Source organism: Corynebacterium sp. UMB10321, from assembly GCF_030228725.1.
GTDB lineage: Bacteria > Actinomycetota > Actinomycetes > Mycobacteriales > Mycobacteriaceae > Corynebacterium > Corynebacterium pseudogenitalium.
On sequence record NZ_JASOZC010000001.1, the window covers coordinates 511,990 to 568,829 of the forward strand.

Below are 56,840 nucleotides of genomic sequence, written 5' to 3' on the forward strand. Positions count from 1 at the left end.
AGGTGAAACGTGAACCATGGGGACCACTGAGCTGTCATCATCGTGCTTGCACCTACCCCGGCCCGGCGGCGAGCGACTTCCCACTGCATGAGGAGTACAGCGTCAGTCCATGCCGGCGCATGCAACAGCTTTCGAAGAATGGCAGTGGTGAGGTGAAAGGGAATGTTTCCCACAATGACGCAGGGAGTGGCGGGTAACGGGAAGTTGAGGAAATCATCATGGACCACTTCGACCGACGCCGAGGCGGTCTTTTTTGTGAGTTTGGCAGCTAGTTTTGCGTCTACCTCAACTGCCGTTATTGCCCTCCCCAAGTGGGATATCGGGTGAGTGAGGGCACCGCTTCCTGGCCCGATCTCAATGATGGGGCCGGAGGTTTGTTTTACAAGATCGACGATGGAGTTGATGATCTTGTGGTCTGTGAGAAAATTTTGGCCATGTTCGTGACGGCCGTATCCGTATGTAGACATCAGGTGTGCTCCGTGGAGTTGAAACGGAGCCGGGCATGGCAAATGGCCGCCCGGCTAAAGGACCGGAGCGGTTTCTAACCTGCGGGAGGGAGAAAACCGCCTTAGCGGCTGGTGAGCGGCCGCATGAAAACGGAACCTGAAATCAACATGGGCCTATCGTATCCAATTAATTTCGCAGGGTCCAATACGGTGAGAAAGAAGACAACCGCACCGCAACAGTGCAAGACCTCTCTGGATTGGAATTTGTCCTACCTTCGGCTCGTCGTACAGACGCCACTGGCGTATTTTGTCTCTGGGCAACGAGGGGGAGTTACCCCCACCTCCGGATGTTTTTAAGGTGCACCCCTTATTACGCTGTGGTGCGGGAGTAGTTTTGTCCGACTGATCGGACTACCCACCGACGTGGGGCGGGTAGTTCGAGGTCCCAGCAGATGATCGCGTCGATTTCGCCGCGTTCAAAGGATGCCACCATGGCGTCGTAGTCGGGGCGAGCCACATTCTTCTTTGACGCGGAAATGGACTGATCGACGTAGTTATGTCCTATGTCCAACGTCCAAGCCACGCTGCTTTGCAATGGCTTCACAGTCCTGACGCTGCCGGTCGATGGTGAGGCCATCCACGTCAGCGTCTCGCGAGATACGAAGGTAAATAGGAGCGCGTGTTGCCAAACGCTTTTAATAAGGCCCTTAGCTAACATTGAACTTAAAACTCGACGCTCTATCCACTCAACGTCCTCGTATGGTCCTGTCTTGCTTTGTAAGCGATTGGTACATCTCAGAAACCCCGGTGTTCACGATCTCTGTCTTCACATAGATAAAGCGCGTTGGCAATTATTACCCTTAAAGAGTGATTACCAACGAACTTCGAAATTTACTGGCCAAAGCAACCACCCATGCACAGCGTTTTCAGGACGGAGAAGACCACACTGTAGCCGCAGCGCTCCTTACCAAATCAGGAAAACACGTACTCGGTTTGAACGCGCACCATTTCCTCGGTGGTCCTTGCGGGGAGATCTCGGCTTTAGCCAACCATGCTGCTAGTTATCCAGAGGACCCAATCCAAGCAGTAGTCGCCGTATACGGACCTACTGGTCAAATTATTCCTCCCTGCGGTAAATGCCGCCAGGTGCTTTTTGATGTTGATCCGTCCATCCGGTGCATCGTGCGCGGAAGCAATGGACTTGAAGCACCTACCGTAGAAGAACTCTTGCCATTCGCATTCAACTGGCGAGATATGGAACAAGAGCAGCGCATCTACATGTGGGAAGGCTACGAGGAATCAATTCGTAGCGGAGAAAAGCAACAAACCATCCGGGTAGATGATCCTTTCCATGAAGGAAGTGCCCAAATTGTCTTCGAGAAAGAATCCGGAGAGGTCGTCACTATCCAGGCACAGGTTACGTCCGTTGCCTCTGCCCAGCGAAGTGAATTGTCGGAAAAGCAAGCTAGAAATGACGGTTTTGGCTCCCTTTCCGAGCTTCAGGAAGCGCTAGATACTCACTATCCCGGATTAGCTGCCGATGACAAAGTCGACATCGTAGAGTTCAAGCTCCAGTAACTCGAACGAGCTCAAAGCGTGCTTGCTTTCTGTAGAAGCAGTAAAAACTACAGCAAAAAGCTGGGGCAATCCATGGCGAACGGTGCAGATTGTGGCGCTTGGGTGTGACTTGTGAGACATGCTCCTCCTGGGGATATGTATTTTCAATCCATTGCCATTGATGGTGTCCCACTTCCTTGAAAGTGAGGCGCTCGGGAAAGGCCGGAAGGGGCCTCTTTCTCGACGTTCAAACCATTGCTTGAAATACAAGTAGTCGCTTGTTAATATCGGGGTGTGCTTACAGAGATTTCCTTATCCATCCCCGCGTCGGATCTCAGTCCCGCCGAGCGGGCCCAGTTACTCGTACCCACCCTGTCCGCGCTGTCGGATGAAAACCGGTTGACGATCCTGCTCACCTTGGCGGAGAAGTCGATGACCAACCGCCAGCTCCATGAGGCCACCGGGATGAGTCAGGCGTTGGTCAGCCATCATCTGGCTGCCCTACGCAAGGCCGGACTGGTGGACTCGGAGCCGACGGGTCGTGCCACGCTGAATTCGGTGTGTTGTACTCAGCTGGCTGATCCGGTGCGCTGGCTGGCGCACCTGGCGACGTTGACCCCGGAGGGACAACGCGCCTGCTGCACGGACACCTCCCTGAAAAGCGAGGTCGTCGATGCTGATTAACGCGCTCGGCACGTTCACTACCCTCCTGGTCGAACTGCTCCTGCTGTTTCTGGTGATCTCCTATGCGGTCGCGTTGATCAACCGGCGCTTCGGCCCGGAGCGGTTGCAGAGCTGAATGGCTGGTGGAGCGGTTCCCGGTCAGGTCAAGGGACTGGCGTTGGGGGCGATCACTCCGTTTTGTTCCTGTTCGACGATCCCGATGTTTGTCAGCATGCTCAAAGCCGGGGTGGCCTTTCGTACCACCGTGACCTACCTGATCGCTTCGCCGCTGCTCAACCCGGTTATCGTCGGCGGGATCTGGCTGACCCTTTCCTGGCAGGTCGCGATCAGCTACGCGGTGATCATGGTGCTGCTGTCGCTGGGAGCACCCTGGGTCTGGACCGCGCTGGGCATGGAAGACCAGCTGCGCAAGGTCAAGGTCAAGGGCGGGCGCCAGCTGGACGGGACCCCGTGGCGTGGAATCAAACAAGAAACCCCGGCAGCGATCCGTCAGGCATGGGACGATCTTCGCCCCATGCTCCTTCCGATGATCATCGGCGTGGCCATCGGTGCATTCATCTACGGGGTCGTGCCCGAAGACGGCCTGAGATTTATGGCCGGTGAAAACGTCTGGTGGCTGATTCCACTGGCTGCGGCGATCGGTATCCCGCTGTATGTCCGACTGGAGACGATGCTGCCGGTCGCCCTGGCTTTATCGGGTGCCGGGGTGGCCATCGGCCCGATCTTCGCGATGATGATCGGCGGGTCCGGGGCCTCGCCACCGGAAATCTCGATGTTGGCGGCAGTGTTCAAGCCGAAACTGTTGGCCACCTTCGTGATCACCATTCTGCTGGCGGCCATGCTGGCCGGCTACGCGATGACGATCATCCTCTAAACCACGTACCTCTAACGAAAGGAGACCCTCATGGGCTTCAAAGACCTGTTTCACAAGAAGAATACGAACTCCGATTGCTGCAGTGTCGAGATCGTCGCCGACGACGACACCGACACCACCAGTAACCAGGAGGAGGAGCATCCGCAGGCTCAGTCCTAACCTGCCACGCTCCTGGTATCTACCAGCATGTCCGGTTTCAGGCCGACGACGCTGATGATCAGTTCAGGCATCAACGACCCCGCGCGAGTTCGCGCGGGGTCGTTGATGGTGTGAGGTGGGGTGGTCAGTTCTCGAGCAACTCGGCAACGAGCCGGCGTACACGCGTGTCGATGTCGTCACGGACCAGACGCATGCGCTCGATCGCCTCTATCCCCCTCCTGGACGGCTCGTCAGTCACCCACCGTTCGCACGTTCCGTGGGCGTCGTCGGGAAGTTCCAGCTGGGCATCACCTCCCAGGATGATCACGCGGTCAACCTCGCGCAACAGCTGTGGATCCACACCCTTAGGCACGAGTACTGACCGGATGGTGTTCCGAAGCCGTCGTCACAACCCTGGTCACCGGGGCCATCTGTGCCAACGCCTTCTGACTCTGACAGTAATTCTAAAACTGTTCTTTTGAGGTGTACCCCAAAAGCCGCATGTCTCGATTATGCCTCACAAACCCCTACCGAGCACCACCCTGCGACAACTTAGGGCGAGACGCTTTAGTGAGACGGGGAGGAGGCCAATTGCCCCATGAAACGGTCTCACATTCCAGTTCCTGCCGGGTGTCTCATAAAACTTTAGGTTTTCAGGACGCTCCGCGACCGCTAGTGGGCCATATAAGCGAGTCGGGTGTGGTCATCGACAGCGGCATGGACGTGGTCGAACCCGATCGGGTCTTCCGGTCGCGGATCGGTCGTGGACTCGCCAACCGCCGCTGTCGGGGATGCGGCTGAGTTTCTTCACATCGATATGGATGAGCTTGCCTGGCCACCAGCAACGCTCTCGCATGCGTGGTCAAGCGGGCGTTACCGTTGGGCATAGAGGCCTCCTGGCAGTGAAGAACTAGACAGCTCCACTAAGCCAGGAGGCCTAGCTATTTCACAAGACCGAAAGTGCCACCAACGTCACGGTCGAGTACAACTAGTGGGTGTCACTGTGGCTTTCCGAAGTCCACCACACTGACGTTCCCGTCATTGCGGGGGCGGTACAGAGGGCTCCTGACGGATTGCCCGAAGTCCTCTGCACGAATTGACTTCCGGCCTGATGCCGCTGTACCAACCTGTCCTGATAGGCGGGCGCCTCGTTTGCCAGAAGATGGGCAAGGTTCCCTCTCCCCCTTGCTTTTTGGGAGTCCTCGGCCAGCTACGGGATCGTGCCTGGCCGGTCCTCGGTCGAGTTGTTGTCCGGAGTTGGTGTGCAGCAGTCGGGTTCCCCGCTTTGCCCGGGGCCCTCGCCTGTGGGCGGCGTTCCCTGTCTAATGCGCAGTCTCCTGCGCCGGTTGAGGGCGGCCAATGCCGATGCGAGCACCACGGCTGCGGCGAGGGCTGCGATCAGGGTGCTGTTGTCGCTGATCCAGGCGCTGGCGGCGGCTGACCATACGGCGAGGCTGTTGGCCTGTGCGGTTCCGCCGGTGGCGGCGGGATACCAATACCAGCTGAGGTAGGCGCCGGTTATGGTGAGGATGAAGGCGGCGATGCGGTTGCTGTGCTTGGCCAGGCCGGTGATTCTTCGCCCGAGGGCGGCCCCGGCGATGGCCGTGCCTGCCGAAACGAGCATCAGGACAGTGGCCGAGCCTGCGGCGTAGGCGGCGAAGACCGCGAGCAGCCCGGCGTAGCTGGCGACGGCCTGGGCTTGGGCGATCACGGCCAGGAGCACCCCGAGGGTGCAGCCGAGGGATGCTGCGGCGTATCCGACCCCGAAGGCCACCATGCGCCCGGTTTTGCGACCTGCCCCTGCGGCTTCTTGTGTGCGGGGTTTCGTGGCCCAGGCCGGCAGACGGAGCCGTGGTGTGAGTCCGGTGAGCATGGCCAGGCCCAGCAGGAGAAGGATCACCCCGGTGGCCATTCCCAGCCAGGGCGCTGCGCTGATCAGGGTCCTGGCGCCCGCGCTGACGATCAGCCCGAAGGCTGCCAGGGTCCCGGCGAAGCCGAAGCTGAGCGCGAGCCCGGCCCGGAGCCCGTGGGCCAGACGCAGCGCGAGCGGGCGCGTCCGGGCGTCCCCGATGGTCTGGGCTATCCAGGCGGGCAGGAGGGCGAAACCGCAGGGATTGACCGGGGCAATCATTCCAGCGGCGAAGGCCAGGGCAAGCAGGGCTGTCATTGGGCACTGGCCTTGGTGAGTTCTTCTTGGATCTTTTCCGCAGACGGGTCGGTGGCCCGGAAGGTAACGTCACCCTTCGCGTCGACCACCACCAGGGTGCTTATGGAGGTGACGTTGTACCGGGTGGTCAGTGTGGCCCCGGTGTCGATGACGGCAGGGAGCTCAGGGGCCTTGATGTAATCGCGGAATCCGTTGATGGTCTCCTTCGGTTCTCGGGGGTCCACGTCCACCAGGAGGTAGTCGGCCGAGCTTCCCAGGGCCGTGGAGGCCTTGTTCAGGGAATCGGCCCCTTTCACACACTCACCGCATCCGACAGAGAAGAAGAACAGTGCTGCGGGCTTACCGTCCGGGATGGTCCGGGTAGTGCCGTCAATGTCGGAGACCGTAACAGCAACGGCACCGGCCGCGTCGGGCGACGAACCGCCTGGCGCGGCCGACGGGCCGCTCGGTGAGCTGGCGCAGGCGGTTGTCAGTGCCATGACCGCTGCCAGAAACAGGGCGGAGGCGAGGTGCCTGGGCCGGGGAACGGACAGAGAACGGCGGGATCTCGGGTATGTCATGGTGTCTAGTGGTTCCTTCCAGAAATGGGTATGGGGACTCAGGCGGTGCCGTGGTCGGTGCGGTGGTGCTCGGGGGGTGCGGGAGGGCAGCAGTCGTCGGTCCTGCGGCGTTTTCGCTGCCTGGTGACGGCGATGATCCCGGCCAGGAGCACCGTGGCGGCCGCGAGTAACACGAGGGGATTTGAGAAGAATCCGGCGATCGCGCCGAGGGCTCCGGCGGCGATGAGGATGGGTCCTGCGCAGCACAGGATCATGGCCGCTGCTATGCCGATTCCTGCGGCCAGTGTGTGGTATCGCCCGGGGCGACCGGTCTGCCGGACGGGTTGATGGCCGGTGTCTGGCTGTTCTGGGTGCTGGGTCATGTCATGTCCTTTTAAAGCTCAGCAGCAGGAGTCCTGCGCCGCGGGGGCCCGCGTGGCGGCCGCGGCGAGGAGGGCGGCGGCCATGGCGGCACCGGCCCGGTGTGCCGCCTCGATGTCCAGGACTTCGCCGTCGGGATGGGAATCCAACCACGGCTGGGCGTCCTCGCGGGAGGCGAAATAGTGGACCTGGTTGCAGAACGATGACCGCACCGGCCCCGTGCCCGGGTGGCTGATGATGGACACGACGGCGGTGGCCGGCTGTACGGAGGTCACCGTGCCGTCCGCGCCCGTCATCACCCGGATGAGGGTCCCGCTACCCGGGGAGGTCGACTCAATGGTTGCGGCCTTCCCGATCAGGGCCGGGAAGAAGAGAGTGTCCAGGGCGCACCAGGTGTAGAGCTGTTCCCCGGCCAGGGTGAAGCGATGCGGGGTGGGCCGCATCGTCAGGGCCAGGCCGATGATGCGGCCCTCGTCGTCGTACTCGGTGTCCGGGACGGCGGCCAGTCCTTGCCGGACCGTGTCTTCGCTCCGGCCACTGGCGGTGGCCAGTTCGGCGACCGTGACGGGCTCGCCCTCGGCCAGGAGCCGCAGCAGCGGCACGAACAATTCCGGGTCTATTCCGGAGCGCGCGGGGGACAACAGATAGGTGAGGGCCTGGTCGGTGGCGGTCATGGCATTCCTTTGCTTCGGTAGTGGGGGCTGCAGCTCAGGCGCAGCAGGAGAGCTTGGAGACGTCGGTGTTGAAGGCCTTGGCGGCGATCCTGATGCCCTCGGCCATCGTCAGGTAGGGGCTCCAGGCGGCGGCGACCTGCGCGGTGGTCATGCCCGCTTCGAGGATGTAGACGCCGGCGGCGGCGATTTCCCCGGCGTCCTTGGCCACCGCGGAGAGGCCCAGGATCCGTCCGGTGTCGCGGTCCGCGACAACCTTGATGAAGCCGCGGATGTCGCGGTTGACCACGGCTCGCGGCACGTACTCCAGGGGGAGGACCCGGCACTCGCAGCTGATCCCGGCGGCGACAGCTTCCTTTTCCGTCATCCCGACCGCCCCGATGGCGGGACTGGTGAAGGTGACCCGGGGCAGGTGCCGGTAGTCGACCTCGGCCAGGGCATCGGTGAACGCATTGTCCACGGCCAGGGCGCCGTGGGCCGCTGCGACGTAAACGAACTCCCGATGGCCGGTCGCGTCCCCGGCGGCCCAAACCCGCGGGTTGGACGTGGCCAGGCGGGAATCGACCACGATCTCGCCGGATGCGCCGGTCTTCACCCCGACGGCGTCAAGGTCCAGTCCCTCGGTCACCGGGCGGCGGCCCAGTGCCACGAGGATGTGGGAAGCGCGGAACACCTCCTCGCCCCCGGCCATGTTTGCCGTCACCGAGACCCCGTCCGGGCCGGAGGCCACGGAGTCGGCCATGGCCCGCCGGACCACCCGGATCCCCTCGTCGGCGAACACCCCCGCTAACGCCTTGGACGCCTCCGGTTCCTCCTGCGAGGCCAACCGGGAACGGACCAGCATGGTCACCCGGGAGCCCAGCCGGGAGAAAAGCTGTGCCATCTCCAGGGCAACATAGCCTCCGCCCAGGATCAGCATTGATTCGGGCACCTCGTCCAGTTCCATCGCCGTCGTCGAGGTCAGGTACCCGGCCTCGGCCAGTCCGGGAACGGGGGGCACGTAGGGTGCGGAGCCAGTGGCCACGAGGTAGTGCCCGGCCTCGATCGTTCTCACTGCACCATCCGGGGAGATCACCCGGAGCAGCGGTGCGTCCTGGGTTCCGGTGAACGACGCGTCCCCCGAGATCATCGTCCACCCGTAGTCCGCGGCCAGATCGACGTACTTCTCCGTGCGCATGCTTTCAACCAGCGCGGCCTTGCCCTGAATCAGGGCCGGCATGTCCACCGGGCCCGCCGAGGCCGCCACCCCAGGGAAGCGGGCCGAATCCAACGCCACGTGGCGGGCCTCCGCGGCAGCCAGGAGCGCCTTCGACGGGACGCAGCCCGTGTTCACGCATGTCCCGCCCACGGTGCCGCGCTCCACCATCACGACGCGCTTGCCCAGCTCGGTGGCCCGGATCGCGGCCGCAAACGCTCCGCCGCCGGAACCAATAATCGCCAGATCGAACTTTTCGTTTGTCATTCCAGATGTCTCTTCCCTGTGGTTCAAAAGTTCCTATGGAACCATTGTGAACCTTCCAGTACAATGGAAGGTCAAGTCAAGTGTGGTGGCCATTGGAAGGGAATCGGCGAACATGAGGATCGGACAGCTTGCGGAAGCAACCGGAACCACGACCAAGACCCTGCGGTTCTACGAGGAGTCGGGGCTGCTCCCTCCGGCCGAGCGATTGGCCTCCGGCTATCGGGACTACGCCGAGGATGCCGTGGGTCGGGTCGGGTTCATCCACCGGGGCCAGGCCGCCGGGCTGACCCTCGCCCAGATCCGCCAGATCCTCGACATCCGCGACGGCGGCCAGGCGCCCTGCGAGCACGTGCGCGACCTGCTTGACATGCGCCTCGCTGAGATCGAGCAGCAGATCGCGCAGCTCTCCGTGCTGCGCGACACTATCGCGGACCTCAGACAGGACGCCGCACACCCGGACCCTGAAACGTGCAGCACCGATCAAGTGTGTAGGTACTTGTAATCCAATTGGGCACACCTCCTGGACCGCCAAAAGGCTCTCGCAAAAAGATACCGCCAGATCTACAAAATTGAGGAAGAGCTCATCAGCAAAATCGACAAATTGACTGACGTAGTAGTCATCCCTAACGCGTAAGACCTGCACGCTGCTTGTACAAATGATAGTTTCGTGATGACGCTGGGGTGGGTTCCTGCTCCGCAGGCGTCCGAAGGCCCTGGGTCGAGCAATCCCCCCTGCTCCCCGGGGTCTTCCGCTATCTGAGAACCTTGCTTCACCCGGGTTCTCTCATTCTTCACTGCCGGATGAAGACTGAATCAATCTACAAGGTGATGTAGGCAATGGGCGGCAATACTAACTTAGGCACAGCCAAGACTGCCAAGAAGGACGAGTTCTACACGCAGTGGAATGACATTGAAAACGAGATGCAAGCCTATCTCGAATACGATCCCGACGTATTCAGAGGTAAGACAGTTCTGCTGCCGTGTGACGACCCGGGGCAAGTAACTTCACCAAGTACTTTGCACTGAACTTTGAGAAGTTCGGCTTGAAGAAGCTGGTCTCTACGTCTTATGTGCCAGCATCAAACCCAGCCGTGACTGAGAAGGGGCAGATGCTGCTGGACTTCGCACTTGGTGAGGACCAGGACGAGAAGTTCAACGAAGACGACACTTGGCTCCGGGGACGCATTTACGTCATGGAACAGGGCAAGGACCTTAACGATGACGGGCGCCTTAACAAAGAAGACCTCCAGTGGGATTATCTTGAAGGCGACGGCGATTTCCGTTCTGAAGAGGTCACGAAACTCCGCGATGAAGCCGACATCGTTATCACCAACCCACCGTTCTCCCTATTCCGCGAGTTCCTTGCGTGGCTGATTGATGGCGACGTCCAGTTCTCCGTTATCGGGAACATGAACGCAGTTACCTATAAAGAGGTATTCCCGCTTTTCAAAGACAACAAGGTTTGGTACGGCCCCTCAATCTCAAGTGGTGATCGCGAATTTCGTGTACCCGAAAGTTACCCGCTTACCGCTGCAGGTCAGCGTGTGGATGAACAGGGGAATAAATTCGTCCATGTAAAGGGTGTTAGATGGTTTACCAACATTGAGCATGGACGCCGACATGAACAGCTCGTGCTCATGTCGATGGAGGACAACCTGATCTACGGTTCAAAGACGGTCCGAAACGTGAGGTATCCAAAGTACGACAATTACGACGCGATAGAAGTACCGGAGACCAAAGCAATCCCCAACGATTACAACGACATGATGGGTGTTCCCATCTCGTTCCTCGATAAGTACAGCCCAGACCAGTTTGAAATCCTTGGGATCACGCAGGCATGGGACGATCATTCGGGGTTGAAGCTCAAGAACTATCCAACCCAGATTCAGGTCAGCAAGAACGGCGTTAGATCTCGGGTGGGCAAGCTTAATGACGGTGCCGCCATACCGCATGACACAGAGCCTCAAGACGTGACGTACTACGAGGTCGACGGACAATTCTTTACTAAACCGTATTGCAGAGTTCTTATCCGCCACCGCAACCCCAATGTCAAGGAGTCTTAAGCCATGGAAGCAAAACTCAACCCCCGCAAGATCCGTGACATCGTTGACGGATTCCACTACAACGAACTCGAAGGCAAAGGTCTGTACGGTTTGGCTGGCAACCTCACCATCCAGCCTGAGTACCAGCGCAACTACATCTACAACGACGGTAAGAAAGATGTTGCCGTCATTGACTCGCTGCTCAAGGGCTATCCGCTGGGGCTGATTTACTTCAACCAGCCCAAGCAGGACGAAGACAAGTTCGAGATCCTTGACGGCCAGCAGCGTATTACCTCTATCGGCCGTTTCTTCAAGGACTTGTTCGTCGTCAAAGATACCGACGGCAACGAACAGTACTTCTCGTCGCTGAGTGAGCACCAGCAAGAGCAGATCCTTGAGACTGAGCTGCTTATCTACGACTGCAATGGCACTGAGTCTGAGATCAAGGAGTGGTTCAAGACCATCAACATCGTTGGTGTGCCGCTGACAGCCCAAGAGCTGCGTAACGCCGTGTACTCTGGCCCATTCGTTGATGCTGCTAAGAAGGTCTTTTCCAACTCCGGCTCTGCGGTCATGTCGAAATGGTCGAACTTCGTAAAAGGCGACCCTGCTCGCCAGGAGGTGCTTGAGGTAGCCCTTGACTGGATCGCTCAGCGTGAAGGCACCACCATCGACAGCTACATGGCAAAGCACCGTGAAGACGATAACTGCAACGAACTACAGACTTACTTCACTGCAGTTATCGACTGGGCAGCAAGTGTGTTCAAAATGACAGACACGTCCATGCGAGGCATCGAATGGAACACTCTGTATGAGCAGTACGGCGGCCAGGGCTACAACGCGACTGAGATGACGGCTGCTGCAAAGGAGCTGCTGTCTGACCCGCAAATTCAGTCCAAGAAGGGTATCTACGAGTACCTGCTTGGCGGCAAGACAGACACCAAACTACTTAACGTACGTGTCTTCACTGAAGCGGTGAAGAAGCGCGTCTACAAGCGCCAGACTGATGCTGCAAAACAGAAGGGTGTCTCCAACTGCTCGTATTGCGCTATCGGTCACGATGAGAAGAAAGCAAAGATCTGGGCGCTTAAAGAAATGGACGCTGATCACGTCACTGCGTGGTCCAAGGGTGGATCGACCGAGGAGAGCAACTGTGAGCTGCTCTGCAAGTCGCACAACCGTGCCAAGGGCAACGCTTAAAGTCGGTGATTAACCATGCTCATCGGCTACGCCCGTGTCTCAACGTCCAAGCAGGGGCAGTCACTTGATACCCAGCGCGAGGCGCTCATCGACGCTGGCTGCGACCCGGACCACATCTACTCAGACACCATCTCCGGCACCAACTGGCAGCGACCTGGCCTCGACGATGCTCTCGCATACATGCGCCCCGACGACACGCTCGTTGTTACGCGCCTCGACAGGCTCGGCCGCAGCCTCGCAGATACCGTGAACACCATCGCCGACCTGGCTGCACGCAAAATCAACGTCAAGGTGTTGGAGCCAGCGCTGGACACGTCGAAGCCCACCGACAAAGTGGTTATCAACGTCATGGCCAGCTTGGCTGAGTGGGAGCGTGACCTGCTTGTTCAGCGCACCCGTGAAGGCGTGGCTCACGCCCGTGCGCAGGGCAGGGTAGCCGGGCCGAAGCCCAAGCTCAGCGACGAACAGGCACAAGTCGCAAAAGAACTCATCGATGGTGGTAAGTCCGTGAGTGCAGTGGCGAGGACGTTCAACGTGTCCAGGCCAACGATTTACCGCGCTATTGAGCGTATCGAAGCAGACGCTTAAGCACAGGCTGCGCCGCTAGTGCTTGTGTCCTGCAAGCAAGCACCAGGTGAGCACTAGCGACGCACTGAGCACGCTGGGGTGCTGCCGGGCGGTGGTAACACCGCCCGGCAGAGCCGGGACCAAATACGGGACTGACCTTACACATCCCGTATTTGGCAAGGAGTGTTTCATGTCCAACTATTCGCAGACACTTACCTCTCACGGCGAGATTCTCGCAAACATCCCCGGCATCCTGGGCTTCTACCCGCAGGACTCGCTGGTGTTCGCGTTTTTCAAACAAGACAGCGACACGCACAGCCTGAGCCTCGGGCCACTTGCCCGGCTTGATCTCGACGGAGCGATCCAACAGCTCACCGAGGATCGTGAGAAGCTCGCAGCATGGACTGAGACGCTGGATCTCGACGCTGTTGCGGCGTACGTCATCACCGACGACATGGTTGAAGCAGATGCAGCGGCGCACTTCCTCTGTAGCGAGGATTCCCCGCTGCGCAGTGAGGTACTGGCGGTCATTCAAACGTCAGAAATCACCGCTGGTACTGCCTGGTGTGCGATGTACTTGCACCCAAACTCATGTGAGCCACAGGCGGGCAGAATCAGCAACATCCACGCCTCAGCAGCGCTACAGCAGTTGCTTGAGCAGACCGGCGATCTCCCAGCGCTCTCGCGTGAAGAGATTGAGAACAGGCTGAACAGCACCGAGCACGACATCGACGCCGCAGAGCATGAAGACATCATCGAAGACGCGCTGGCGTATGTTCCACCCATCTTCCGAGACGTACTGCAGCGTGAGTACGAGCAGGCAGCGGCGGGGATGACGCAGCCGAGTGCGCGTGCTATCCGATCTGCGCTGAAGTGCTTCACGACACCGCGCTTGCGTGATCCATTGCTTGCTGCGCTGCTTGAGGAGCCACAAGCAGGTCTCAAGTTCGCTGAGCAGGTGATGCGCGCTGTACCGGCTCACTGGCCTGGGATGAGGGCACAGCTTACGGCCACTGTCGCCGTGCTGGCCCAGGCAACCGGCCAGACGGGTCTGGCTGGCGTTGCCGCACACAGGGCCACCGAGATCAGCAGCAAAGAGACGTTCCCGTCGCTGGTGGCGAAGTTAATCGACATTGGCGAGGGCAGTCGTCTCGCAGAAGTGGTTCACGAGGGCGGTGCTCAGGCTCGCGTGCAGTTGTTCGAAAACTAGTACTTCACACCCCGTTGCAGCAGTTGCTGTAGCGGGGTTTTTCTTTTCTACCCACGCCGTGACCAGGGAAGAAGGAAATCTCCACCGAGCAGGGGAGAGGTCTCTAGACAGCAGAGCTGTCTCAAAGAACGGATTGAGAATCAATCCACGACACGGAGGCACGCCATGTACCACTACACCCACGAAGACCTAGAGCTGCTCTACCTCATGTCTGACGGCATGGATGGCGAAGACGCCGATCCGGGTGCCGCACAAGAGCTACGCGACCTGGAAGCAGCAGGGGCACATCTGCCCTGGGCAGTGCTGTAACAGCACTTACAGCAGCAGCAAAGCCGCTGCTCAAACACACAATTGAAAGACAATCACACACTCACTCATATAAGGAGAAATCACAATGTCCAACCCGTTTAACAATGGCACCATCGTTGGCAACGCAGCACGCGAGCCGAAGATCTTTGAGCACGCAAACGGCGGTGCGACGGTGAAGCTCAACGTCTACGCACGTAATACGTTCAAGAACAAGTCCACAGGCAAGGTGGAATCAGAGATTGTCGAACTCACTGGCTACGTGGCTGACGCCAAGAACCTCGGCGTCTTCGGATGCATCGGCGCTGGTGATCGCGTTGCAGTGAGCTACTCGCTGAAGACTGACAACTACACCGATAAGGACGGCAACAAGCACTATCCGCTGGTAGCGCGCATCGACACTGTGCAGCTGATCGACTCCAAGAAGGAGTCTGAGGCACGAGCAGCACGCCGCGAGAACAGCGCAGATAACGCTGCTGCTAATGACTCTGAAGAAGTGCCGTTCTAGTTGCAACAACACCCCGCAGGGAAACCTGCGGGGTTATTTTTTCAGCACAGACCACGCATAACGCCGTCGCCGTCCAGTACGGGAGCGCTGATACTCCTGCTCCAGACGCTCTGTCTCTACACAGTGCATTACATGAGCCATTACATGCGCTGTTTTACTGCACTGTGTACTAGCCATTCCATTACGCACTACGCTGGCGCACTTCAAGTTCATTGAAATCTTCTCAGACATTAGTGGTTCTCCTTCAAGTGAAGAATGCTTTAACTGGCCCCACCTTACCGGCATTCCTCTCAAACTTGGCCTCTGTTCGCTATGAGCGTTGGGGCACAGCGCCTAAGGCGCATACGGAAGCTGGGTTAACATTTACTCATGTCTGTTTCTGAGCTGTCCACCAGTACCCAGAACTATTTGAAAGCTATCTGGGGGCTAAAGGAATGGTCATCCGAGCCCGTTACCGCCACACTTATAGCGAAACAGCTGGGACTCAAGCTCTCCTCGGTCTCCGATGCAGTGCGCAAAATGTCGAAGCAAGGGCTCGTGTCACACACGCCCTATGGCTCTGTGGAGTTAACCGAACTTGGCAGGCAGTACGCATTGGTCATGGTGCGCCGCCACCGATTGCTTGAGTCTTTTTTGGTTCAAGCATTGGATTATACGTGGGACGAGGTCCATGATGAAGCCGAAAATCTTGAACACGCGGTGTCTGACATGCTCATAGAGCGCGTGGATAAGTTCCTCAATTACCCCACTAGGGATCCACACGGCGACCCTATCCCTACGGTTGATGGACAGGTCACTATCCCCAGTGCGCACCGTCTCACCGACAGCGGCGCACAACCGCAGGTGACCGTGGAACGCATTTCTGATTCCGACCCACAACTGCTGGCCTTCCTCAAAGAGCAAGGCATCGTCATTGGGGCTGTTCTTACCACGCGCGAAGGAACGCCCTTTTCAGAATCGCTCGAAGTACAGGTAGCCGACAGTACTCAGTGGGTAGTACTTGGGCGCCCAGCTACGGACGCAGTGTTTGTAGCACACCACAGCCTGTAGTCTTTCCCTTTCTCATTAATCCTGTCCCTACCTGCCCTTTTAAAAACTACGGTGCGGCGTAGTTTGCAACTACGGTAGTACGTAGTTAATCTTTTCGATCATCACCTATCCCACTTATGGCTAAGGCCAGGATGAGCAGGATTGTCATGTCAGACTCACCAGATTTGGTGTACTTTTCTAGCGTTTCTGAAAACACAAAAAGATTCGTCGAACGCTTAGATAGACCCGCAGTGCGCATTCCACTGCGGCCCAAGAAAACCGGAATGATCCAGGTTTCACACCCGTACGTACTCATCGTTCCAACCTACGGCGGTGGCTCGCTCAAACGCGCAGTCCCCAAACAGGTCATCGACTTCCTCAATGACCCAATCAACCGTTCCTTTATCCGGGGCGTGATTACCTCAGGCAATACCAACTTCGGAAGCGCTTACTGCGTCGCCGGCCGCATCATTTCCGCTAAGTGCCACGTTCCAGAGCTGTATCACTTCGAGCTACTCGGCACGCAGAAGGACGTTGCCGCTGTAAAGCAGGGCCTTCACAAGTTTTGGGAGCAGCAAAGCAACTAACAATTACACCCCATTGATTTCCCACAAAATGAAGACCACATCCGCAACACACAGATTGGAAACCACAATGCCGCCACTTAAGGCCACCCCCACACAGCCCATTGGCCCTACGCCCCGCACCGCTTCAGCAGACGATGCCGGCGGTGTCGGTAAGCGCAAGAGCTACCATGCACTCAACGCGCAGCTGAACCTATTCGACGATTCGGGAAGAATCCAGTTCGACAAGGACATTGAGGCAACACAAGACTTTTTAGCGCACCATGTCACTCCCCGCATGCATCAGTTTGAATCCACCAAGCAGCGCTTGGAGTGGTTGGTTGATAACGAATACTACGAGCGGGAATTCCTTGAGCTTTATGATGACGATTTTCTGTGCACTATGTACGACAGAGCCCACCGAGCCAAGCATCAGTTCCGCACTTTCCTCGGCGCATTTAAGTTCTTTACTTCATACGCACTGAAAACCTTTGATGGCTCGCGATTTCTGGAAGGCTACGAAGAACGCGTCGCCACCACAGCTTTGTACCTTGCACAGGGCGATGAAGAGCTTGCGGAGAAGCTGGTGGATGACATCATGACCGGACGCTTCCAGCCCGCCACCCCTACTTTTCTCAACGCAGGAAAAGCCCAGCGTGGCGAAATGGTCTCCTGCTTCCTCCTTCGCATCGAAGACAATTTGGAAAGCATTGGCCGCAGCGTGAACTCTGCACTGCAGCTTTCAAAACGCGGCGGTGGTGTGGCCTTGTTACTGAGCAATCTGCGCGAATCCGGAGCCCCAATCAAAAGGATTGAGAACCAAGCTTCCGGCGTAGTCCCAGTTATGAAAATTCTGGAAGATAGCTTCAGCTATGCCAACCAATTGGGCGCTCGACAGGGCGCTGGAGCCGTCTACCTACATGCGCACCATCCAGATATTCTTCGTTTCCTGGATACCAAGCGGGAAAATGCCGATGAGAAAGTCCGCATTAAGACTCTTTCGCTGGGAGTTGTTATTCCAGATATAACCTTCCAGCTGGCCAAAGAGAACAAGGATATGCATCTTTTTAGCCCGTATGACATCGCTCGCGAGTACGGCGTAGCCATGTCTGACATGTCTATCACCGAGTATTACGACGAGCTGGTTTCCAATCCGCGAATTTCTCATACGACTATCAAGGCCCGCGAGTTTTTCACCACGCTGGCTGAGCTTCAGTTTGAATCTGGATACCCCTACATACTCTTTGAGGATACGGTCAACCGCGCTAATCCCCTCAAAGGACATATCAATATGTCCAATCTGTGTAGTGAGATCCTCCAGGTCAACACGCCATCCACCTACGGCGCCTCAGGTAACTACACCACCGTTGGCCAGGACATTTCCTGCAATCTAGGGTCGCTCAACATCGCTAAAGCTTTTGAATCACCGGACTTTGGGGAAACTGTTGAAACCGCGGTGCGCGCTCTCACGAAGGTCTCAGACCTAACAAATATCGAAGCTGTTCCTTCCATCGCTCACGGTAATGCATCCATGCATGCCATCGGGTTGGGCCAAATGAATCTCCACGGTTTCCTGGCTTCCAAGCGTATTCCTTATGGCTGCGCCGAAGCACTGGACTTTACAAATATCTATTTCCTGACCGTGACCTATCATGCGCTCCGTGCATCCCATGCGCTAGCGGTTGAGAAAGGTCAACGATTCACTGGCTTTGAAGAATCCACCTATGCCACTGGCGTCTACTTCGACAAGTACATCGACCAAGACTGGGCGCCGGCCACTGACCACGTAAAACAGCTATTCCATGAGGCTGGCGTGCAGATTCCTCAACGCGAGGATTGGCTACGGCTCAAGAACCAAGTGATGCAAGACGGCATCTACAACGCCTACTTGCAGGCAGTTCCACCCACTGGATCAATTTCCTACATCAATGACTCCACCGCGTCCATACACCCGATTGCCTCCAAGATTGAAATACGCAAGGAAGGCCGCTTGGGGCGCGTGTACTACCCCGCACCGGAAATGACCAACGACAACTTGGAGTATTTCGATGACTCCTACACCGTGGGGTACAAAAAAATCATCGACACCTACGCTATGGCCACCCAACACGTGGACCAAGGGCTTTCCCTGACTTTGTTCTTCACCGCTGACACCACTACGCGGGACATCAACAAGGCACAAATCTATGCCTGGAAAGCCGGAATCAAGACCTTGTACTACATCCGTTTACGCCAACCTGCACTCCAGGGAACCGAGGTCGAAGGCTGCGTTTCCTGTGCTCTGTAGGAACACGGTCCTTCCTTCATTCACAACCATCCATCAAGAAAGAAAGAAGCTATGTCTTCAACATCAAACACTGCTGAGCTAACCAGCATCTCAGTTACGCCGCCAAGTTACCGGCATGACCCTTCAGCCCGCATCCGCGCCATCAATTGGAATCGGGTGAGCGATGAGAAGGATCTTGAAGTGTGGAACCGCCTCACCGCCAACTTTTGGTTGCCAGAAAAGGTTCCACTTTCAAACGATCTCCCGGCGTGGCAGAGGATGACACCGGAGGAACGCAACCTCACCATGCGGGTGTTCACGGGACTCACCACCCTGGACACCGTCCAGGCCACTGTGGGCGAAATCTGTCAGATCCAAGATGCCCGCACCGAGCACGAGGAGGCCGTGTATACCAACATCGCCTTCATGCAATCAGTCCATGCCCGTTCTTACTCTTCAGTGTTTTCTACTTTGAGCAGTACGAAAGAAATTGATGAGGCATACCGCTGGGCGGTGAATAATGACCTTCTCCAGGCACGCGCCAAAAAAGTGCTCACTCATTATTTTGGGCCCGATCCACTCAAGCGCAAAGTGTCATCGACGCTGCTTTCCTCGCTGCTTCTCTACGCGGGTTTCTATCTTCCCCTGCATTTTTCCGTCCACGCCACCCTGACAAATACGGCAGACATGATTCGCCTCATTCTGCGTGACAAGGCAGTGCACGGTTACTACTCAGGCTACAAGTACCAGCGCGGACTGGAAACGTCTGCTCCACAACGGCAACAGGAGATGCATGATTTCACTATTTCCTTGCTCGAAGAGCTTTATGCCCTAGAGCTGGATTATTCCGGCGAGCTATATGAGCCGTTGGGGCTCATGGATGATGTAGCTGTATTCGTTCGCTATAACGCCAATAAGGCGCTCATGAATTTGGGCTACCCGGACTACTTCCCACCTGAAGAAACGGAAGTGAACCCGGAAATCCTCGCTGCCCTAGCACCTGGAGCAGATGAAAACCATGACTTCTTCTCCGGCTCCGGTTCCTCCTATGTCATTGGCACCGCTGAAGAAACGAGTGATGATGACTGGGATTTCTAAACCGTTTCCACGACCAGACCAAGGAAGCTGGCTTGAGACCATCGCGCTGTTTGAAGCCATCCGCGAAGGAAACCAACCAGCAGCCATGCGGCTTTTGGATACGTCCGCCGCACGGGAGGCCGTCCTCGGGGGACTGTTAGGACTCATCGAACTGTACTTCCGCCATGAAGAAGACAAAGTGGATAACTTTCTTACTGCCGCCCACGCCGCCGGGCCACCGCCTGCCTTTGGCTGCAAGCCTTTTCTCCCTTGATCGCACGTACCTACGCCCAACTAAGAAGAAAGGACTTCCTATGACCACCCCACGCATTAGTGTTATCGTCGGCAGCCTGCGCCGCGGCTCATTTGCGCGCAAGATTGCACACGAAGTGCTCACAATGATCCCTGAAAACTACCAGGCAGACATCGTTGAAATCCGTGACTTGCCGCTCTATGACTTCGACTACGATGACCCCTCGGTCACGGACAAGCCCATTCCAGCTGAGTACACCACTTTCCGCGACACCATCAAGAACTCGAGCGGCGTCCTCTTTGTTACCCCGGAAAATAACCGTACTATCCCTGCCTGTCTCAAGAATGCAGTGGACATCGGTTCCAAGCCCAACTCGGATGTGGCTTGGAAGAACCTTCCCGCAGGTATCATCAGTCACTCTGTAGGCCGCATGGGCGGCTACAGTTCACAGAAGAACCTCCGGCTCGCCCTGTCCTACTTCGATATGCCGCTTCCTGGTCAGCCCGAGGTATTCCTTGGCCAATCCCCCACCCTCTTCGAAGACTCCGGCCATCTCAATGAAGGCACCGCAGGCTTTGTCAAAGACTACGTTATACGCTTCCTGCAGTTGGTCGACATGACATTAACAGCCAAGCACAGCTAGCGACGGCGACTAACCCTAGCCACCGCCCTCTACGAAGTACTTGAAGGCTTCTAAAGGGCCTTCTCAAAGACACAAACCCCGGATTCACACTCATCCTTGAGTTACCTGAATCTGAACCCAGGACGCTTCAAAAAACACCGCTCTAATTCTTCGATTTTCGCTGAATTAGAGCGGTTTTAGCGCTGTCGCTGGACACTGACCCTGGCGACATCCTGTTAGGGGCTTAAGGGACATTTTGTGTGTTTTTACGGTGTGTCGCGATAAGGGACATTTTGTGTGTGTTTAGCTGCGTCCAGCCCACCCTTTTCTCACGCCTAAGCTGGGGTTCCACTGATGATCAATGCCGGTATCGAATTCTTTCGGCCCGTCGACCTCTTCCCGTCGACCTACTCCGGTTTACCAACGCAGGTCAGCGCAAAATCGGCAAAATAGCCCCAAAATCATCCAAATCACCGCTGACCTGGGTTGGTCGATGCAATGAGGTCGACCGGAACCCCCGATACCTCTATGCGACCAGAATTGTGCACGTCAAGGGCTTTGCTCGTCCCCCTGGCTATATGCGACCGCCCAACGCACAGGCGGCTGGTTCTAGTTCCTTAGAGTCCTTGATCTCGCTGGGGTTCCTGTGCTGCCCGCAGACTCCATACCACACACCAGACGTCATTCGGTGTTGATTTCTCAAAACGGGCAAATGGAACTGTTTTGAAAACCATATCTGGTTGTTGGCCGAGGCCATCCCGGGAAACCAGATAGACATATACACACAAAATGTCGCTTACGCCCACACTCGATCTTCGAGCAATAGCGTTGGGAACCGAGACGCGGTCTCCAGCGTCTAAATATAGACAAGCATTCGCAGATGGAGTATTGCCATGATGAAAACAACCACGATTAATGAACACATTGTGTCAATGAGCAGGGCTTTTAACGGTGTGTCGCCACGGGCATGGAGCCTGATTAAGCACCGAACCAAAGAATTGCTCGTATCACATATCGCCGAGTGCGCGGCAACATGGGGAGGAGATGACAGCAAGGCGGATGCAAGCGGGTGGCAGGTCTTTGGCATTGACCAAGCAGTGCGGCTTTTGGGGCCGGAAACCCTTGGAGCGCAGTTTCAGCGATTGAACGCGTTGACAGAAGACCTTTCTAGGTACTTGTTGGCCAAGTATTACCAGGTTCCTGCGGGTGTCGACGACGAAGTGACGGATGAACAGATTGATGCTGTCAACGCTCTCCTGGGCACGGGCGATGTTAGGAGCGTTGTAGGCGAAGTCGTTGAGGAGGCGGTTCGTCGTATCCATCTTATTGAGGCAAAACACGCGTTCGAGCAATTTGAAGCAGGGCAGTCATGAGCGCACACGATATTGAGCGCACCGTGTATTCCGTGCTGCGCGGGACGTATTGCCTCAATGTTGGCTTCGACGCGCGCTCGCGGCGAGGACGCAACCCGTTCCAAGCTTGACCGGTCAAACCGAACCGGTGTGCCAGAACGAGTTGCGGTATCGACAACCCCGCTTAACTGTCCCAGTCCACCGCCCAGGGATCCTCTTCTTCCTGCTGCTCCATCAGCGCGTTGATCGGCTCCGTCAGATGTTGGTCGATTACCGTCCAGGCGGCTTCGTTCTGATCCTGCAGGAAGATTCGTTTCATCTCGTCGCTGCTGTCCGGAAGGCTCTGGATGTCCTCCGCCCATCCCGCTAATCGCTGCGCTCTCCGAGTCTGCGACAACAGATCGACCTGTTGGTTCAGCTGCCGCCAAAGTTCCTCGACAGCCTGCGGGCTGTGGTCTTTGCCCAACGTTTTCAGTGCTTCCTCCACGGTAGTCTTCATCACTGCGTCGTTCGTTTCTGCTGGTGCGATCCCTGGATTGTGCCAGCGCATCATTCCTACCAGCCTCGTTGCGTTCCCTCCCGTCGCTTCCAAGGCTTTAATCACGAGCTGTCCTACTTGGTACTGCAAAAACTGGAACATTATTCGGTACAGGGATTGATCCTTGTCCTGTTGAATGCCCGGTGTCGAGCGCAGTACGTCGATCGCTTTGCGCTCCAATTCTGTGTGCTCCTGGTTGAGTTGGGACACCATCTTGTACGCGGTCGGCTCGTTCGCGTTCTCCGGATCGGTTATCTTCAGGTACTCCACGAGCAGAAAGATCGAGTCGCTGTCGCGATCGACCATCGGAACGTCCCAATCCGATCCTCCCAGGATGTCTGGTACTGGTCGCTTCGGGTAACCGTGAAATTGAATCTGTGGTGTGGTCATCGTTACTCCCTTCTACTTTTTGGGTAATGCTATGCAGGCATGCCGACATGGCGGCATGGAGTTATGCTGACGGGACGGCATATTGGCATTCTGTGTTTGAGTCAGCGCTGGTCAGAGGGGTATCTCAGCGTGTTTTCTATCGCAAAGATTTGCGACTTTTCTTTATATGGCCAGTGATTGCTTCGGCGGAGGTTTTCCGAAGAGGCTGTTATACCTGGAAGATCGTCCCGGGCCGCGTCCAAAGCGATCAGCTACCTCGCCAGATAGGGGAGCAGCCCACACGGTAGGGTGGCCACCATGATTCACTCCACGTCCGAGTCCCCGGCTGCGCACGTTTCGGCGCGTGCGGGTCACGATCCAATGATTCGGGTGCGTGATGCGCACCTGCACAACCTGAAACACATCGACGTCGACCTGCCTCGGGATACCCTCGTGGCGGTCACCGGTGTGTCGGGGTCGGGCAAGTCCAGTCTGGCCTTCGGCACGATTCATGGGGAGGCACAGCGCCGCTACCTGGAGTCCGTCTCGCCGTTTGCGCGGCGTCTGATCGGTGGCGCGGTCAACCCGCGCGTCGGCTCGGTCGCGGGGCTGCCGCCGACAGTGGCGCTGCAGCAGTCCACCACCCTGGGTGGAGCGCGCTCTTCCGTGGGCACGATCTCGAATATGTCGAATAGTATCCGGCTGCTCTTTTCCCGCTCCGGCAGCTACCCGGACGGCATGCGCGAGCGGCTGGAATACGGCAGGCTCGACTCCGACGCCTTCTCTCCCAACACCACGGCCGGCATGTGCCCCGAGTGCCAGGGCACTGGTACCGTGCACCAGCCGACGGAGGAGTCGATGGTGCCGGATCCCAGCCTGTCCATCTGGGACGGCGCGATCGCCGCATGGCCGGGGGCGTGGTTGGGGAAGAACTTCCGGGACATCCTGGGCACCCTCGGCTACCCGCTGGACGTCCCGTGGCGGGATCTTCCGCAGAAGGACCGCGACTGGATCCTGTTCACGGACGAGCAGCCGGTGGTGACCGTCCACCCGGTGCGAGACGAAAACGCCGTGCATGGGTCGTATAAGGGCAAGTGGCGCTCGGTTGCTACCTACCTGACTGACACGTTGGCGGAGACGGAGTCGGATAAGAACCGTCGTCGGGTGCTGTCCTTCATGCACTCATCGACGTGCCCGACGTGCCAGGGCCGCGGTTTCCAGCCGGATACCCTGCAAGTCACCTACGCTGGCTACGCCATCGACGAGTTCAACGCGTTGGCGTTGAAGGACGTATTGGTTGTGCTGGAAGACCACCTGGAGCGCTTGGGCGGCATCACGGAGCAGGAGTGGAACGAGCACGACGAGGCCGAAGAGCTGCTGTTGGATCAGGTGCTGCCCACGGTGCGCGCGGCGATTGAGCTGGGGCTGGGGCACTTAAGCCTCTCCCGTCCGGCACGGAGCTTGTCTGCCGGCGAGCACCAGCGCCTGCGGTTGGCATCCCAGTTGAACTCGAGCTTATTCGGCACGACCTATGTGTTGGATGAGCCCTCGGCGGGCTTGCACGTCGTGGAGCGCGAGGCGGTCTCCGAGTTGCTCCAGCGCTTCATCGACGCGGGTAATTCGGTGCTTTTGGTGGAGCACGATATGTCCCTGGTGGCGGGATGCGATTGGATTGTGGACATCGGCCCCCGCGCAGGGGAGCGCGGCGGGGAGCTGGTGTTCTCCGGCCCGACTAGCCAGTTCCGGGCCAACGCCGGTGAGCTGAGCTCGCCCACGGCTGCCGCTTTGAACGAGAAATTCCCCGAGCTGACGGACACCCCTGCCGGTACCGGTGAATCCATCGGCCTGCGCGGCGTGCACGCACGCGCCTTCGATGGGGCCGACGTGGACTTCCCGCTGGGAGCACTGACCGCGGTCACGGGCGTATCTGGTTCTGGCAAATCCACCCTGGTCATCGGGGTGCTGGCGGACGTGGTGTCCCGCTCTGCCAAGCAGGTGGTCGGCGCCGAGGAGGCCTCGGACGGGGATGTGGATGCTGAGCTCACGGCAGGTTCAGATCCCTCTGAGGATTTCAGGGTGGACAACGTAGAGGGCGTCGATAAGATCCGCAGGTTGGTGCACATCACTCAGAAGCCGATTGGGCGCACGGTACGCTCCACCGTCGCGACGTACACGGGGCTGTTCGATCACGTCCGCAAGCTCTTCGCCGCGACCCCAGAGGCCAAGCGGCGGGGCATGTCGGTGTCGGACTTTTCCTATAACACGACGAAGGGCCGCTGCCCGGAGTGCGACGGTGCGGGCAGCATCGAGGTCGAGCTGGTGTTCCTGCCCGGCACGTACACCACTTGCCCGGCCTGCCACGGCAAGCGCTACAAGCCGGAGATCCTTGAGGTGCAGTGGAACGGCCGCAGCATCGCGGATATCTTGGCCCTGACCGTGGACGAGGCGCTGGAGGTTTTCGCCGAGGAGTCGAAGATTCTGCGCTCTGTCGAATTCTTGCACGCGCTCGGCCTGGGCTATCTGCGGCTGGGGCAGGGGTCCCCGGAGCTTTCGGGCGGGGAGGCGCAGCGCATCAAGCTGGCCTCCGAGATGCAGCGCGGCTCCAGCCGCAAGCACAGCCTGTACCTCCTTGACGAGCCGACGACCGGCCTGCACCCGGCGGACGTTGATCTGTTGCTCGCCCAGCTGCGTCGCCTTGTCGACGACGGCGCCACGGTGGTCGTCGTCGAGCACGACCTGCGGGTGGTCGCGCAGGCCGATCACATTATCGACGTCGGCCCAGGCGCCGGCGACGAAGGTGGTCAGATCCTGGCCACAGGGACGCCGGCGGCAGTCGCTCAGCAGGGCGTGGACCCGGATTCGCGCTCGGTGACGGCCCAGGTGCTGGCCGCACGGGCTGGGTTGCACTGAGGCCGAGCATCTAGCGTCTGCGATCTCGTATACAACGCGGTGATGCTCGACGCGGATACGCTTCTGGGTCTGCTTGTCGAGTTTGCCTAGTTCCTTCGCAGCAGAAGATTTGAAGGTGATGCGATAAGTGGCGTTTGACATAACCGAGCTTTACGCGAAGCCGAGTTCCTTTTTGAGGTCCTCAAACGAGATTTCCTCGCTCTCTTGCCGAGCAATTTCGGCGGCGCGGATGTCTTCCAGGTCCTCGAGAGCTTCGACAGCGCGGGCAAAGAATGTAGGAGAGACGACAACTGCGCGAGCGCGGCTGCCCCGGCTGGTGATAACGACAGGTGTGCGCTGCGCTTCCTCTAATAGCTGGCTCTGCGAATTGCGGAACTCGCTGGATGCCACTGATTTTATTTCCATATCGTAAATGTACATCTTGTACATATCAGTGGGCAAGGGGATTTCACTGGGCGTTCCGATTCTTGCTTGGGGCCAAAAGGTGCTGTAGCTCGATTGATCTGCAGGGGTTTGCTCGTGTCGAGGTGCTTAAGGAGTGCGATGCAGTTCGACCACCGTGCTGGGCGCATGCTGGGTGGCGCGTATTCGATAAGGCACGTGTTAGCATCTGGTGACGCGCGGGCGTATACGCTGCAGAAGTTCCCACTTTGGATTTACGGAAATGGCAACAGCCGCAGAGCATCAATTCGATTTAAAGGCCGCTGCAAACTATTTGGCGGACATCCTCAATAGGGATGCGTTGAGCGAAAGCGATTCTAGGGTTGAGGGTGCCGTGGATTTGCCGAAGTTTCATGGGGCTGCCGCTTGGATTGATACGTTTTTATATCTCATTTTGGAAGTGGAAACGTCGACTGGGACCACCTTCGTGGGGTTTGAAACCCTCTTTCAGCCCGAGGGAACGTTTCAACAAGATTCGGTCGAGTATGAGAATGTCCATGATTTGTGGGCGTACGAAATTGCTGGCGATTCGTTTCTTCAAACACTCAGTTTTGAGGATCCGGATCGCATCACTTGGATGAGAGCTGATACGAAACATTTCGTTCCTGCTACCTGGAGCGATTTGCTGGATTTTGCTTATGGGTCGAATCGAATATGGGTGCGGGATTAAAGTGGCACCAGCACCGGCATGAAACCTAGGAGGATGCAGCCTCATGAGCACCGACGTACACTCCAGCTATTTCCTCGCTGATTCTTACGCGCCGCGCCTGAAGAAGATTGACAAAGAGTCGCGCGCCCTGCTTGTCGAATACCAGACTCTGCAGCCTCCTCTGGTCTTGGCAGATATGGATGTCACCAATCTCCGGGGAGTCGCTTTCCCGCGGAGCTCAGTGGAGCGGATTCGCGATTCGGACCTCGGCGAAGAGGAGCGTCAGAAAGCAATTGCTTACCTGTTGGGGTGCTGGTATATCGACCAGGTTGATGGTGTTTGGGATTTCGTTCCCATGCCTGTGGACAAGCCAGCCCTCTACTTTTCGTTTGGCCTCGGGGTCCGGACGAAGAACAGCTCGATGCTCATCGTCGCCGAGTCCGCACGAGAGATTGTGGAAGGCGGGGATCTCGCTTTTACGGAAGCTCTTTATACGTCCAATGTGAAAGTCGAACGACGACTTGCGGAAGAAAGGTCTCGTTCAGAGGAAGCTAGGACCTAGAGCCTCGCACCAATTACCCCAAAAGAAGAATTAGGAGAGAAACATGGTCTTTGCGATTTTAGGTTCAGGTGCATTAACCGCGCTATTCGTGTGCTTTTGCATCTTGGTAGTTGGATTCCTAGTCCACTTATTCACTGAGCGAAACGTGCTTTCTGCATACCGCTTCTTAGTTGCGATGATTTTACCAGTACCCGTTTTTCTGATGTACAACATATTTCGCAGTGGGATGGGCGATGGCTGGTTTAGCATTGTGGTCAGCGGGTATTTAACTACCGCAGTCATCATCAGTTTCCTTGGGCGCCTCATTGAGCGCTACAACAGCGAAGAGCGGGAATAGGAGCGACCACGAGGAAAGAGGACGTTTACTCGGCGCCTCCCGCAAGGAATTTAAAAAAGGTCCTTTGCCCGATACCGAGTCGGCTGGCCACTCCCGCTTTGGGCACACCACCGGCTGCCCAGCTTGGCGGCCGATGGGGTCGTTCACGAGTACATTGGCGTAGCTCAAGCACTAGCGACGCCGCGACCCTCGGCCTCGCCTAGAAACTTTCGCTGGGCTGCCAGATACTCGCTGAGATTCACGACGGTATCGTCAGTTGAGTCGTGGGGTGTGGCAGGCAAGTTGGTGCTCAGCCCGTTCTGTGAGTTCCAGGTTTGAACCGATTGCATAAGGCTTATCGCTAGATTGTTGGGCTGAGCATGCCACTCCTTATTCGAATCGTTGTATTCTTCCCACGCCTCCTCAAGTTCTGAGACCGTGTCGGAGGTCACCGCTCCTGCAGCGGCGGCGTCAAACCAGGCGGTGGCCGCTGCTGCAAATCGGTCCTCTATATTTACGCGTTCTTGAATCTTGGCCTTCTTGCTTCTGACAGATAGCGTGGCCATCGTTCCACCTGCAACGAGAGCCGTAAGACCAATCGCGCCAGCAACTATTGGGTATTTCCGGGTCAGTTCAATTCCACGTCCAGCTACGAGTCGCACAGTGTTTACTGCTTTCTCGGCGGTGTTAGGCTCAATCGTCACTTCTGCCAAATGTTTAACGATCTGGCCGGCACTGTTGCGGACTACACTACCGTTGCGAATGAGTTCACCTGTTTTCAATCCTTGTGCAATCGCCTCAGGGATCACGATGGCTGTTTGCTGTAGCGGCATGGTTCTCCTCTTTTTATAGGGAAAATGATGCTTCAAATTATGACCTGACGTGGACCCAAAAGCTAGAGCCATGGTCATGAAATCGGCTTTGACAGACCAGTTGGAATGCCAATTGCTAAAGGGCATTTGAAACGCCGGCGTTGAAGCGCGTTGAGCCCCAAAGCAGAAGTTCTCTGGGGCTGAGGCCCCAGACTTATCGACGATCGCCCGCTCGCATGTCGGGTGCCTCCGATAAGCTACCCGTATGAGTTCTGTGACAACTGCTCCGCGTCTTGATCGCGCCACCATGCGCCGCAACCTCGACAGCTTCAAACACCGTTGGAACGAACGCCTCGATGGGTGGCGCTCACTCGACGAAGGCGCACTAGAACGCAAATACGCACAGTCGTACTGGGCAGAACTCCTCGCATGCTTCGGCATCACCGCCTCGCGCATGGACTTGTTTGAGCAGGACGCGAAGCGCGCCTCAAGCGGTCAACGCGGCTACATCGACCTCTTCTGGCCCGGCGTCGTCATCGGCGAAGCCAAGAAACCAGGCGTCGACTTACAAGTAGCAATCGACCAAGCCCGCGACTACCTCCTCGGCGGCACCGTCAACGACGCCGAACAACCCCGCTACATCATCGCCACGGACTTCTACCGCATCAGGCTCATGCGTCTGGGCGATCCAGAAACTCGATTCAACATCGAGTTCCCACTTGAGGAGATCACGGATCACGTCGACGAACTCAAGTTCCTGGCGGGCTACGAGGATAAGCTCACGCACGTTGAGCAGACGCAGGCTTCGATCGCCGCATCAAAGATCATGGCGAACCTGTTTACCGCCATGGTCGGCGACGACGTCGACGAAGCAGTCGGCGACGCAGCCCCCACCTACATGCAGGACGAGGAGCTCGCGGTGCAGGAAACATCCATGTTCCTCACGCGCCTGCTGTTTCTCCTCTTCGGCGATGATGCCGGGTTGTGGGAGCAGGACCTGTTTTATCGTTTCATTCTTGAGCACACCAACAGTGAGAACCTCGGCACGCAGCTTGCCGGTTTGTTCGAGGTGCTCAATACACCGGAGGAGCGTCGCCGCCGCGTCCCAGACTCCATGGCTGCGTTCCCGTACGTGAACGGCACGCTGTTTGAAACCATCATGCCCACCCAGTTCTTCACCCCGGAGATGCGCGACGCGATCCTGGTTGCCTGCCGGTTCCAGTGGACCAACATCTCCCCGGCAATCTTCGGCTCGCTTTTCCAACTGGTGAAGTCGAAGGAGGCTCGCCGCGACGACGGTGAGCACTACACGTCTGAGAAGAACATCTTGAAGACGCTCGGCCCGCTATGTCTCGACGAGCTCCGCGAAGAAGCCGATCGCCTCATCAACTCGAAGTCAACCAGTGTGAGGAAGCTCCAGGAGTTCCGCGACAGTCTCGCCACACACGTATTCATGGAGCCAAAGACGTCGAGTTTGATAAAGGCGGCGTGAACCACCGAAACACACTCTGACTAGAGAGTTTGTGTGCTTCCCGGTGGTTGCGCCGGTGCTGGAAGGCGCTCGGGCGGCCGGCAGAAGCCTGCCAGGGGTGTTGCGGCGGCTGCCCTTCGGGTGCGGAGGGGGTTAGCGGCGAAGCTTGGCGTGAGCGTGTCGAGTACACCGGGCTCTCCACGCTGGTACCATCTATAGGGTTCGTAAAGGCACTCCCGGTTGGTGCTGGAACCTGATCATATGGGAGGTGTTGAGCGTGGATGATGCGCCCGAGAAGACGACGATGGACTTTTACAACATATCGGATTTTCTGCGTGGCTAGTCGTCCAAGATCATCACGAAGCTGTCCGAGAACGACGACGCCGCGTTCGTGCCGAAGAACGGCAGGCCATTGGCTGTGCTGATGTCGAGTGGACGCTACGAACGGCTCATGGAGGCCGGTATCGACATCACCGAATACTGAGGATTTTCGACGAGGGATTTTGGATGGCAGTAAAAAAGACAGAGCTTTATTCCTTACTGTGGGAAGCCGCGAACAAGCTTCGTGGCGGTGTGGAGCCTGCTCGTTACAAGGACTACGTACTCACCCTGCTGTTCTTCAAGTACGTCTCAGACCGGTACAAAGGTCAACGCTACGGCGACTTCACTGTCGAAGAGGGTGCATCCTTCGATGACTTGATTGCTGCCAAAGGCAAGAAGGACATCGGTGAGCGCGTCGACAAAATCCTCTCCGCATTCCTGGAAGAAAACCAGCTCCAGGGCTCACTGCCGGAAGTGTCGTTCAACAACGAGGACGAGCTGGGTCGCGGCAAAGAACTGGTGGACAAGGTCACGGGGCTGATCGCGATCTTCGAGAACCCTGCGATCGATTTCAAAACCAACCGTGCCAGTGGTGATGACATCATCGGTGATGCCTACGAGTATTTCATGATGAAGTTCGCCCAAGAATCTGGCAAGAGCAAAGGGCAGTTCTACACGCCGCCTGAAGTGTCCAGGATCATGGCCAGGTTGGTTGGGATCTCAAGCATTCAGCCACGCACAGGTCGCCCGTGGACGCTGTATGATCCGGCGTGCGGCAGCGGTTCCCTATTGATTCGTGCTGCTGATGAAGCGCCGGTGAATCGCCAGGGCAATGCGATCGTGTCGATCTACGGTCAAGAGAAGGACAACTCGACGGCTGGCTTGGCGAAGATGAACCTGGTGCTCCATCAAAAGGGTACGGGCGAAATCAAAACTCACTCGACTTTGTCGTCGCCGCAGTACATCGACGAATACGGGCAACTGAGAAAGTTCGACTTTATCGTGATGAACCCGCCGTTCTCCGACAAGTCGTGGTCGGACGGCATCTCCCCGGCCAATGACATGTACCACCGATTTGACGGCTTCGGGATTCCTCCGGAGAAGAACGGCGACTGGGCGTGGTTTTTGCATGTTTTGAAGTCCTTGACCGAGGACGGCAAGGCCGCAATCATCATGCCTCACGGTGTTTTGTTCCGGGGTAATGCGGAAGAAGCGATCCGCAAGCAGGTACTGGAGCGGAAGTATGTCACGGGGATCGTGAGCCTGCCGGCAAACCTCTTCTACGGCACTGGCATCCCGGCGTGCATCGTCGTGATCGACAAGGAGAACGCCGACGAGCACGAAGGCATCTTCATGATCGATGCCAGCCAGGGGTTCAAAAAGGACGGGAACAAGAATCGCCTGCGCGAGCAAGACATCGAACGCATCGTCCTGACCTTCAACCAGCGGATCGAAGTCGGCGGCTATTCCCGGATGGTCGGCTACGAGGAGATCCTTGAAGACAATAACGGCAACCTCAACGTCCCCCGCTACATTAAACGCCCCAGCACCGAACCGCCCCAAGACATCGCCGCGCACCTGCAAGGCGGCATCCCAGCCTCCGACCTTGATTCACTGGCTACCCTGTGGCAGGTGGCGCCAAACCTGAAGCAGCGCCTTTTTGCCCAGCAAGACTCAGGCAGGTTCGCGCTGCTGCACAACCCAGACGAACTCGCCGCACAAATCACAGCAGACGAGATGCTCACCGCACAAAAGACCGTCGAGACCACCGATCTGCTGACTCGATGGGCGGAAGCCTACGCCAAGCCTGCCCTGCTCGGCGTGGACAGCGACACTGATCCTCGGATGATGATTCGTGAGATCGGCGAGGAGCTTCTCGATGGTTACGCCGGTGCGAAGATGCTTGATCCCTACGACGTGTTCGACGTTCTCCTGAACTACTGGAACGCGCGCCTTCAAGACGACGTGTACATCCTCAAAGCTTCCGGTTTCGAAGCTGGCCGTGAAGTGGAGTACGCCTACAAGCAGAAGAAGACTGAAGATGGGCAGACGACCACCACTGGGCAGGTCAAAGGGTTCGAGGGTCTGCTGATTCCCACCACCATCATCGAGGCCGAATACTTCCCGCAAGAGCAGGTACAGCTTTCTGAGCTTGACGGCACCCTGCTCAGCATCGAAGCTGACTTGGAGGCTCTCCTGGAGGATCAGCCCGAAGAAGACAACCCGTTCGCCGAAGTCCTCAGTTCCACCGGAAAGGTCATTGAGAAGGAACTCAACGCCAGGCTCAAAGCACTCGACGCCATGAAGCAGTCGCCGCAACTTGACGTCCTGGACGAGTTAATCGACAAGTTCATGCAGAAGAACCTGATCCGCGTCAACTGGTTACTCAAACACCACTCGGACATCGCCGAGCTGGATCTGTACGGCAAAAGCGGCAAGCCCATCAAGACGAAGCTGGCTGCTGCTCGCCAGCAGCTGGCAGCCACGGCTCCCGTTCCGGAGGCGTATCGTGACGAGTACGAAGCCCTGGTCGGCTACCGGGACAAACTCGATCACTTGAAGGCGGTGAAGAAGCAAGCGAAGGCAGCCCGTGAAGAACTCGACCAGAAGGTGCTCGCCCAGTACGGCAAGCTCACCGAAGACGAAATCAAGCACCTGCTGTTCGACTGTAAATGGCTCCCACACCTACAGTCGCAGATCTCCGACATCTTCGACCGGCAGGTCAACACCTACGCGATCCGTATCACCGACATTGCCCGACGCTACGAACGCACCCTGCCCGCAATTGAGGACGCCGTCGAGCGTTCTCGCGCCAACGTGATACGCAGCTTGGAAAGGATGGGGTACACATGGTGAGTTATCCGGAGGGCTGGCGCGAAGTCTCCCTAGGAAATATCGCTAACTTAACTATGGGTCAATCTCCTTTGGGTAGCTCTCTTGGGTCAGTTGGTGTCGAGTTTCATCAGGGGCACTCCGAATTCTCGGGCAAGAATCTGGGCAAATCGATGATTCGAACCACAACCCCATTACGAATGGCATCTTGTGGGGCTATTGTTATTTCTGTTCGCGCACCTGTTGGTGACGTTGCCCTCCTGGATAGAGACGTATGCATTGGTCGCGGGTTATGCGCGGTTAGTGTAGGCCCTGAGATTTACCGGGACTACCTGTATTACTCGCTAAAGGCACACGAAAATACCTGGTCAGAATTCTCAACGGGAACCACTTTCGAAGCGGTGAATGCAGATACTGTTCGAGACTTCTGCGTCACTATTCCGAGTCTTTCTGAGCAGCGGGCGATTGCTGAGGTGTTGTCGGGGTTTGATGAGCATCTTGCGAACTTGGATGAGTTGATCATGAAGAAGAAGGCGATCCGCGACGGTGCTATGAAGGAATTGGTTAGCGGCAATTCGCGGCTTGGTGGTTTTGGTGACAAGTGGACCGACATCTCCTTTGAAAATATGGTTGCCCCTAAAGCCAGGATCGGATGGCAAAATCTTAGGACTGATGAATACCTGGATTCTGGTTACAGCTACATAATTGGTGGAACGAATTTTTCCGACGGGACAGTAGACCTCGCTTCATGCAAGTTTGTTAGCGAAGAGAGGTTTCGAATGGATCCAGCCATCCAAGTGAATCAAGGAGATGTCCTAGTCACGAAAGATGGAACAATCGGAAAAGTGGCTGTGGTTCCCCGGCTTGAGAAGCCGGCGACGCTCAACAGCGGAGTCTATGTTTTTAGGCCGGTTGATGGTGTTGCTAGGCGCTTCTTGTACTGGGTTTTAAGGTCAGACATTTTCGATAGATTCATTGCGGATCTGTCAGCCGGATCGACGATTAAACACTTGTACCAAAAAGACTTAGGGCGTTTTCACTTCCGTGCACCAAAGGATGTACCCGAGCAGGAAGCCATCGCCGATGTAATGTCGTCATTTGAAGAAGATCTTCTCGTCCTCAAAGAAGAACGCAAGAAGGTGGAGCGGTTGAAACTTGGCGCGATGGATGATTTATTGACGGGGCGGGTTCGCCTAACGATTGAGGAGGAAGCGGCATGAGCGCCGTAGTGAGTAGCGAGTTCGAGACGCAGAAGCGTTTGATCAAGGACTGTTTGGTCAACGATCTGGGCTACGAGTACATCGGGAACCTGCACGACCTGTTCAACAAACCGGTCGACGAGGAACACCTGACCGCCTACCTGCGTAGCAGGGGCTACCCCCGGGAGGCAGTGGTGAAAGCCGCGAAGGAACTGCGGGACTTGAGCGAAGACCGTGTTGCCTCGCTCTACGAGTTGAACAAGAAGGTCTATTCGCTGCTGCGCTATGGCATCACTTACAGTGAGCCCGGTCAAAAGGAAAAGAAGCGGCTCCACTACATTGACTGGGAGCAACCTGAACTGAACGAGTTTACTGTGGCCGAGGAGGTCACGGTTCGCTACACCACCGGCAAGAAGTCCAAACGGCCAGACATTGTGCTGTACGTCAACGGAATTGCCGTGGGTATGTTCGAGTTGAAGAAGTCGTGTGTCGAAGCGTCCCAGGGCATCCGCCAGTTGATCACGAACCAGAAGCGCGAATACATTTCTGGATTCTTCAGCACCCAGCAGCTGCTGTTCGCGGGCAACGAAACCCAGGGGCTCTACTACGGAACGATCGAGACGCCGGAGAAGTTCTACCTCCAGTGGCGCGAAGATCCGAAGGCTACTGACCCGGTGTCGGTTGATGTTCAACACTTGCGGGATCAAACTAAAAATCCGCTGCGACAGGGCGTGATCTCGCTGTGCGAAAAGCGGCGCCTACTGCAGATCATCCACGACTTCGTGATCTTCGACGCCGGGATCAAGAAGGTTCCCCGGCCTAACCAGCTGTTCGCTAATCTGGCTGCCCGCCCCTTCATCGAACGGGGCGAGGGTGGCATTATCTGGAACACCCAGGGCTCCGGCAAGTCACTAATCATGGCATGGCTGGCCAAATGGATCATCGAGCACGTCGATGATTCACGCGTGGTTATCATCACCGACCGCGACGAATTGGACAAACAGATCCGCGACCTCTTTATCGACATCGATGAGAAGATCCGGCAGGCAAGAAGCGGAGCCGACCTGCGAGCTATCCTCAGCAAGCCAGACGATCGCGTGGTGTGCTCACTGATCCACAAGTACGGTCACAACGCTGGCAAGGACTCCGACATCGATTCCTATCGGAAGGAGTTGTTGGACAACCTTCCTGCGGACTACCAGGCCAAGGGACACATCGTCGCGTTCATCGATGAGGCGCACCGCACCAACTCTGGCAAGCTCCACGAAGCTGTCCGCCAGCTCATGCCGGGAGCAACCCTCATCGGGTTCACCGGCACACCCTTGTTGAAGAAGGATAAGAAGACCACGTTGGAGGTCTTCGGCCCCTACATCCACACCTACAAGTTCAACGAAGGCGTGGATGATGGTGTGGTTCTTGACTTGCGTTACGAAGCGCGTGACGTTGACCAGGATCTGTCCAGCGAAGCCAAGATTGACCAGTGGTTCGAGGCGCGAACCGCAGGGTTGACCCAGACCGCGAAAGACAAGCTGAAGGCGTCTTGGTCGACGCTGAACAAGCTGTACTCGTCGAAGGACCGGCTACAGAAGATCGTCAACGACATCATCTTCGACATGCAAACCAAGCCGCGGCTGACACGCGAGCGTGGCACTGCCATGCTGGTGGCAGGCAGCATCTACCAGGCTTGCCGGTACTGGGAGCTGTTCCAGATAGCGGGCTTCAAGCGCTGCGCGGTCGTGACTTCCTACGAGCCAACGGATGCCTCCGTTCGCACCTCCGCGTCTGACCTGGATCAGGAAAGCGAGGACGAGTACAAGAAGCGCATCTACGAACGCATGCTCGGCAGCCAGACGGTCAAGGACTTCGAGGATGAAGCCAAGCGGTTGTTCAAAGACGAGCCAGCAAAAATGAAGCTGCTGATCGTTGTCGACAAGCTGCTAACGGGTTTCGACGCGCCGAGCGCCACCTACCTGTACGTCGACAAATCGATGCAAGATCACGACTTGTTCCAGGCGATTTGTCGAGTAAACCGTCCCGACGATCCGTCTAAGGACTATGGGTACATCGTTGACTACAAGGATCTCTTCCGGTCAGTGCAGTCCGCGTTCACTGACTACACCAGTGAGGCTTTCGAAGAGTACGACAAGGAGGACGTCGAAGGTCTCATCAAACAGCGTGCCCTTGAAGCGAAAGCCAAGATGGAGGGGGCGCGTGACTCGCTGCGCCAACTGCTGTCTGAAGTGCCAGCGCCTCGCGATGATGCGGCCCATATCAGCTTCTTCTGCGAACCTGCCGTAGCAGAGGATGATGCTGACGCTGATTCACGCAAGCGCAACACGTTCTACGGACTGGTGTCAGCGTTGACACGGTCGTTCGCGGACTGTGCCGATCGCCTCGTCACGGATTTCAACTACACCGATGTGGACGTGGCAAATATCCGCACAGATGTCTACAACTACAACCATTTGAAGGACGCGGTTATGTTGGCCGCGCGAGACTGGATCGATCTGCGCAGCTACCAGGAAGACATGCGCTTCATTCTGGACACCTACGTCACCGCCCAAGACAGCACTGTCGTCTCTAAACTTGATGACACGCCGTTGGTGGAGTTGCTACTGGATAACGCTTCGACCACCCCGGTCGACCAGATCTTGGACGGGGTCACTGGTGACGATAACGCCAAGGCCGAGATCATCGACGCGAACTTGATCAGCGAAATCGTCCGCAAAATGCCGATGAACCAGTCGTACTACGGCAAGATGTCGGAGCTATTGAAGAGGCTCATCGGGGAGCGTCGGCTGGGAGCGTTGTCGTATGCTGAGTACTTGCGGCAGGTAACCGAGTTGGCTCGACGTATCCACAGCCCGGAGGAAACCGAAAACTATCCAGAACAGATTCGCGACTCGCAAGCCAAACGGGCTCTTTACGACTTTGCACAGGAGCAGAAGGACTTTGAAGGTCTCGCCATTGAAGACGTGGCATTACAAGTACACCTTGCAATCGTGGACTCAGTAGAGGTGGGATGGTTAGCGAACCGCGCGAAGCAGCAACGCATTAAGAACGCGATCGCCCAGACCCTAGAGGACTACGAGTTGTTGGAGCCAAGAATTGACCAGCTTGTGGAGGAAATCTACGAGTTGGCAACCAGGCAGGGAGAGTACTTCGATGACTAAAGAGGAGTTTCAAGTAGGGAATGTCCCCGTGATGGTTCTTCGCAAACAGAACTTGAAGAATGTGTACCTACGTATCCTGCCACCCGACGGGCAGGTGACCGTCAGCGCACCTTCTTACGTTCCGACTGCGGAACTATCCGACTTTCTCCTCTCGAAGCTCCCGGACATCTACCTACGACAGGAACGGATGCGTTCACAACCCCGGCAAACGGAGCGAACCTACGTCTCAGGCGAGGCTCACTATCTGTGGGGCAAACCGTATCGACTGCAAGTAGTCTACGACGGCACTCGCGCCTCGGTGGTGAAAAAGGCCAGCAAACTGGTGATGACTGTGCCTGCCGGCTACACGCTCGAACAGCGCGAACGCGTGATGACGGAGTGGTACCGGACTGAGCTGCGCAGAGTTCTCAAGTCCGCTACAAGGCGATGCGAACAAGTAACTGGCGTTGAGGCTGAAGAGTTTCGAATCAAGAACATGAAGACCCGCTGGGGCACCTGCAATATTCCCAAGCGACGCATCTGGTTGAACCTGCAACTGGTCAAGAAGCCACCGGAGTGCCTCGATTACGTTATTACCCACGAACTTGTTCACCTGGTTGAAGCGAACCACACCCACCGGTTCCAAGAGCTGGTGGAAAAGTACTGCCCGACGTGGCGGGAAGCCGACAAGTCGCTGAAGGAGATGCCGCTCGACCATATCAGCGAAGGAGACGTGCCGGTTGCCACCCGCGATGCGTAGCCACGCTGATGTGTACGACATCAACAAGAAAACCGGTGCTCTCATTCTGGGGAAAAACCGGCTAGACGACTACGCCGAAAAGTACCTGACCGAGCACTACCCAAAAGCGCTCGAAACGCCGATGGCCATCCCTGTCGAGGAGCTTGCGAAAGAAAGCGGCCTACGAATCAAAGAGGCGCAGCTGTCCGCCAGCTCGGATGTATTTGCCTGCTGTGTTCTCGTCGATGGCGAGGTGAGCATTTACGATCCAGCCACCGGTAAATGCGCGCCGCGCTTCTATCCAGCCGGGACGATCCTAGTTGACCCCACCTCCGAGTGGTCAATGGGCGAGGGTGCACGACGAAACGCACTCATGCACGAAATCCTCCACTGGGAAAAAGACCGCACCTTCTTTCAAATCCACCATGCGCGTCTAGCTGCCACAGGTGGAAGCCTGGAGCCAATGAAGTCGCGGGTTTCCACCACCTTCTTCACGCCTTCAGAGAAATCCAGGCGCAAGGAAACCGAACTTCAGTGGCTCGAATGGCAAGCCCACCGGCTCGCTCCGCGGGTGCTGATGCCAAGGCCCACGTTCATCAGCGCGGCCAACGACATCCTGGACTCCTCACCCAATCTGAGCTGCGGAACCTTACTCGATCAGCTGGCCGCCTTCTTCGAGGTTTCCCGCTCGGCTGTGAAGTATCGGCTCCTTGAAGTCGGACTGAAATCCCGGATCACCAAACTCGCCGACTACGAGCGGGTCTACAGCTTCATGGATGAAGGCAAGGAAGACTTCACGGCGCTCAGCTACCAAGATGCTGCTGTCCTCCTCAGCGGGCACCCCCGTTTGCGTAGATGGGTACAAGCTGGCGACTATATCTTCGTCGAAGGCTACTTCGTCAAGAACAGCACAAGATACGTGCGCATCGACGCCCACGGCACCTACCGGCTCAAACCCGCTGCGAAGAAGAGCCCGGCGAAAGCCTTCCTGCGCATTCAATCCGTCGTCACCAAGGACTACGTCGGCCTCGACAAAGACCTCGACTCGCTGTTCCACCTCGAACACCGCCAAGGCGTCGACAAGCGCATCATCTACATCGACCCAGCTCATCAAGCCACGCCCGACGACCACGACGACCAGAAGGTGTTCGCCTCCGCCGCCGGGACGATGAACTCTATCCTGGAGGATGCCGCAAGGCTCGACGACATCGTTGGTGATCGCCACTCATCCTTGTGCCAAACCATCGCCAACCTGCTCAAGTACCGAGAGATCCGATACCCACGCACCTTCACGGAACGCACTGGCCTGTACGACGCGCTCTTCAACAAGATCCAAAAAGACACCGTGCTTACGATGAAGCGAGAAACCCTCATGGCACTTGCCATCGGTCTTGGCCTCAACGCTTACGCCACCATCAAGCTCATGGAAAAGGCGCAAATACACCTGAACAGGGACATGCGACCGGACAGCGTCTACTTGCTCATGCTCGAACGCTTCCCCGGAATCTCCATCTACGACGCCAACGGCATACTCGAAGCCCACGGAATTGAACCGCTGGGAAGCAAATCCCGCTCCAGCTAAAACTCGAAAACTCCGCAAGTCAGGATCAAGCCCCGTAAGGGGCCTTTTTCATGCCCGAAAACCGACGAACACGGCGTTGACCAGCGATTTCATTCCCGACTTGGTGAGTCAGGATTTAGCTCTTGGACTCCGGCAAGCTCTGGTTTATGAGCAGATCAACATACCTACGCGGGCCACCCTGCATTGGCGAACCTCCAGCAACCTGTCCGGTTTCGACTTGTGTCGTGCCGGACAGGTGAGGGCGAGCTGCTTGCGGTGGCCAACGCGGCTATTCGTCCTCAAGTCCGGGCCTGGTGCCCGGGTGCCCATCTGGCGGATGGGCGACCTCCACAGCGAATGCTGGCTGTGGTTGTAGGCAACTTTATTCACTAGTGAGACCTGCTCCTAGAGCGCTCGGCGGGTCACCACATCCACCACTCTTTTTTGCGAGGTGGCGGGTGGGGTGGCTCGCCTTTGTCGTTCTTGGACGGTTCTCGCTCGTGATCTGAGCGCTACGGCGCAGGTCTCCGAAACCCCGTGACTGGGGAGAACGGAGACCGCCATGAAGGTCACCTTCAGGCACGAAGCCGACAACAACAAGCACGAATCCGTCATCGACGTCTACGACATCGCCTCAGGTGAGTTCGCCGTGATGGTGGAAGCAGACCAGCGTGAACGCGCAGCGCAGCTCGGTCGCCCGGTCGACGAGGTCGAGCCGAGGCATCCACAACAGATTCTCGACGACCTGGCTCGAAAGGAAGAAGCCGTCTTCCACGAGGCGTACCGGGGTGACCGCGGCCCTGGCTCACGCACATGCACGTGTGGTGCCGGGTGCGGTCCGCGCCGTGGCTGCCGGGTGCCGAGGAACGCGCCGTGGTCGCTCGACTGGTTCCTGGAGATCGACCGCGACCCGGCCGATCCCACTGCGTCGCCCGAAGACCGGCTGATCGCCACAGAGAATACCGCCCAGAAAGCCCGCGAGAGCCAAGCGCTGCGGGAGGCGATCGCCGGTTTGGAGGGCAAGGCCCGGCAAGTGATGGAGATGATGCTCGCCGATACGGACATGAAGCAGTCCGATGTTGCCCGCGCCCTGGGACTGTCGCGTGCTCGGGTCTCGCAGCTGTTTAAGGAGGCCGCTGCGGTGATTCGGCAGGCGGTGGAGGCGACGCGATTTAACACTTCCGACGGTGTCGGCAGTGGGGTGAAGGGAGCAGCCACCCGGGCTACTCCCACTAACATGGAAGGCAGGTGAAGGAGATGACCGAGCACAGGCTCAAGCTCCATATCGCTAAGCACATCCCCGATGATCCGGGGGTTGTCGGTACCCGCACCGTCACCCTACGCGAACGCATTATGCGTAAGCTCTTGGATCGCAAGCAACGAGTCATCATCGTCGTGTCTGGCAACCCGGTCAAGCAGATCGACATCCCCGAAACCGACGACCTGATGGCGTTGGCTGACGCGGTCGGAGCCACTCCTCGTGAGGGTGGTGATGCGTCGTGAATGTCACCGATGCGAACAAGCACATCGCCGCGTTGAACAAGATCGCCGAGGGCTTGACGATGCTCGCGGCCGCGATCGAGGAGACCGCGTGGCAATCGTTTGAGGATCACGTCGGGATGCTCGGTGCGCGTCCGATCGCCGCCGCCCAGCTCGCGCAACCCGCCCTTGAAGAGGCAGCCGCCGAATACGGGGCCACCCAACAGACCGCAACCGAACCCAAGCCGGAACCTCAACCGGAGCCGGAGCCTGTGTCGTTGGTGCAGGTGCGTGGCGTCCTCGCCGACCTGTCCAGCCAGGGGCTGACCGAGCAGGTGTGTGAACTCATCGTCGCTACCAGAGCAGACCGACTTTCCGCTGTCGACCCGGCCAAGTTCTCGTGGCTGCTCGCCAAGGCGAAGGAGCTGTCTGATGGCTCCCAGTGATCACGCGCTGTTGTCGGCATCGGGAGCGCACCGGTGGTTGAACTGCACACGCAGCGCCGTCCTGGAGTCCCACGAGCCGGACTCCACGTCGGATGCCGCCGAGCAAGGCACCGCAGCGCACGCTCTGGCGGAGTGGAAGCTCCGGCGCACCCTCCACCAGGCACCCACCTTCAAGCCCGAATCGGACTGGATTGACGAGGAGATGGAGCATCTGACCGACGACCACGTGTCGTTCGTGCAGGAACACGCCTCGCTGGCACGTGAAACCTGCGCTGATCCGCAGGTGTTGATCGTGCAGCACCTGGACTTTTCCCATGTGGTTCCGGGCGGGTTCGGCACCGGGGACTGCTTAATCATCGCCGAACCGAAACTTCAGATCATCGACCTGAAGTACGGCCAGGGCGCTCTCCTCGATGCCGAGCGCAACCCGCAGTTGATGCTCTACGCTTTGGGGGCGCTCCACGCCTTCGGGGATCTGTATGACATCGAGACTCTGGCGGTGACGATTTATCAGCCCCGCCGAGGAAACTTCGACACCTGGGAAACCAGCGTCGTCGAGCTCCAACAGTGGGCTGAAACCGAGGGGATACCTCAGGCAGAGCTGGCCTCGGCGGGGGAGGGCGAGTTTTGTCCTGGCTCGTGGTGTCAATTCTGCAAGATCGCGACCACGTGCCGGGCACGAGCCGAAGCGAACCTTGCGTTGGCCAAGCTCGAGTTCGCCCCACCAGCAGAACTGAGTGATGCAGAGATCGCTGACGTACTAGCGAAGATTCCGGATCTGAAGTCATGGGCGGCGGATGCGGAAGCTTACGCCCTGTCGAAGGCCATCAATCAAGGCATCACGTTTGAGGGATTCAAGCTCGTAGCGGGGCGTTCGGTACACAAATACACCTCCGAAACCGACATGGCGAAGGCTGCTGCGGTGTCTGGCTATAGGGGCATCTGGGATTGCCAGTTCATCACCCTCACAACCATGGAACGCCTCATGGGTAAACCCGCTTTCAACGAGATCCTCGGTGCTCTCGTGACCAAGCCTGCAGGCAAACCCACGTTGGTTCCTGCATCCGATGAGCGGCCGTCGCTCGACCTGGTGAGTGCGGCGACCGATTTTCAACCCAACAAGTAACAAGTCGAAAGCAGAAAAAGTTATGACAACGACTAACACAACTCGTATTGTGACCGGCGAAGTTCGCTTGTCCTGCGCACACGTCTGGGAGCCAAACCCCATTCAAGGCGGCAAGCCGAAGAACTCCGTCTCCCTGATTATCCCGAAGTCTGACACCGCCACGATCACTGCGATTGAGAAGGCCGTAGACGCCGCCATCGAGCAGGGGATCGGGAAGTTTGGTGGAAAGCGCCGCAACAAGGCCGCCCTCAAGCTTCCGCTGTGTGATGGGGATATTGAGCGTGACGATGAAGCCTACGCGAACGCCTACTTCCTCAACGCGAACTATCTGACGGCTCCACAGATCGTCGACATGAACCTTGCCTCGATCCTGGACCGCGCCGAAGTGTACTCGGGCTGCTACGCACGAGTATCTCTGTCCTTCTATGCGTTCAACACCAATGGCAACCGCGGTATCGCTTGCGGACTGAGCAACATCCAAAAGACTCGCGACGGCGAGTCCCTCGGCGGCGGGCGTGTCTCTGCTGAGACCGACTTCGGTGCTTTCATCCCAGCCGACGACGACTTCCTGGACTGAGAGGACACATCATGTTTATGGATTGTTTCTGGGCTATCACTTTGGCTTACTGGGCCTACTACCTCATCCCGAACGGCATTGTTGCCTTCGTTTCGTGGGGGATGGACAAGCGTGAAGAACGCCGATACGTAGCGATGCTCGAAGAAGAACGAGTACGCATCAAGGCCATCGAGGTCGCGAAGGCAGAAGCCTCACCCCTGTAAATAACCGACTCGTTGAGGGAACGACCGATCAAGGCGGTTCCCTCCACCTCATTTCCGTGACGTGAAAGGAGTTTCGTCATGCGCAGGCTCTCCATTGGTATCGAGACATTCAGCCCCGTTCGGCTCGCCAAGACGGGTGTTTACCAGTATGTCGACCGCCTAGACTCTGACCTGCTTCTCTTCGGCTATACGGTTGACGGTGGCCCGGTCGAGGTGGTCGATCTTGCAGGCGGCCAGACCATCCCTGACGAGGTTCTGGCGGCTTTGGTGGATTCGGGTGTGGTCAAGTGGGCGCATTACGCCGCCTTCGAGCGTGTCTGCTTGTCATCGTGGCTCCACACGCATCATCCAGAGCTTTTCGCTGATGGGTTTCTTGATCCATCCAGTGGCGCCGCACCATGATCTGGTCCGCATACCTAGGTTTGCCAAGGTGCCTCGACGCAGTCTGATTTTCGGAGTCCAGTTGGAAGCTTTCAACCCTAGTTGGATGCAAAATGGCGGCACAGTCGTGCTCGCGGCATGAGTGGTTCATGCCAGAGATGATTGGTGCAAGCACTCGCTGGTTTCTTGGGTACCTTGAGAAGGGTAGCAGGACATTCGAGAAGGAGGATTCGCGGTGAGTGATAAAGTCGAGATCGTCAGTGATGGCGAAGGAGCGCTCGTGCTCGGCTCCCGCAAAGCCGTGCGGCGTTTCCTGAAGCAGCATGGTCTTGCGAATGCTGCCGACAGCTTCAATCTTGAACGGCTAAATAAGGTTCTTGGTGTAGGTTCAGATTTGCTCGAAAGCGTTTCAAATATTGCTGAGCAGTCCGCCATGTACCTGAAGCTCACGCCTGAGTCTGCACAACGTCTAAGAGACTCAGGTGGTCTGATGCCAACGAAGACCAAGGGTATCAGTCACGCAATGCTTGGTAAGACCGGCGATAGATCGATGAAGTGGCTCCAGGTAGACACCAAGGCGTCATCGTTGATTTCCAACCCTAGAATGCTTGCAGGAGTTGCTGGCCTGATGAGTCAGGTTGCGCACCAGACAGAAGCTCAGGAGTTTCGTGAGTTCTTGGTCAGGATTGAGGGGAAACTCGATGATGTGCGCCGCAGCCAACGGAACGCCGTCATTGCTCAGATGCAATCGGCAGCTGGTCAGATCAAGGAGGCACAGAATCTTCGTGAGAAAGGTGGAGATCCCAGGACGCTTTGGGACAAAGTTCAAGGTGCGCATTCAACCATAAGTAATGTGCAGGAAGAAGCATTGCTTGCTTTGGAGGACCTCGTCGAGAAAGCTCAGGCGGAGGAAAAGCCGCGTGCGATCAAGAAAACGACTCGCGAGATCGAGCAAGAAGTTGCCCTGCACCTAGCCGTCCTAGCGCGGTGCTTCGAACTTGAGGATCAGTTTCGAATCATCGAACTGGATCATGTCATGGCAACCGCCCCCGACTACTTGGAAGGCCACCGGCAAGGTTTGATGAAGAACCGAGAGCAGCGACGCGGCAAGATCCTAGGGAGAACTCGGCCGCTGATGCATCAGTTGGATCGCTGCGGAGCTGTTGCGAACGAGAATATCATCCTTCACTCCCGTCAAGCGCAAGCCATTATCGCGTCTTTGAATTCCACGGCCGAAACGATTCGGGAGTTTCATGAGTCTCTTGGAGTGACAGTTGAGAGAGACAACATTGCCGCGGTTACGCGGAGCGAAGCATGGCGCGACCCCAATCAGCGAAAAGTCGCTCGTAAAGAAGCCGGGCAGAAGATCCTAGTGGTGGGGGCGGGGGCAGCACTCGGAGGGCTCGGTTCGGCGGTCGTAAAGTTGGTCAAGAACAGGAATTGATGTCAACCCACTCAGCGCTTTGATCCCGGAATGTGAAGGTAATGGTGCTGTCGACGGCAACTTCGGCGTGGTCGACGAGGGTATGCCAAAGGTATGGGGCGAACTCGATGCTGGTCGGGTCGAGGACCGTACTTTGGCTTAAGGGACAAAATTTTTGTGTAACTAGCCGCGTCCGGCCCACTCTTTTTTCGCGTTTAAGCTGGGGTTTCGAAGCGGACACCCCGACAGCAGGCGCATTGAACTTGTTGGAAGAGGCTCCGTAGAGTGGGCCCCGATAGATTCCCGGTCAAGCCTCTTTCCCTTGAGGGAAATGCACAAATGACTGGAACCTTTCGTTATCTGTGGCGGCGTACTCGATGCCGAATGGTTGGTTGGGCCACGGGCAGCGGATCGGACTGCTTGGCCAGCGGTCATGTACATTGATGACAGCGCGGCTTCAGGTGAATTGAAGACTGGAATGGTCGCGCCTGGGTGATCATCCGGTAGCGGTTCACCCAGGCGCGATGTAGACGTTTGGGGCTTCTCGCAAACTTGCGAACGAGCGTAAGCGCCAGAAGCTGCTCTTTGCTAGTTACGCGCAGATGAGCAGCGGGCGAGCAGGGCACCAGGCCTAACTGTCCCAGTCCACCGCCCAGGGCTCGTCCTCTTCTTGCTGGTCCATGAGGGTGTTGATCGGCTCCGTCAGATGCTGGTCAATCACGGTCCAGGCGGCTTCCTTCTGGTCTTGTAGGAAGATCTGTACCATCGCTTCTCTGCTGCGCGGGATGTCGGCGACGTCCTTCGCCCACCCGGCGAGACGCAACACCCTCTTCGCCTGCGCGATCAGGTCCGCCTCCTGGTTGAGTTCCAACCACAGCTCCTCGACGGCCTGCGGGCTGTGGTCCCTCCCGAGCGTTTTCAATGCTTCCTCGACGGTGGTTTTCATGACGGCGTCGACAGCCCAGGCACATTCGATTCCCGGGTAGTGGTAGCGCATCATCCCGACCACCTTGTACGGATTCCCGTCGGCGACCTCCAGGGCTTTAGCCGCGAGTTGACCAGCTTGGTAATGGCGGAACTGGAACATCACCCGGTAAAACGCCTGGTCTTTCTCCTCCTGGATCCCTGGTGTCTCGCGTAGCAAATTGAATACGTTCACTTCCGTTGCGCGGTGTTCGTCGCTGAGCTCGCGGAGCATTGTGTAGGCCGTCGGCTCGTTCGCGTTGTCCGGATCGGTGATTTTCAAGTACTCCACGAGGAAGGAGATCGAGGTGCTATCGCGATCGGTCATTGGCAGGTCCCAGTCGGAGCCACCGTAAATGTCGGGGACAAGGCGTTTCGGGTAGCCATGGAACCGCACTGTGGGCGTTGTTGTCATGATTGGTCTCCTTCGGTGTCGTTGGTGTTGCTGCAATGTAGCGAACGGGTCCGACATTTCGGTGGGCAAGCACGCGGGCGACGCTGTATCGGTCGTGCTGGTGGCGCATTTTGGCAGGTAGAGGTCGGGATACAGTGTTCATGTTGCCGAAGGCGTGTTCGAGTGGGGTGTTCGAGTGTGGGCGGAGGGGCGTCGAAAAGCAGCGAAGGGCAGGGGCGGAAAATGTGACCTATGTCCCAGAAGTTTGCGTTGTTTTCTGCTGCGCTGCTCGTGTAATGAGGGAAAACTAACAGGGGTCCAGCCAATGAAGTGCTCGCCACGGAAGGGGCGCTACGAAGAAAGGATTCACATGTCTATCGATCAACAGATCTCAGACTATTACGGCAAATTGCAGATGAGGAACGCGGGGGAACCGGAGTTCCACCAGGCACTCGCGGAAGTGCTTGACTCCCTCAAGATCGTCCTCAACAAGGATCCTCACTACGCTGACTACGGACTCATCGAGCGACTCTGCGAGCCAGAGCGCCAGCTTGTGTTCCGCGTCCCGTGGGTCGATGACAACGGGCAAATCCAGGTCAACCGCGGCTTCCGCGTACAGTTCAACTCCGCGCTCGGCCCATACAAGGGCGGGCTGCGGTTCCACCCGAGCGTCAACCTGGGCATCATCAAATTCCTGGGCTTCGAGCAGATCTTCAAGAACTCCCTGACCGGCCTGCCAATTGGCGGCGCGAAAGGCGGCTCTGACTTCGACCCGAAGGGCAAGTCCGACGCCGAGATCATGCGCTTCTGCCAGTCCTTCATGACGGAGCTGCACACCCACATCGGCGAATACCGCGATGTGCCAGCCGGTGACATCGGCGTTGGCGCCCGCGAGATCGGCTACCTCTTCGGCCAGTACCGCCGCCTGGAAAACAGCCACGAGTCCGGCGTGATCACCGGCAAGGGCCTGAAGTGGGGCGGCTCCCTCGTCCGCACCGAGGCAACCGGCTACGGCCTGGTCTACCTCGCCTCCGAGATGATGCAGACGCACGGCGAGTCCTTCGAAGGCTCCAAGGTCATCGTCTCCGGCTCCGGCAACGTGGCTATCTACGCTGCGGAGAAGGTGCAGCAGCTCGGCGGCGTGGTTGTGGCCATGTCGGACTCCTCCGGCTACGTCACCACCCCGAACGGCGTGGACATCGAACTACTCAAGGACGTCAAGGAAGTGCGTCGCGGGCGCATCTCCACCTACGCGGCTGAGGCCGGCGAGGGCGTCGAATTCCACCGGGACGGCAACGTGTGGGAGGTCCAGGCGGACGTTGCCCTGCCGTGTGCCACCCAGAACGAGCTCGATGGTGACGACGCCAAACTCCTCGTCGACAACGGTGTCCGCTACGTCGCCGAGGGCGCAAACATGCCGTGCACCCCAGCGGCTGCGCACTACTTCCAGCAGAAGGGGATCGCGTTCGCGCCGGGCAAGGCCGCCAACGCAGGTGGCGTGGCCACCTCCGCGCTGGAGATGCAGCAGAACGCCTCGCGCGACTCCTGGTCTTTCGAATACACCGACCAGCGCCTGCACGAGATTATGTCGAACATCTTCAAGACGGTCGATTCGACCGCCAAGGAGTACGACATGGAGGGCGACTACGTGGCCGGTGCGAACATTGCGGGCTTCAAGAAGGTCGCTGACGCGATGCTGGCGCAGGGCGTCATCTAGGGATATATGAATATGCGTTGATGGCATAAAATACACTCGGTTGCCCACTGCCGACACTGGCTTAAGGCCGGTTCGGTGGTGGGCAATTGTGTTTTCGGGGGTAGTGGGCGAAAAAGTTTTCTGAATAACATACAGCGCGCCGTATATCTGTTACGCTGCCGTGTATGTCAGAGCAAAAAGTGTTGAACGTAGCAGTCGCGGGCGCTACCGGGTACGCCGGCGGCGAGATCCTCCGCCTGCTGCTCGGCCACCCGGCATACCTCGCGGGCGAGCTTGCAATCGGTGCGCTCACCGGAGCCTCCAACGCGGGCGCCTCGGTAGGGGAGATCATGCCGCACCTGCCCGAGCTTGCCGACCGCGTCATCGAACCCACCACGGTAGAGGTGCTCGCGGGCCACGACGTCGTCTTCCTCGGCTTGCCGCACGGGCACTCCGCGAAGATCGGCGCGGCGCTGCCGCCAGAGGTCACGGTCATCGACTGTGCTGCGGACTTCCGCCTGCGCAGCGCCGATGCCTGGCAGCACTACTACGGCTCCGAGCACGCCGGCTCCTGGCCGTACGGCCTGCCGGAGCTGCCCGGCCACCGCGAGCAGATCGCAGCAGCCACGCGGATCGCGGTGCCCGGCTGCTTCCCGACGGGCGCTACGCTCGCGGCGTGGCCCGTGGTGGCATCCGGCCTGGTCGAGCCGGACCTGACTATCGTCTCCGTCACCGGCGTTTCCGGCGCAGGCAAGAAGGCGAGCGTTGCCATGCTGGGCGCGGAAACAATGGGTTCGCTGAAGGCCTACAGCGCTGGCGGCACCCACCGACACACCCCGGAGATCCAGCAGAACCTGCAAGAAGTCGCGCAGTCTCCGGTCGGCATCAGCTTCACGCCGGTGCTCGCACCGCTGCCGCGCGGCATCCTCACCACCGTGGTCGCACCCCTTGCCCAGGGCGTGGACGCTGCCGCTGTCCGCGCGGCGTACGAATCCGCCTACGCGGGCGAAGCCTTCGTCACCCTGCTCCCGGCAGGGCAGCAGCCGCAGACGCAGCACGTGGTCGGCTCAAACATGTGCCACGTGCAGGTAGCAGTCGACGAATCGGCCAAGAAGCTCGTGGTCACCAGTGCCATCGACAACCTCACCAAGGGCACCGGCGGCGGTGCCGTGCAGTGCATGAACCTTGCACTCGGCCTCGAAGAGACCGCGGGGCTCTCGCGAGCCGGGGTGGCTCCGTAACCGCCAGCCTCACCCCATCTCTACTTCTTCTTCTCGTATAGGACTGTAAAGGACATTTTCATCATGAGCACTACTGGTGTTACCGCCCCCAAGGGATTCAGCGCCGCAGCAATCTCGGCCGGCATCAAGGCATCCGGCAAGCCGGACATGGCCGTCGTGGTCAACGAAGGGCCAAAGAACGCGGCCGCAGCCGTGTTTACCCGCAACAAAGTCTTCGCAGCCCCGGTCAAGGTCAGCCGCGAAGTAATCAAGGGCGGCGCTATTTCCGCCGTCGTGTTTAACTCCGGCAACGCCAACGCCTGCACCGGCGCGCAGGGCGTCGAGGACGCCAAGGCGATGCAGCAGCTGACCGCCGAGGGTATCGGGGTGGACGCCTCGCAGATCGCGGTGTGCTCCACCGGCATCATTGGTGACCTGCTGCCGATGGACAAGATAGAGCACGGCATCGGGGTCGTTGTGAAACAGCTCGGCGACCATGGCGCGGACGCCGCCGTCGCAATTAAGACCACGGACACGGTGGCGAAGGAGGTCGTCGTCAATGGTGACGGGTGGACGCTCGGCGGGATGGGCAAGGGCGCGGGCATGATGGCGCCGTCGCTTGCCACGATGCTCGTGTGCATCACCACGGACGCAGACGTCGAGAGCCAAGCGCTGCAGACCGCGCTCGAGCGCGCCGTCGCCACCACCTTCAACACCCTGGATATCGACGGCTCCACCTCCACCAACGACACCGTCATCGCCATGGCCAGCGGCGCAAGCGGCGTCACCCCGACGCAAGCAGAACTCGACGCCGCGATGCAGGACGCCTGCTCGCAGCTCGCCGCCATGATGCAGTCCGACGCCGAAGGCGTGACCAAGCGCGTGGCCATCACCGTCGAAGGCGCAGCCGACGACGCCCAGGCGCTCAACGCAGCCCGGACAATCGGGCGCGACAACCTAGTCAAGACCGCAATGTTCGGCTCCGACCCGAACTGGGGCCGCGTGCTCGCCGCCGTCGGCATGGCAGACGCCGAGATGGACGCCGAGAACATCTCAGTCACCTTCAACGGGCAGACCGTATGCGAGCAGTCGGCGGGCGCGCCGGGCGCGCGCGACGTGGACTTGAGCGGTGCGGACATCGAGGTCGTCGTCAACCTCGGCACCGGCGGGCAGGGCAGTGCCACCGTGCGCACCACCGACCTGTCGCACTCCTACGTCGAAATCAACTCCGCATACAGCAGCTAGGAGGCAGTCGTGTTACCGAATCTCAGCAGCGAGCAGCGGGCAACCGTCCTGGCAGAGGCACTGCCGTGGCTGCAGCACTACCGCGACAAAATCGTCGTGGTCAAGTACGGCGGCAACGCCATGATCGACGAGGACCTCAAGGCCGCATTCGCCGCCGACATGGTCTTCCTGCGCACCGTCGGCGCGAAGCCCGTGGTCGTACACGGCGGCGGCCCGCAGATCAGCGCGATGCTCTCCCGGCTCGGCCTCGACGGCGGCGAGTTCGTCGGCGGGTTCCGCGTCACCACCCCCGAGATCCTTGACGTGGTGCGCATGGTGCTCTTCGGCCAGGTCGGGCGTGACCTGCTGGGCAAGATCAACTCCCACGGGCCCTACGCGGTGGGCACCTCCGGCGAGGACGCCGGCCTGTTCACCGCGAAGCGCCGCACCGTCGACGTCGACGGCGAAACCCGCGACATCGGGCTCGTCGGCACGATCACCGACGTGAACCCCGCCGCCGTCATGGACATCATCGAGGCCGGGCGCATCCCGGTGGTCTCCGGCATCGCGCCGGGCGAGAACGGCGAGGTGTACAACATCAACGCCGACGAGGCAGCTGGCGCACTCGCCGCGGCGATCGGCGCGGAGCGCCTCGTGGTGCTCACCAACGTGGAGGGCCTCTACACAGACTGGCCGAATAGGGATTCGCTGCTGTCGAAGATCGAGGCCGGGGATCTCGAGCAGATGCTGCCAGCGCTGGACTCGGGCATGATCCCCAAGATGGAGGCGTGCCTGACTGCAGTGCAGGGCGGGGTGAAAGCCGCCCACGTCATCGACGGGCGCGTCGCGCACTCCGTCCTGCTTGAGCTGCTCACGATGGGCGGGGTGGGCACCATGGTTCTGCCAGATGATTACGACCGTTCCCAGTACCCGGACGGCACCATTTTTAGAAAGGATGACGCATGAAGGACTTCACGCAGCGTTGGGCGGGCGCGCTTTTAGATAACTACCCGGTTCCGCCAGTCGAACTCGTCGAAGGTTCCGGCTCCACCGTGACCGACGCGGATGGCAAGCAGTACATCGACATGCTGGCCGGCATCGCGGTCAACGCGCTCGGCCATGCGCATCCGGCAGTGGTCGAGGCGGTCACCAACCAGCTATCGACGCTCGGCCACGTCTCGAACCTGTTCGGCTCCGCACCCGTGGTCAAGGTCGCCGAGGCACTCCGCGAGCACGTCGGCGACAACACCGCCCGCGTCTACTTCGGCAACTCCGGCACCGAGGCCAACGAGGCAGCCTTCAAACTCGCGCGCCTGACGGGTCGCCGCCGCATCCTTGCAGCGCAGCACGGCTTCCACGGCCGCACCATGGGCGCGCTCGCCATGACCGGCCAGCCCGACAAGCAAAAGCCGTTCGAGCCCCTGCCCGCCGGCGTGGAGTTCTACCCCTACGGCGACATCGACGCGCTCACCGCACTCGTGGAACAGAACCCTTCGGATACCGCGGCCATCATCCTGGAGCCCATCCAGGGCGAGACCGGCGTCATCCCCGCCCCGGAAGGCTTCCTCACCCAGGTCCGCGAGCTGTGCGACAAGCACGGCATCCTCTTCATCGCCGACGAAGTGCAGACCGGCGTCGGCCGCACCGGCGACTTCTTCGCCTTCCAACACGAGGGCGTGCTCCCGGACGTGATCACTATGGCCAAGGGGCTCGGCGGCGGCCTGCCCATCGGCGCGACGATCGCCCGCGGCGAGGCGGCGAAGCTCTTCACTCCGGGCAGTCACGGCACCACGTTCGGCGGCAACCCCGTCTCGTGCGCGGCGGCCACGGCAGTGCTGGCCACCATCGACGACGCCTTCCTCGCGGAGGTGCGCCGCAAGGGGCAACTGCTTGCCGACGCCACCTCGAAGATCCCGGGCGTCAAGGAAGTCCGCGGGCGTGGGCTCATGCTCGGCGTGGTGCTGGAGCGGCCGGTGGCGAAGCGCGTCGTCAAGCTTGGCCTTGAGCACGGCGTGATCCTCAACGCGCCGGCGGATGACGTGATCCGCCTGACGCCGCCGCTGGTGATCAGCGACGAGGAAATTGCGCAGGCGGCCCGGCGCCTCACGGCCGCGATTGCGGAGGCCTCAGAAGAGGTCTCACAATAATTTGACAGGCTTGACGTATCGCTTTCGCATGTGCTGTAATTTGATTGTTCAATTCATTAATTGAACATTTGCTAGTGGGGTGGAGCCATCCACCCTTGCGCCTTCACATTCCTTGCTCGGAATCGGTGCAACCAAACCACAGTGAAAGTCGATAATCATGGCCTTCTCCGCGAAGAAATCCCTCCCAGCTGTAGTGCTCTGTGCCGCGATGATGTGGACAGTGACTGGATGCAGCAGCCCTGCGGACAACGAGCCTGCCTCGGAAACGAGCCAGACTGCCGCAGACGCCTCGCATGCAGTGACCATCACGGACATCACCGGGAACACGATTCAGCTGGAGAAGCCACTCGAGCACGCCGCCATCCAGCTTTCTGGTTCAGGCGGGCCGCTTTTGACGATGGCGGCCCTCGACCGGGACAACTACACGTCTAAGATCGCTGCGATGGATAAGGGCCTCGAGTCCAACCGACAGGACCTGTGGGACCTTTTGCTTGAGGCGAACCCGGAGCTTGCTGATATCCCGAAGATTGGTGATGCGACGAAGGATCAGATCTCCGCCGAACAACTTTTGACGATGGGTGTCGACGGAGTCATTGCTCCGGTTCGCCAAAAGGCAAAGATGGATGTCATCGCTGAACAGACTGGCATCCCGGTAATCTACATCGATTACCACAGCCAAAAGCTGGAAAACCATATTCAGTCCACCAAGATCATCGCTGAAGCCACTGGGCTGACGAAGAATGTCGACGAGATCACGAAGTTCTACGAGGACGTCGTCGGCGACATCGAGGAGCGCGCTTCGAAGCTGGACCGCTCTACCTCGGTGTACTTTGAAACCAGCTCCAGCGGTCCGACGGAGTTCGGCAACACCTACGGTGCTGACATTATGTGGGGCGCCATCCTGGACGCCGTCGGTGCGGACAACATCGCCACGCACTTCATGGCAGCCAACGACGCGGAAGCGTTGTCAGCAGAGCAGGTGTTGGTCAGCGACCCGGACAAGATTATTTTTGCGGGATCCCTCTGGGCCAACCAGCCGGACTCCGTCAAGATGGGCTTTTCGGTCTCCAATGAGGAGGCGCTGGCCTCGATGGAGCCGTTCCGCCAGCGCGAGGGCTGGGACAAGCTCAAGGCAATCCAGAACAACGAGCTGTACGCGATTGGTCACCCTATGACCCGCGAAATGCTGGACTTCTACTCCTACGCGCAGCTTGCCAAGCTCTTCCACCCGGAGGAGTTCGCGGACCTGGATCCGGAAGCGCTGATCAAGGAGTACTTCGATAAGTACATGCCGATCCCATACGAGGGAACCTGGTTCATCAAGTATGAGTAAGGCACCAACAAAAAGCCTCCCGAAAGGACTACTGGTCGCATTTGCCATTTTGGCGGTCGTAGTCCTTTTCGTGGTGGATCTTTGCGTCGGCCCCGCCAACATCAAGCTCTCGAACTTCTCCGCCGTGCTAGATCCTGATTCGGTTGAGCACATTGCGTTCTTCCGCATGCGCATGCCGGCTGCCCTCATGGCAGTTGGGGTGGGGATGAGTCTGGGGTTGGCGGGTGCCGTGATGCAGACGATCCTGAATAACCCGCTTGCCAGCCCGTTCACGCTTGGCGTGTCCTCGGCAGCGAGCCTTGGCGCAGCCATCGTCTTTGTGATGGCGCTGCCGATGGTGTTCGTTACCGGCGGTGCGCTGCTGCTCGCGCTGGTCTCCGTGCTGGTTATCTTCGCGGTGGGCAAGTACATCGAGATGAGCAACTCATCACTCGTGCTTGCGGGCATCGCGCTGAACTTCCTCTTCGACGCCTTCCTGTCCCTGATCCAGTACCGCGCGTCAGAAGAGAGCCTGTCGTACATCGTCTTCTGGACGATGGGCGGGCTCACCCGCGCCTCGTATCCGCAGGCGTGGATCCTGCTCTCCACGTTCGTCGTTGTCTTCGCGGTGCTGCTGCGCAACGCGTGGAACCTGACCGCGCTGAAGTTCGGTGAAGCACGAGCGGAAGCGCTCGGCGTCAAAGTCGGGCGCGTGAAGATCCTCTCCCTCGTCTTGGCCTCGATCCTGACTGCGCTGGCGGTGAGTTTCTGCGGAAAGATCGGGTTCATCGGCCTGGCCGCGCCGCACCTGGCGCGCCGACTGGTCTCCGAGGACCAACGGTTCTACCTGACCAGCTCCGCCATTCTTGGTGCGATGATTCTGCTGGTGTCCTCGATCCTCTCGAAGCTGATCGTCCCGGGCGTTGTGGTGCCAATCGGCATCATCAGCTCGATTATCGGCATCCCGTTCTTGGTCTATGCGCTGACAAGCCAGCGCCGTCAAAGGGCGGTGTAGCGGCATGATTCGCGTCAAGAATTTCTCGTTCGATTACGGCGAGCGCCAGATCATCAACAGCATCAGCTTCCAAGCCAAACCCGGCGAGGTCACCGTGTTGATGGGACGCAACGGCGCGGGCAAGACCACGCTGATGACGTCGATTGTCCGCTCACACAACCAGGGGCGCGGCAAGAAGATCTCCGGCGACATCGAAACCACTGGCACCATTTCTTACCTGAACCAGCACACGGAGGGTGACCTGCCGTTCACGGTCTTCGAAACGGTGATGATCGGCAAAGTATCCAAGCTGGGCATCCGCACCACGCAGGAAGACATCGACGACGTCAACGAAGTGCTGGACATGCTGGAGCTGCAGCCTCTCCGCGACGTCGCGATCCGCAACCTCTCCGGCGGGCAGCGCCAGAAAGTGTTCATCGGGCAGGCGATGGTGAAGCGCCCCGAGATTCTCCTTTTCGACGAGCCCACCTCCGCCCTCGACATCGAAAACCAGTACCGCATCCTGCACCAGATCAAGGACCTCACCGTCCAGCGCAACATCACGACGGTGGTGACCCTGCACCAGATCGACCTGATTGAGCGCTTCGCCGACCACATCATCGTGCTCCACGAAGGCAAGATCTATGCCGAAGGCTCACCCGCCGAAGTGTTTACGAAGCAGACGTTCCGCGACGTCTACTCCGTCGAAGCGATCCTGGCCGGGGTCAAGGACCGGATCCTGTTCGGGTTCGACCTCCTCGACCACCCGAAGATCCCGTCTGAGCACACCCCGACTTCGATCCACTAGGCCCGCTAGTCCCGGTGGCGGGTAAGCTTCAGCGCCCGCTGCTGGTCCAGCACCTCGAAGTAGGGCAGCGGGTCGATGTCTAGCGCCTCCACGTAGTCCGTCAACATGTCACGCACTACGCTGTGCAGGTTCTCGACGTCCCACGGCTTAGCGATGTAGTAGTCCAGGTTCGCCTCGTTCACCGCGTGCACGGTGTCCTTGAGCTGCGCCTGCCCGGTTACCAGCACCTTCCGGGTCGCCGCGGTGCGTGGGTCTTGCATCATCTGCACAAGGAACTCCACGCCGGTGGTCCCGGGCATGCGGTGATCACACAGCGCGAGCGCGAGGAGGTCGCCGTCGTCGCTGAGCTCGTCGATCACCTCCCATGCTTCGTCGGCGTTGGAGGCAACCTCCAGGCGGACGGTGTCCGCGAAGGGGAGGAGGTCGCGCTCAAGGGCGGCGCGCACTTCGGCTTCATCTTCAAGAATCAGAATGGTGAGGTTCATGGTGTCTCCTTGGTCCGTTGATACGTAGGCGAACGCTGGCTTGGGTGCCTCGTGGCGAGGACTCCAGCGTGATGGTTCCGTGGTGCTTATTGATGATGCTTCGGCACACACTCAGGCCGATGCCCATCCCGAAGCGCACCTGGCCGTTCTTCGTGGTGAAACGCGGTTCGAAGAGC

57 protein-coding genes and 3 pseudogenes (2 of these 60 only partly in view) are annotated in these 56,840 nt (G+C 58.5%); 46 read left to right on the forward strand and 14 right to left on the reverse strand.

Annotated features, from left to right (window positions below):
* Positions 1-467, reverse strand: the 5' portion of a protein-coding gene (gene erm, locus QP752_RS02500; RefSeq protein ID WP_049172293.1) for a 23S ribosomal RNA methyltransferase Erm. Its footprint begins 388 nt before the window's first position; only the first 467 of its 855 coding nucleotides appear in the window; it begins with the start codon at positions 465-467; its stop codon lies beyond the left edge, outside the window.
* Between the two features lie 349 nt (positions 468-816).
* Positions 817-1,050, reverse strand: coding sequence for a recombinase family protein (locus tag QP752_RS02505; protein WP_224784272.1), 234 nt, complete (start codon positions 1,048-1,050; stop codon positions 817-819).
* Positions 1,051-1,313: 263 nt separating this feature from the next.
* Here QP752_RS02505 and QP752_RS02510 point away from each other — a divergent pair, with 263 nt between their 5' ends.
* The 5 genes from QP752_RS02510 (at position 1,314) to QP752_RS02530 (ending at position 3,720) form a co-directional block, all read left to right on the forward strand.
* Positions 1,314-2,024 (forward strand): ASCH domain-containing protein, encoded by a 711-nt coding sequence (locus QP752_RS02510; protein ID WP_049172294.1) that lies wholly within the window; start codon positions 1,314-1,316, stop codon positions 2,022-2,024.
* Positions 2,025-2,297: 273 nt separating this feature from the next.
* Positions 2,298-2,687 (forward strand): helix-turn-helix transcriptional regulator, encoded by a 390-nt coding sequence (locus QP752_RS02515; RefSeq protein WP_049172296.1) that lies wholly within the window; start codon positions 2,298-2,300, stop codon positions 2,685-2,687.
* Positions 2,677-2,802 (forward strand): hypothetical protein, encoded by a 126-nt coding sequence (locus tag QP752_RS02520; protein ID WP_256008562.1) that lies wholly within the window; start codon positions 2,677-2,679, stop codon positions 2,800-2,802. Before QP752_RS02515 ends, QP752_RS02520 begins: the two co-directional genes overlap by 11 nt.
* A 42-nt stretch (positions 2,803-2,844) precedes the next feature.
* Positions 2,845-3,561 carry a permease gene (locus QP752_RS02525; protein ID WP_240492733.1) on the forward strand — a complete coding sequence of 239 codons (717 nt, stop codon included), beginning with the start codon at positions 2,845-2,847 and terminating at the stop codon, positions 3,559-3,561.
* Between the two features lie 30 nt (positions 3,562-3,591).
* Entirely contained in the window at positions 3,592-3,720 is a 129-nt protein-coding gene (locus tag QP752_RS02530; RefSeq protein WP_005285980.1) for a hypothetical protein, read from the forward strand.
* 124 nt (positions 3,721-3,844) lie between these two features.
* Here the strand turns inward: QP752_RS02530 and QP752_RS02535 are convergent.
* The 4 genes and pseudogenes from QP752_RS02535 to QP752_RS02550 all read right to left on the reverse strand — a co-directional run.
* Positions 3,845-4,069: pseudogene (locus QP752_RS02535) on the reverse strand (low molecular weight phosphatase family protein); the annotation flags it as partial.
* Between the two features lie 314 nt (positions 4,070-4,383).
* Positions 4,384-4,534 (reverse strand): annotated as a pseudogene (locus QP752_RS02540) (IS481 family transposase); the annotation flags it as partial.
* Positions 4,535-4,909: 375 nt separating this feature from the next.
* Positions 4,910-5,866, reverse strand: coding sequence for a cytochrome c biogenesis CcdA family protein (locus QP752_RS02545; RefSeq protein WP_284804246.1), 957 nt, complete (start codon positions 5,864-5,866; stop codon positions 4,910-4,912).
* Positions 5,863-6,426, reverse strand: coding sequence for a TlpA family protein disulfide reductase (locus tag QP752_RS02550; protein ID WP_284804248.1), 564 nt, complete (start codon positions 6,424-6,426; stop codon positions 5,863-5,865). The genes QP752_RS02545 and QP752_RS02550 overlap by 4 nt, the downstream gene beginning before the upstream one ends.
* 8 nt (positions 6,427-6,434) lie before the next feature.
* Here QP752_RS02550 and QP752_RS02555 point away from each other — a divergent pair, with 8 nt between their 5' ends.
* Positions 6,435-6,596 (forward strand): hypothetical protein, encoded by a 162-nt coding sequence (locus tag QP752_RS02555; RefSeq protein ID WP_256042109.1) that lies wholly within the window; start codon positions 6,435-6,437, stop codon positions 6,594-6,596.
* 210 nt (positions 6,597-6,806) lie between these two features.
* Here QP752_RS02555 and merB read toward each other — a convergent pair whose 3' ends face one another.
* Together merB and merA are read right to left on the reverse strand one after the other, a co-directional pair.
* Positions 6,807-7,460, reverse strand: coding sequence for an organomercurial lyase MerB (gene merB / locus QP752_RS02560; RefSeq protein WP_070362923.1), 654 nt, complete (start codon positions 7,458-7,460; stop codon positions 6,807-6,809).
* A gap of 34 nt (positions 7,461-7,494) precedes the next feature.
* On the reverse strand, positions 7,495-8,919 hold the full coding sequence (gene merA, locus QP752_RS02565) for a mercury(II) reductase (RefSeq protein ID WP_284804251.1): 1,425 nt from the start codon (positions 8,917-8,919) through the stop codon (positions 7,495-7,497).
* 112 nt (positions 8,920-9,031) lie between these two features.
* On the opposite strand from merA, the gene QP752_RS02570 reads away from it, so the two are divergent.
* From QP752_RS02570 to QP752_RS02635, 14 genes and pseudogenes are all read left to right on the forward strand, one after another.
* Positions 9,032-9,421 carry a heavy metal-responsive transcriptional regulator gene (locus tag QP752_RS02570; protein ID WP_071572943.1) on the forward strand — a complete coding sequence of 130 codons (390 nt, stop codon included), beginning with the start codon at positions 9,032-9,034 and terminating at the stop codon, positions 9,419-9,421.
* 335 nt (positions 9,422-9,756) lie between these two features.
* Positions 9,757-10,982 (forward strand): annotated as a pseudogene (locus QP752_RS02575) (adenine-specific methyltransferase EcoRI family protein).
* Between the two features lie 3 nt (positions 10,983-10,985).
* The gene (locus QP752_RS02580) at positions 10,986-12,161 is read left to right on the forward strand and encodes a DUF262 domain-containing protein (RefSeq protein WP_071572894.1); all 1,176 of its coding nucleotides are present in this window, start codon (positions 10,986-10,988) and stop codon (positions 12,159-12,161) included.
* Positions 12,162-12,176: 15 nt separating this feature from the next.
* On the forward strand, positions 12,177-12,749 hold the full coding sequence (locus tag QP752_RS02585; RefSeq protein WP_070362920.1) for a recombinase family protein: 573 nt from the start codon (positions 12,177-12,179) through the stop codon (positions 12,747-12,749).
* A 169-nt stretch (positions 12,750-12,918) separates the two neighbouring features.
* Positions 12,919-13,938: a DUF4192 family protein gene (locus QP752_RS02590; protein WP_284804253.1), complete on the forward strand. Its 1,020-nt coding sequence runs from the start codon at positions 12,919-12,921 to the stop codon at positions 13,936-13,938.
* Between the two features lie 165 nt (positions 13,939-14,103).
* Positions 14,104-14,247, forward strand: a complete 144-nt coding sequence (locus QP752_RS02595; protein WP_165482993.1) for a hypothetical protein — start codon at positions 14,104-14,106, stop codon at positions 14,245-14,247.
* 85 nt (positions 14,248-14,332) lie between these two features.
* On the forward strand, positions 14,333-14,752 hold the full coding sequence (locus QP752_RS02600; protein WP_070362918.1) for a single-stranded DNA-binding protein: 420 nt from the start codon (positions 14,333-14,335) through the stop codon (positions 14,750-14,752).
* Between the two features lie 369 nt (positions 14,753-15,121).
* The gene (locus QP752_RS02605; RefSeq protein ID WP_022862719.1) at positions 15,122-15,802 is read left to right on the forward strand and encodes a metal-dependent transcriptional regulator; all 681 of its coding nucleotides are present in this window, start codon (positions 15,122-15,124) and stop codon (positions 15,800-15,802) included.
* A gap of 116 nt (positions 15,803-15,918) precedes the next feature.
* Positions 15,919-16,368 (forward strand): class Ib ribonucleoside-diphosphate reductase assembly flavoprotein NrdI, encoded by a 450-nt coding sequence (nrdI, locus tag QP752_RS02610; RefSeq protein ID WP_052093126.1) that lies wholly within the window; start codon positions 15,919-15,921, stop codon positions 16,366-16,368.
* Positions 16,369-16,435: 67 nt separating this feature from the next.
* Positions 16,436-18,631 carry a class 1b ribonucleoside-diphosphate reductase subunit alpha gene (gene nrdE / locus QP752_RS02615; RefSeq protein ID WP_070362917.1) on the forward strand — a complete coding sequence of 732 codons (2,196 nt, stop codon included), beginning with the start codon at positions 16,436-16,438 and terminating at the stop codon, positions 18,629-18,631.
* 51 nt (positions 18,632-18,682) lie between these two features.
* Positions 18,683-19,708: a class 1b ribonucleoside-diphosphate reductase subunit beta gene (nrdF, locus tag QP752_RS02620; RefSeq protein WP_034666259.1), complete on the forward strand. Its 1,026-nt coding sequence runs from the start codon at positions 18,683-18,685 to the stop codon at positions 19,706-19,708.
* A complete protein-coding gene (locus QP752_RS02625) occupies positions 19,689-19,961 on the forward strand; it encodes a hypothetical protein (protein ID WP_133065267.1) in 273 nt (90 codons plus the stop codon). The genes nrdF and QP752_RS02625 overlap by 20 nt, the downstream gene beginning before the upstream one ends.
* Before the next feature lie 40 nt (positions 19,962-20,001).
* Positions 20,002-20,583 (forward strand): NADPH-dependent FMN reductase, encoded by a 582-nt coding sequence (locus tag QP752_RS02630; protein ID WP_022862715.1) that lies wholly within the window; start codon positions 20,002-20,004, stop codon positions 20,581-20,583.
* Between the two features lie 872 nt (positions 20,584-21,455).
* The gene (locus tag QP752_RS02635; protein ID WP_071572895.1) at positions 21,456-21,935 is read left to right on the forward strand and encodes a hypothetical protein; all 480 of its coding nucleotides are present in this window, start codon (positions 21,456-21,458) and stop codon (positions 21,933-21,935) included.
* A gap of 163 nt (positions 21,936-22,098) precedes the next feature.
* On the opposite strand, the gene QP752_RS02640 is transcribed toward QP752_RS02635, so the two are convergent.
* Positions 22,099-22,842 carry a hypothetical protein gene (locus tag QP752_RS02640; RefSeq protein WP_145945261.1) on the reverse strand — a complete coding sequence of 248 codons (744 nt, stop codon included), beginning with the start codon at positions 22,840-22,842 and terminating at the stop codon, positions 22,099-22,101.
* A 297-nt stretch (positions 22,843-23,139) separates the two neighbouring features.
* Between QP752_RS02640 and QP752_RS02645 the strand changes: the two genes are divergently transcribed.
* Positions 23,140-25,731 carry an excinuclease ABC subunit UvrA gene (locus tag QP752_RS02645; RefSeq protein WP_284804256.1) on the forward strand — a complete coding sequence of 864 codons (2,592 nt, stop codon included), beginning with the start codon at positions 23,140-23,142 and terminating at the stop codon, positions 25,729-25,731.
* A gap of 150 nt (positions 25,732-25,881) precedes the next feature.
* On the opposite strand, the gene QP752_RS02650 is transcribed toward QP752_RS02645, so the two are convergent.
* Entirely contained in the window at positions 25,882-26,136 is a 255-nt protein-coding gene (locus QP752_RS02650; RefSeq protein ID WP_070363564.1) for a type II toxin-antitoxin system prevent-host-death family antitoxin, read from the reverse strand.
* A gap of 259 nt (positions 26,137-26,395) precedes the next feature.
* Here QP752_RS02650 and QP752_RS02655 point away from each other — a divergent pair, with 259 nt between their 5' ends.
* From QP752_RS02655 to QP752_RS02665, 3 genes are read left to right on the forward strand one after another with little or no spacing between them, the layout of a single operon-like run.
* Positions 26,396-26,842 (forward strand): hypothetical protein, encoded by a 447-nt coding sequence (locus QP752_RS02655; protein WP_071569255.1) that lies wholly within the window; start codon positions 26,396-26,398, stop codon positions 26,840-26,842.
* Positions 26,843-26,885: 43 nt separating this feature from the next.
* Positions 26,886-27,383, forward strand: a complete 498-nt coding sequence (locus tag QP752_RS02660) for a hypothetical protein (protein WP_071569254.1) — start codon at positions 26,886-26,888, stop codon at positions 27,381-27,383.
* 43 nt (positions 27,384-27,426) lie between these two features.
* On the forward strand, positions 27,427-27,720 hold the full coding sequence (locus tag QP752_RS02665) for a hypothetical protein (protein ID WP_071569253.1): 294 nt from the start codon (positions 27,427-27,429) through the stop codon (positions 27,718-27,720).
* A 164-nt stretch (positions 27,721-27,884) separates the two neighbouring features.
* Here QP752_RS02665 and QP752_RS02670 read toward each other — a convergent pair whose 3' ends face one another.
* Positions 27,885-28,532 (reverse strand): hypothetical protein, encoded by a 648-nt coding sequence (locus QP752_RS02670; RefSeq protein ID WP_256060159.1) that lies wholly within the window; start codon positions 28,530-28,532, stop codon positions 27,885-27,887.
* A gap of 244 nt (positions 28,533-28,776) precedes the next feature.
* On the opposite strand from QP752_RS02670, the gene QP752_RS02675 reads away from it, so the two are divergent.
* From QP752_RS02675 to QP752_RS02740, 14 genes are all read left to right on the forward strand, one after another.
* A complete protein-coding gene (locus tag QP752_RS02675; RefSeq protein WP_284804262.1) occupies positions 28,777-30,003 on the forward strand; it encodes a type IIL restriction-modification enzyme MmeI in 1,227 nt (408 codons plus the stop codon).
* A gap of 486 nt (positions 30,004-30,489) precedes the next feature.
* The gene (locus QP752_RS02680) at positions 30,490-33,159 is read left to right on the forward strand and encodes a class I SAM-dependent DNA methyltransferase (RefSeq protein WP_284804264.1); all 2,670 of its coding nucleotides are present in this window, start codon (positions 30,490-30,492) and stop codon (positions 33,157-33,159) included.
* Complete coding sequence (locus QP752_RS02685) at positions 33,153-34,355, forward strand: restriction endonuclease subunit S (RefSeq protein ID WP_284804266.1); 1,203 nt, start codon at positions 33,153-33,155, stop codon at positions 34,353-34,355. Before QP752_RS02680 ends, QP752_RS02685 begins: the two co-directional genes overlap by 7 nt.
* Positions 34,352-37,507, forward strand: coding sequence for a type I restriction endonuclease subunit R (locus QP752_RS02690; RefSeq protein ID WP_284804267.1), 3,156 nt, complete (start codon positions 34,352-34,354; stop codon positions 37,505-37,507). The genes QP752_RS02685 and QP752_RS02690 overlap by 4 nt, the downstream gene beginning before the upstream one ends.
* Positions 37,500-38,246, forward strand: coding sequence for a M48 family metallopeptidase (locus QP752_RS02695; protein ID WP_284804268.1), 747 nt, complete (start codon positions 37,500-37,502; stop codon positions 38,244-38,246). Before QP752_RS02690 ends, QP752_RS02695 begins: the two co-directional genes overlap by 8 nt.
* Positions 38,247-38,256: 10 nt before the next feature.
* Entirely contained in the window at positions 38,257-39,807 is a 1,551-nt protein-coding gene (locus QP752_RS02700; protein ID WP_284804269.1) for an ImmA/IrrE family metallo-endopeptidase, read from the forward strand.
* A 541-nt stretch (positions 39,808-40,348) separates the two neighbouring features.
* Entirely contained in the window at positions 40,349-41,038 is a 690-nt protein-coding gene (locus tag QP752_RS02705) for a sigma factor-like helix-turn-helix DNA-binding protein (RefSeq protein WP_284804271.1), read from the forward strand.
* 5 nt (positions 41,039-41,043) lie between these two features.
* Positions 41,044-41,289 carry a hypothetical protein gene (locus QP752_RS02710; protein WP_284804273.1) on the forward strand — a complete coding sequence of 82 codons (246 nt, stop codon included), beginning with the start codon at positions 41,044-41,046 and terminating at the stop codon, positions 41,287-41,289.
* Complete coding sequence (locus tag QP752_RS02715; protein ID WP_284804274.1) at positions 41,286-41,711, forward strand: hypothetical protein; 426 nt, start codon at positions 41,286-41,288, stop codon at positions 41,709-41,711. Before QP752_RS02710 ends, QP752_RS02715 begins: the two co-directional genes overlap by 4 nt.
* The gene (locus tag QP752_RS02720; protein WP_284804275.1) at positions 41,698-42,837 is read left to right on the forward strand and encodes a DUF2800 domain-containing protein; all 1,140 of its coding nucleotides are present in this window, start codon (positions 41,698-41,700) and stop codon (positions 42,835-42,837) included. Before QP752_RS02715 ends, QP752_RS02720 begins: the two co-directional genes overlap by 14 nt.
* 22 nt (positions 42,838-42,859) lie before the next feature.
* Positions 42,860-43,414: a DUF2815 family protein gene (locus QP752_RS02725; RefSeq protein ID WP_284804276.1), complete on the forward strand. Its 555-nt coding sequence runs from the start codon at positions 42,860-42,862 to the stop codon at positions 43,412-43,414.
* Between the two features lie 11 nt (positions 43,415-43,425).
* Positions 43,426-43,617 (forward strand): hypothetical protein, encoded by a 192-nt coding sequence (locus QP752_RS02730; RefSeq protein ID WP_284804278.1) that lies wholly within the window; start codon positions 43,426-43,428, stop codon positions 43,615-43,617.
* A gap of 78 nt (positions 43,618-43,695) precedes the next feature.
* A complete protein-coding gene (locus QP752_RS02735) occupies positions 43,696-44,019 on the forward strand; it encodes a hypothetical protein (RefSeq protein ID WP_284804280.1) in 324 nt (107 codons plus the stop codon).
* A 214-nt stretch (positions 44,020-44,233) separates the two neighbouring features.
* Positions 44,234-45,442, forward strand: coding sequence for a hypothetical protein (locus QP752_RS02740; RefSeq protein WP_284804282.1), 1,209 nt, complete (start codon positions 44,234-44,236; stop codon positions 45,440-45,442).
* Positions 45,443-46,052: 610 nt separating this feature from the next.
* Here the strand turns inward: QP752_RS02740 and QP752_RS02745 are convergent.
* Entirely contained in the window at positions 46,053-46,799 is a 747-nt protein-coding gene (locus QP752_RS02745; RefSeq protein ID WP_284804284.1) for a hypothetical protein, read from the reverse strand.
* Between the two features lie 349 nt (positions 46,800-47,148).
* Here QP752_RS02745 and gdhA point away from each other — a divergent pair, with 349 nt between their 5' ends.
* The 8 genes from gdhA (at position 47,149) to QP752_RS02785 (ending at position 56,179) form a co-directional block, all read left to right on the forward strand.
* Entirely contained in the window at positions 47,149-48,495 is a 1,347-nt protein-coding gene (gdhA, locus tag QP752_RS02750) for an NADP-specific glutamate dehydrogenase (protein WP_284804285.1), read from the forward strand.
* Between the two features lie 164 nt (positions 48,496-48,659).
* Positions 48,660-49,715, forward strand: coding sequence for an N-acetyl-gamma-glutamyl-phosphate reductase (gene argC, locus QP752_RS02755; RefSeq protein ID WP_284804286.1), 1,056 nt, complete (start codon positions 48,660-48,662; stop codon positions 49,713-49,715).
* Positions 49,716-49,778: 63 nt separating this feature from the next.
* Positions 49,779-50,939 carry a bifunctional glutamate N-acetyltransferase/amino-acid acetyltransferase ArgJ gene (gene argJ / locus QP752_RS02760; protein ID WP_284804288.1) on the forward strand — a complete coding sequence of 387 codons (1,161 nt, stop codon included), beginning with the start codon at positions 49,779-49,781 and terminating at the stop codon, positions 50,937-50,939.
* Positions 50,940-50,948: 9 nt separating this feature from the next.
* Positions 50,949-51,884, forward strand: a complete 936-nt coding sequence (gene argB / locus QP752_RS02765) for an acetylglutamate kinase (RefSeq protein ID WP_070362905.1) — start codon at positions 50,949-50,951, stop codon at positions 51,882-51,884.
* A complete protein-coding gene (locus QP752_RS02770) occupies positions 51,881-53,065 on the forward strand; it encodes an acetylornithine transaminase (protein WP_284804289.1) in 1,185 nt (394 codons plus the stop codon). The genes argB and QP752_RS02770 overlap by 4 nt, the downstream gene beginning before the upstream one ends.
* Positions 53,066-53,222: 157 nt before the next feature.
* Positions 53,223-54,398, forward strand: coding sequence for an ABC transporter substrate-binding protein (locus QP752_RS02775; protein WP_284804291.1), 1,176 nt, complete (start codon positions 53,223-53,225; stop codon positions 54,396-54,398).
* Positions 54,399-54,447: 49 nt separating this feature from the next.
* Positions 54,448-55,392, forward strand: coding sequence for an iron ABC transporter permease (locus QP752_RS02780; protein WP_176754823.1), 945 nt, complete (start codon positions 54,448-54,450; stop codon positions 55,390-55,392).
* Between the two features lie 4 nt (positions 55,393-55,396).
* Positions 55,397-56,179 carry an ABC transporter ATP-binding protein gene (locus tag QP752_RS02785; protein WP_284804293.1) on the forward strand — a complete coding sequence of 261 codons (783 nt, stop codon included), beginning with the start codon at positions 55,397-55,399 and terminating at the stop codon, positions 56,177-56,179.
* Between the two features lie 5 nt (positions 56,180-56,184).
* On the opposite strand, the gene QP752_RS02790 is transcribed toward QP752_RS02785, so the two are convergent.
* Entirely contained in the window at positions 56,185-56,664 is a 480-nt protein-coding gene (locus QP752_RS02790; protein WP_070476953.1) for a response regulator, read from the reverse strand.
* On the reverse strand, positions 56,639-56,840 hold the 3' portion of the coding sequence (locus QP752_RS02795) for an ATP-binding protein (RefSeq protein ID WP_284804295.1). The gene runs 1,709 nt beyond the window's last position; only the last 202 of its 1,911 coding nucleotides appear in the window; the start codon falls outside the window, past its right edge — the gene reads right to left on this strand; its stop codon occupies positions 56,639-56,641. Before QP752_RS02795 ends, QP752_RS02790 begins: the two co-directional genes overlap by 26 nt.

Excerpts from the sequence above, each read along its gene's own strand:
- argC (WP_284804286.1), top strand. The coding sequence starts at position 48,660 with ATGTCAGAGCAAAAAGTGTTGAACGTAGCAGTCGCGGGCGCTACCGGG.
- QP752_RS02670 (WP_256060159.1), bottom strand. The coding sequence starts at position 28,532 with ATGCCGCTACAGCAAACAGCCATCGTGATCCCTGAGGCGATTGCACAA.
- QP752_RS02785 (WP_284804293.1), top strand. The coding sequence starts at position 55,397 with ATGATTCGCGTCAAGAATTTCTCGTTCGATTACGGCGAGCGCCAGATC.
- QP752_RS02570 (WP_071572943.1), top strand. The coding sequence starts at position 9,032 with ATGAGGATCGGACAGCTTGCGGAAGCAACCGGAACCACGACCAAGACC.
- nrdF (WP_034666259.1), top strand. The coding sequence starts at position 18,683 with ATGTCTTCAACATCAAACACTGCTGAGCTAACCAGCATCTCAGTTACG.
- QP752_RS02550 (WP_284804248.1), bottom strand. The coding sequence starts at position 6,426 with ATGACATACCCGAGATCCCGCCGTTCTCTGTCCGTTCCCCGGCCCAGG.
- QP752_RS02720 (WP_284804275.1), top strand. The coding sequence starts at position 41,698 with ATGGCTCCCAGTGATCACGCGCTGTTGTCGGCATCGGGAGCGCACCGG.
- nrdI (WP_052093126.1), top strand. The coding sequence starts at position 15,919 with ATGGCTAAGGCCAGGATGAGCAGGATTGTCATGTCAGACTCACCAGAT.
- QP752_RS02690 (WP_284804267.1), top strand. The coding sequence starts at position 34,352 with ATGAGCGCCGTAGTGAGTAGCGAGTTCGAGACGCAGAAGCGTTTGATC.
- QP752_RS02630 (WP_022862715.1), top strand. The coding sequence starts at position 20,002 with ATGACCACCCCACGCATTAGTGTTATCGTCGGCAGCCTGCGCCGCGGC.
- argJ (WP_284804288.1), top strand. The coding sequence starts at position 49,779 with ATGAGCACTACTGGTGTTACCGCCCCCAAGGGATTCAGCGCCGCAGCA.
- QP752_RS02520 (WP_256008562.1), top strand. The coding sequence starts at position 2,677 with ATGCTGATTAACGCGCTCGGCACGTTCACTACCCTCCTGGTCGAACTG.
- QP752_RS02580 (WP_071572894.1), top strand. The coding sequence starts at position 10,986 with ATGGAAGCAAAACTCAACCCCCGCAAGATCCGTGACATCGTTGACGGA.
- QP752_RS02735 (WP_284804280.1), top strand. The coding sequence starts at position 43,696 with ATGCGCAGGCTCTCCATTGGTATCGAGACATTCAGCCCCGTTCGGCTC.
- QP752_RS02675 (WP_284804262.1), top strand. The coding sequence starts at position 28,777 with ATGAGTTCTGTGACAACTGCTCCGCGTCTTGATCGCGCCACCATGCGC.
- QP752_RS02605 (WP_022862719.1), top strand. The coding sequence starts at position 15,122 with ATGTCTGTTTCTGAGCTGTCCACCAGTACCCAGAACTATTTGAAAGCT.
- QP752_RS02695 (WP_284804268.1), top strand. The coding sequence starts at position 37,500 with ATGACTAAAGAGGAGTTTCAAGTAGGGAATGTCCCCGTGATGGTTCTT.
- QP752_RS02655 (WP_071569255.1), top strand. The coding sequence starts at position 26,396 with ATGGCAACAGCCGCAGAGCATCAATTCGATTTAAAGGCCGCTGCAAAC.
- QP752_RS02725 (WP_284804276.1), top strand. The coding sequence starts at position 42,860 with ATGACAACGACTAACACAACTCGTATTGTGACCGGCGAAGTTCGCTTG.
- QP752_RS02685 (WP_284804266.1), top strand. The coding sequence starts at position 33,153 with ATGGTGAGTTATCCGGAGGGCTGGCGCGAAGTCTCCCTAGGAAATATC.
- QP752_RS02590 (WP_284804253.1), top strand. The coding sequence starts at position 12,919 with ATGTCCAACTATTCGCAGACACTTACCTCTCACGGCGAGATTCTCGCA.
- QP752_RS02530 (WP_005285980.1), top strand. The coding sequence starts at position 3,592 with ATGGGCTTCAAAGACCTGTTTCACAAGAAGAATACGAACTCCGATTGC.
- nrdE (WP_070362917.1), top strand. The coding sequence starts at position 16,436 with ATGCCGCCACTTAAGGCCACCCCCACACAGCCCATTGGCCCTACGCCC.
- QP752_RS02680 (WP_284804264.1), top strand. The coding sequence starts at position 30,490 with ATGGCAGTAAAAAAGACAGAGCTTTATTCCTTACTGTGGGAAGCCGCG.
- QP752_RS02790 (WP_070476953.1), bottom strand. The coding sequence starts at position 56,664 with ATGAACCTCACCATTCTGATTCTTGAAGATGAAGCCGAAGTGCGCGCC.
- QP752_RS02635 (WP_071572895.1), top strand. The coding sequence starts at position 21,456 with ATGATGAAAACAACCACGATTAATGAACACATTGTGTCAATGAGCAGG.
- QP752_RS02600 (WP_070362918.1), top strand. The coding sequence starts at position 14,333 with ATGTCCAACCCGTTTAACAATGGCACCATCGTTGGCAACGCAGCACGC.
- QP752_RS02650 (WP_070363564.1), bottom strand. The coding sequence starts at position 26,136 with ATGGAAATAAAATCAGTGGCATCCAGCGAGTTCCGCAATTCGCAGAGC.
- QP752_RS02545 (WP_284804246.1), bottom strand. The coding sequence starts at position 5,866 with ATGACAGCCCTGCTTGCCCTGGCCTTCGCCGCTGGAATGATTGCCCCG.
- QP752_RS02710 (WP_284804273.1), top strand. The coding sequence starts at position 41,044 with ATGACCGAGCACAGGCTCAAGCTCCATATCGCTAAGCACATCCCCGAT.
- QP752_RS02770 (WP_284804289.1), top strand. The coding sequence starts at position 51,881 with ATGAAGGACTTCACGCAGCGTTGGGCGGGCGCGCTTTTAGATAACTAC.
- QP752_RS02665 (WP_071569253.1), top strand. The coding sequence starts at position 27,427 with ATGGTCTTTGCGATTTTAGGTTCAGGTGCATTAACCGCGCTATTCGTG.
- QP752_RS02730 (WP_284804278.1), top strand. The coding sequence starts at position 43,426 with ATGTTTATGGATTGTTTCTGGGCTATCACTTTGGCTTACTGGGCCTAC.
- QP752_RS02775 (WP_284804291.1), top strand. The coding sequence starts at position 53,223 with ATGGCCTTCTCCGCGAAGAAATCCCTCCCAGCTGTAGTGCTCTGTGCC.
- QP752_RS02660 (WP_071569254.1), top strand. The coding sequence starts at position 26,886 with ATGAGCACCGACGTACACTCCAGCTATTTCCTCGCTGATTCTTACGCG.
- QP752_RS02645 (WP_284804256.1), top strand. The coding sequence starts at position 23,140 with ATGATTCACTCCACGTCCGAGTCCCCGGCTGCGCACGTTTCGGCGCGT.
- QP752_RS02640 (WP_145945261.1), bottom strand. The coding sequence starts at position 22,842 with ATGACCACACCACAGATTCAATTTCACGGTTACCCGAAGCGACCAGTA.
- QP752_RS02595 (WP_165482993.1), top strand. The coding sequence starts at position 14,104 with ATGTACCACTACACCCACGAAGACCTAGAGCTGCTCTACCTCATGTCT.
- QP752_RS02745 (WP_284804284.1), bottom strand. The coding sequence starts at position 46,799 with ATGACAACAACGCCCACAGTGCGGTTCCATGGCTACCCGAAACGCCTT.
- QP752_RS02585 (WP_070362920.1), top strand. The coding sequence starts at position 12,177 with ATGCTCATCGGCTACGCCCGTGTCTCAACGTCCAAGCAGGGGCAGTCA.
- QP752_RS02625 (WP_133065267.1), top strand. The coding sequence starts at position 19,689 with ATGATGACTGGGATTTCTAAACCGTTTCCACGACCAGACCAAGGAAGC.
- merB (WP_070362923.1), bottom strand. The coding sequence starts at position 7,460 with ATGACCGCCACCGACCAGGCCCTCACCTATCTGTTGTCCCCCGCGCGC.
- gdhA (WP_284804285.1), top strand. The coding sequence starts at position 47,149 with ATGTCTATCGATCAACAGATCTCAGACTATTACGGCAAATTGCAGATG.
- QP752_RS02705 (WP_284804271.1), top strand. The coding sequence starts at position 40,349 with ATGAAGGTCACCTTCAGGCACGAAGCCGACAACAACAAGCACGAATCC.
- merA (WP_284804251.1), bottom strand. The coding sequence starts at position 8,919 with ATGACAAACGAAAAGTTCGATCTGGCGATTATTGGTTCCGGCGGCGGA.